Origin of the sequence: Pseudaquabacterium inlustre (assembly GCF_038066595.1) — a bacterium.
GTDB classification, from domain to species: Bacteria; Pseudomonadota; Gammaproteobacteria; order Burkholderiales; family Burkholderiaceae_C; genus Pseudaquabacterium; species Pseudaquabacterium inlustre.
On record NZ_JBBUTH010000001.1, the window covers coordinates 111,786 to 166,888 of the forward strand.

Below are 55,103 nucleotides of genomic sequence, written 5' to 3' on the forward strand. Positions count from 1 at the left end.
AGATCATGTTGACGTTCATCTGAGTCAACAGGCCCCCAGGTGCGTCGCTTTGCGACGCCCCGCCCCCCGAGGGGGTGCGACTGGCTTGGGAGCGGCCCGGCGCCAGTCGGTCGGCGTGTTCCTTCAGGTTGACCGGCGGCACGCACAGCGGGCCGATGGCCGCAGGCGTCAAATCCACCATCAGCACGCCCAGCGCATTGAGCTTGCGCGAGTTCTCGGCGTGCACATAGGCACTGGTGGCATCGAAGGCGATCTGGATGCCGTCCTCCAGCACGTGGGGCAGCAGGCCGTCCACGCCGTCGGCTGTCGTCTTCAGGCCCATGTCGCGGGCCCGCTGCAGGCCTTCGGATTGCGCGTCGATGCCCACCATCCACACGGGCTCCAGCACGGGGCTGCGCTTCAACTTGTAGATCAGGTCGGTGCCGATGTTGCCGCTGCCGATCAGGGCGCAGCGGATCTTGCGTGGGGGTGTGGTCATGGTGGTGCTTCCAATCATTCGGGGGTGATCCGGGCGTCGCGGATGACCTTGCCCCAACGCACGTTCTCGTCGGCAATGGTCTGGGCGAACTGTTCGGGCGTGCCGGGCGTGGGCTCGGCGCCGATCTGGGCAAAGCGCTCGGCCACGTCGGGCTGCTTCAGGCCATCGACCAGCGCGCGGTTCAGCGCCACCACGATGTCGCGCGGCAGGCCGGCCGGCGCAATCAGGCCAAACCAGCTGGGCACGTCGAAGCCCGCGAAGCCCTGCTCGGCCACCGTGGGCACATCGGGCAGCAGCGCGCTGCGCGTGCCGGCGGTGATGGCGATGGCCTTCAACTTGCCGGCCTTGACCGCAGGCGCGGTGGTGAGCAGCGAGGTTTCGAAGCTCAGCGGCAATTGCCCACCCAGCAGATCCTGCGCCACCTGCGAGGTGCCCTTGTACGGGATGTGCAGCAGCTCGATGTGGGCCAGCGATTGCAGGTACTCGCCGGCCAGGTGGTTGCTGGTGCCGATGCCCGAGCTGCCGAAGGCCAGCCGCTTGGGGTGCGCCTTGGCATAGGCGATCAGGCCCTTCAGGTCATTGAACGGTGCGCTCGGGTGGGCCACGATGGCGCCCTTGGCAATGCCGATCATGCCAATGGGCGTGAAGCTGGTGCGCGGGTGATACGGCAGCTTGGCCAGCAGTTGCGGCGCAATCGACAAGCTGCTGATCACGCCCACGCCCAGCGTGTAGCCATCGGGCGCGGCCTTGGCGATCTGCTCGGTGCCGATGTTGCCGCCGGCGCCGGGGCGGTTCTCCACCACCACGGTCTGCTTCAGCCGATCCTGCAGGATGCGGCCCGCGGCGCGGCCCAGCACATCGGTGGGGCCGCCGGCCGGAAAGGGCACGATCAGCGTGATCGGCTTGCTTGGCCAGGCCTCAGCCGCCTGGGTGAGCGTCTGCCAGCCGCCGAGCGCGCAGGGCCCGGCCGTCAGCAGCAGGGTACGCCTGCGCATCGTTGAACTCCTAGCTGATTGCCGCGCGGCCCGCGGCGGGGGCTTTAACCCAGACGGAAGCCCACGCTGCCCAGCTCCTGGAAGCGGGCACAGACATGGTCGCCCGGCTGCACGGCAATGGCCTCGGTGATGCCGCCGCTCATGACGAAGCTGCCGGCCGGCAGGCGCTCACCGATCTCGTGCAGCACCTTGACCACCAGGGCCACGGCATCGGCCGGATGGCCGGCCACCGCGGCCGACGAGCCCATGGCCACCGGCTCGCCGTTCTTCTCCAGCACCACGCCCAGCGTGGCCAGGTCCACATCGGCCGGCAGGCGGGCGCGGCCGCCGGTGACATAGCGCGCCGACGAGCTGTTGTCGGCCACCACGCTTTGCAGATCGAACTTGAAGCCGGCAAAGCGCGAGTCGATCACCTCGATGGCCGGCACGACGAAATCGGTGGCCGCCAGCACCTGCTCACGCGTGAGGTCGGGCCCGGCCAGCTCGGCCTTGGTGACGAAGGCCACCTCGCATTCCACACGCGGGTGCACCAGGTCGTTCGTCGCCACCACCGAAGCCTCGGGGCGGAAGAAGTCGGCCAGCAAGAAGCCCACCGTGGGCACGCGCACGCCCATCTGGTCCATCTTGGCCTTGGACGTGAGCCCCGCCTTCCAGCCCACCTGGCGGCGCCCTGCCCCCACCCAGCGGCGCAGCAACTGCAGCTGCACCGCGTAGGCATCGCCCAGCGTCATCGCAGGGAAGTCTTCGGTGAGCTTGGGGATGGCTTTGGCGTTCGTCTGCGCGGCTTCGATGCGGTCGGTGAGTTGGGCGATGTCGGCATCGCTCAACGCCCGTTCCATCGTGAGGTTACTGTCGCTCATACGGCGGTCTTTCCATGGAAGCGTGCGCGGCAGGTGCCCAGGCCGCCAATCGTGCACACCAGGTCGTCGCCATCGGTCACCGGCAGCAGCGGCGATTGCGAGCCGGAGAGGATGACCTCACCGGCGCGGAACGGCAGGCCCAGCTTGCCCAGCGTGTTGGCCAGCCACACCACGGCGTTGATCGGCGAGCCCTGCACCGCCGCACCCACGCTGGTGGAGTGCAGCGCGCCATTGCGCTGCAGGCTCATGCCGGCCAGTTGCAGATCCAGCTTGCGCGGATCGCCCTTGGCCTGGCCTTGCAGAAACACGCCGCAGCTGGCGTTGTCGGCCACGGTGTCCTGGATCTTGATCTTCCAGTCGCGGATGCGGCTGTCCACGATCTCGAAGCAGGGCGAGACATAGGCCGTGGCGCGGATCACATCGGTGGCGGTGATGCCGGGGCCGATCAGATCGCGCTCCAGCACGAAGGCCAGTTCGGCCTCGGCCTTGGGCTGGATCAGGCCGTTCAGGTCGACGCCGTCGCTCTCCAGACACACCATGCCGCTGGTGAGCTGGCCGAAGTCGGGCTCGTACACGCCCAGCATGTCCTGCACCGGCTTGCTGGTGACGCCGATCTTCTTGCCGACGATGCGCTCGCCGGCCTGCACGCGGCGCGCCACCATGCGGCTCTGGATGGCGTAGCCGTCGGCCACGGTGATGCCAGGAAAGCGTTCGAGCAGCGGCGCCACGGTGGCGCGGGCACGCCAGGCGTCGTACAGCCCGTCGCCGCAGGCTTGGATGAGGTCAGGGGTCATCGCTGTGCGTTCAATCAGAGTTTGATGCAGACGTTTCTGAGGTCGGTATAGAACTCGAGCGAGTGCACGCCACCTTCGCGGCCGATGCCGCTTTGCTTGCTGCCACCGAAGGGCGTGCGCAGGTCGCGCAGGAACCAGCTGTTCACCCAGGTGATGCCCACCTCCACCGCGGCGGCCATGCGGTGCGCGCGCTTGAGGTTCTCGGTCCAGATCGTGGTGGAGAGGCCGTAGCGGTTGGCATTGGCCAGCGCCACCACCTCGTCTTCGCTGTCAAACGGGCGGATGTGGCAGCAGGGGCCGAAGATCTCCTCGCGCACCACGCTGGCGGTCTCGGGCAGGCCGGTCCAGATGGTGGGCTGCACCCAGGCACCTTCGGCCAGGATGCCGGGCAGATCGGGCACGCCGCCGCCGGTGACGATGTTGGCGCCTTCGGCCACGGCCTTGGCGTAATAGCTGAGCACCTTGCGCTTGTGCTCCTGGCTGATCAGCGGGCCGTAGTTGCTGCCGGCGTCACTCGGGCGGCCGTACTTCACCGCTTCGCAGCGGGCCTTGAGTGCGGCCACGAAGCGATCGAACAGCGGGCGCTCCACATACACGCGCTCGGTGCCCAGGCAGACCTGGCCGGTGTTCATGAAGGCCGAGCGGAAGATGCCTTCCACGGCCGCGTCGAAATCGCAATCAGCGAACACGATGCCGGCGTTCTTGCCGCCCAGCTCGAAGCTCACGTCACGGATGCCATCGGCCGCGGCCTTCATGATGGCCGTGCCGGTGCGCGTCTCACCGGTGAAGGTGATGGCGTCCACGTCGTCATGGCGCGTCAGCTGCTCGCCAGCGGCATCCGGCCCGAAGCCGTGCACCACGTTGTACACGCCGGGCGGCACGCCCACGGCGTTCATCACCTCGCCCAGCAGCGTGGCGGTGGCGGGCGTCTCCTCGCTGGGCTTGACGACCACGGTGTTGCCGCAGGCCAGCGCCGGGCCCACCTTCCAGGTCATCAACAGGAACGGGGCGTTCCACGGGCTGATGACGCCGATCACGCCTTTGGGTTTGCGGATGGCGTAGTTGAGCGCGCCCGCGCCATCGGGCGTGTCCATCACGAAGCTCTCGGCCGGCACGTTCTTGACGATGTCGGCAAAGATCTTGAAGTTGGCCGCGCCGCGCGGCACGAAGGCATGCGCGATGACATGGTGCGGCTGGCCGGTGTCGGCTTCTTCCGCGGCCACGAAGTCGTCAAAGCGCTTCGTGATGCCATCGGCCACCGCATGCAGCATGGCCACGCGCTTGTCGGTGGGCATCTTGCCCCAGTCGCCCTTCAGCGCGGCCTTGGCGGCGGCCACGGCAGCATCCACCTCGCGCTGGCCACCTTCGGCCACCAGGCCCAGGCGTGCGTTGTCCAGCGGCGAGCGTTTCTCGAAGGTCTTGCCCGAGGCCGAGGCCACGAACTGGCCGTTGATGAAGTGCTGGAAGTTCTGCATGGTGCGCTGACGTGATGCGAAGGGATTCAGGACGCCGCTTGCGCCGCGGCACGCCGGGCCAGCTCGGCCGCGCGGGCCTGACTGGCCGGCACGCCGCCGATGGCCCAGCGGTCGGGGTGGATGTGGTCGATCTGAACCCGCACGCGCTGCGGGTCGCCGCCCAGGTGCCGCGCCACCACGGCGCTCAGGTCGGCCATCACGCGGTGCAGCGTTTCCACCGGCCGGCCCTCCATCAGCGCCATGCGGATCAGCGGGATCTCGGCCTGGCCACGCGGCACGCCGCGCGCCAGCACCTCGTCGGCCGGCTCGCCGGCAATGGCGTAAAGGCCCGGATCGACCTCGGTGACCCACACCTGCAACCGCTCGGGCGGCGCATCGATGGCCTGCGCAAAGGCCTGCGAAGCCTCGCGCAGCATGGCTTTGAGCACCGGCCGGGGATGGCCGGCCAGCACGTGGATGTTGGCAACGGGCATGGCGGCGCGGTTCCTCAAGTCACCACGGTCAGGAAGGTCTCGTGCATCTTGCGGTGGGCCACGTCCAGGCCGCCGCCCTCGCCCAGGCCTTCCCAGCTCCACTCGATCGGGGGCAGATCGGGGTAGCTGCTGTTGCCGCCCGAGAAGGTCTCGAAGCGGTTGCCCGACGGATCCCAGGCGTAGATGGTGCCGCCGCGGGTGATGCCGTGGCGCGTGGGGCCGATGTCGACGCGCACGTCGTTGGCGGCCATGATGTCGGCGGCGCGGAACACGCGGTCGATCGACTCCATGTAGAACGACACATGGTGCAGCTTGCCCGGCTCAGGGTGCACCACGAAGGCGATGTCATGCGCCTTGTTCGAGCAGCACAGCCACAGCGCGCCCTTGATGTCGGTGCCCGGCAGCGTGACGAACTCGGCCAGGTGGAAGCCCAGCACCTTGGTGAAGATCTCCAGCACCTGGTCGACATTCGGGCCGTACAGCAGCGCGTGGTCCATGCGCATCGGCGCGATGCCCTGGTCGAAGCGCTTGCTGTAGGGCTTGGGGTCCTTCTGGCCCAGGTCGCTGCCGACGAAGGTCTTCTTCGCGTACAGCTCGATCTGGTGGCCGCTGGGGATCTCGAAGCGCACGCGCTCGCCGGTCTCCAGCAGGTCGCCGGCGGGGATGCGCTCGGTCTTGATGCCGAAGTCGCGCAGGTCGGCTTCCAGCTTGTTGAGCGAGTGCTCGTCGGCCACCTTGAAGGCGAAGAAGTCCATGCCGGCCTGGTCGGCGGCGCGCAGGATCACGCTGTGGTGGTCGCGCTCGTCCCAGGCGCGCAGGTACACGCGGCCCGAGGCGTCACGGCCCATCTCCTCGAGCCCCAGCACGTCGCGGTAGAAACCCACCGCGGCATCGAGGTCCATCACCCGGATCTGTACGTGTCCGGGGCGCAGTACGCCAGTCATGGCCATGGTTGCAAGTCTCCTGTGGTCGCCATCTCTGAGGGTGCGGGGGCGAGGATGCGGCGACGTCTCGGTTCGCCCCGTCGGCTGGATGCTGTTGAAGCAGGCAGGGCCACTGTAGGAGCCGGCCTGTCACAACGTCCAATACCATCGAAGCCTCACCGCCATACCCGCTGGGCATGACGTGTCGCACTGGCACACTCAGATAGGTATGGTTAACCCGCATGCCGCATGGCCCTCACCCTGGCCCGACACGATGGAACTGAGACACCTGCGCTACTTCGTCTGCGTGGCCGACGAGCAGAACATCGGCCGCGCCGCGCTGCGCTTGCACATCTCGCAGCCGCCGCTGACGCGCCAGATCCAGCAGCTGGAAGAGCAACTCGGCGCGCAGCTGTTCCGCCGCACCAGCCGAGGCGTGGCGCTCACCGATGCCGGACGCGTGCTGTACGACGATGCGCGCAACATCCTGGCCATGGCCGAGCGCGCCGCCGAGCGCACGCACAAGGCCGCGCAGGGCCTGCTGGGCCGGGTGGACGTGGCCATCTTCGGCTCGGCCATCTTCGGCGCCATCCCGATGCTGCTGCGGCGCTTTCGCGAGGCGTACCCCGAGGTGAGCATCGTGCTGCACACGATGAGCAAGGAGGAGCAGCTCGACGCGCTGCACCACCAGCGCATCACGCTGGCCTTCAACCGCCTGATGCGGCCGGTGGACGGCCTGGTGAGCGAGACGCTGCTGACCGAGCCGCTGTACGTGGCCATGCCCAGCGGCCACCCGCTGTCGGCCCGCACCGCCGTGACGCTGCAGGAGCTGGAAGGCCAGCCGATGGTGCTGTACCCCACCGGCTCGCGGCCCAGTTTTCTGGACCGCGTGCTGGCCATGTGCCGCGATGCCGGCTTTGCGCCGCAGGTGGCGCAGGAGGTGAGCGACGCGGTGCATGCCGTGGCCCTGGTGGCCACCGGCTTCGGCGTGTGCCTGGTGCCGCATTCGGCCACCGCGATGGCCCTGCCCGGCGTGGTGTACCGGCCGCTGCACCATCCCCCGCAAAGCCGGGTGGACCTGTGCTGCATCTACCGCGAGGACGATGCCTCGGAGATCCTGCAGGCGCTGCTGGGCTCGATGCGCGACACCGTGGCACACACCGCACTGCCCTGACGGACCGCGGCTGTCGGGCCGCCGCGGCCCATGCGGCAAAATCGCAAGCTTTCCTTCCGCGCGTTGCCACGTCCCCTGCCCCGATGCCCGCTCCCCAATCCGACAAGAAGCTCGATGGCCTGCCCCTGGCCGAACTGCAGCGCCTGCTGGCCGAAACCGATGCCGCGATCGCCGAACGCCGCGTGGAGGAACTCAAGGTGCTGGCCGACGGCTTCGCCCGCAAGCTGGCGATGAACGGCTTCTCGGTGCGCGAGGGCATCGACGCGCTGAAGCCCTACGCAAAACTGAAAGGCTACGGCGGCTGACCGGCCGCCGCCGGGCTGAACCCGTCAGCCCGTCACCCCATCGGCCTTGAACATGGCCTTGATGCCGCGCACCGCCTGGCGGATGCGGCCCTCGTTCTCGATCAGCGCGAAGCGCACGTGATCGTCGCCATGGTCACCGAAACCGATGCCCGGTGACACGCACACCCTGGCCTTGGCCAGCAGCTGGCGCGAGAACTCCAGCGAGCCCAGCGCGGCATAGGCCGGCGGAATCTTCGCCCAGATGTACATGCTGGCTTTGGGGCACGCGACGTCCCAGCCGGCCTCGCGCAGGCCCTTGACCAGCACGTCACGGCGCTTCTGGTACTGGGCGGCGATGTCCTTCACGCACTGCTGGTCGCCTTCCAGCGCGGCGATGGCCGCCACCTGCACCGGGGTGAAGCTGCCGTAGTCGTGATAACTCTTGATGCGGGCGAGCGCATGCACCAGGTCGGCATTGCCGACCATGAAGCCGATACGCCAGCCGGCCATGTTGTAGCTCTTGCTGAGGGTGAAGAACTCCACCGCCACGTCCTTGGCGCCGGGCACCTGCATGATGCTGGGCGCCTGCCAGCCGTCGAAGACGATGTCGGCATAGGCCAGGTCGTGCACCACCAGGATCTCGTGCTTCTTGGCCAGCGCGATCACGCGCTCGAAGAAGTCCAGTTCCACGCACTGCGCCGTGGGGTTGCTGGGAAAGCCGAAGATCATCATCTTGGGCTTGGGGTAGCTGCCGCGGATGGTCTTTTCCAGCTCGGCGAAGAAGTCCACGCCCGGCACCATCGGGATGCTGCGGATGTCGGCCCCGGCGATCACCGCGCCGTAGATGTGGATCGGGTAGCTGGGGTCGGGCACCAGCACCGTGTCGCCGCGGTCGAGTGTGGCCAGCATCAGGTGCGCCAGGCCCTCCTTGGAGCCGATGGTGACGATGGCCTCCTTGTCGGCATCGATGTCCACATCGAAGCGGCGCTTGTACCAGTGGCTGATGGCGCGGCGAAGCCGCGGAATGCCCTTGCTGGCGCTGTAGCCGTGGGTGTCGGGGCGCTGGGCCACCTCGGTGAGCTTGGCCACGATGTGCGCCGGCGTGGCGCCATCGGGGTTGCCCATGCTCAGGTCGATGATGTCTTCACCGCGGCGGCGGGCGGCCAGCTTCAGCTCGGCCGTGATGTTGAAGACGTAGGGCGGCAGGCGGTCGATGCGGGCAAAGCGCCGCTGACCCGGAAGGGTGGACATGGCAGTGACTTTCAACGTAGGCGCCCGGAACCGTCCGAGCGACGTGGGCCGCGCATTGCGCGCGGGCCGGGGCACAGCATAGCCGATGCGCGGCCCGCGCTAGGTGCCGCGCGCGTCCTTGGCCAGTTCGCGCTGCACGCCGCGCTGCAGGTCGTCGGCGCGCAGCGTGCCGTCGCCGCGGGCCAGGGCCCACAGCGCCGCATGCCGCACCGCGTTGACGATGGCGCCACCGCCCAGCGCATGCGCCTGGGCCAGCCGCGCCAGATCGGCGTCAGGCGCCAGCGCCAGGCCGCCGGGCAGGCTGCGCTGCCACAGCTGCAACCGTTCCTCCGGTCGCGGCAGCGGAAAGTACACGACCGACTCGAAGCGCCGCGCGAAGGCGGCATCCAGGTGCTCGCGCAGGTTGGTGGCCAGCACCACGATGCCGTCGAAGCCCTCGATGCGCTGCAGCAGGTAGGCCACCTCCTGGTTGGCATAGCGGTCGTGCGCGTCGCGCGATTCGCCGCGCTTGCCGAACAGCGCATCGGCCTCGTCGAAGAACAGGATCCAGCCCTGGTGCTCGGCCTGGTCGAACACGCGGGCCAGGTTCTTCTCGGTCTCGCCGATGTACTTCGACACCACCAGCGACAGATCGACCCGGTACACCTCGCGCCCGTGGCTGCGGCCCAGCAGCGCGGCGGTGAGCGTCTTACCGGTGCCCGGCGGGCCGTGGAACAGCACCCGCAGCCCCGGCCGCAGCCGCGGGCCCAGGCCCGGCTGCGCGCGCAGCGCCGGGGCATGGCGCAGCCACAGGCCGATCTCGTCGACCTGGCTGCGCGTGGCCGGGTGCAGCACCAGGTCGTCCCAGTCCAGCGCGGTGTGCAGGGCCTGGGCCGGGAACTCGGGGCCCAGCGTGGGGCGGTGCGGCTGGCCGCGGGTGATCCAGGCCAGCGCCTCGGGCGTCAGGCGCAGCACGCCCTTGTGCGGCGTGGCCGCACGCTCGGGCAGGTCAAGCGCCAGCAGGCGCTGGCGCATCAGCCCCTGGTCGGCCTCGAACAGCGCTGCGCAGGCCAGGCGGGCCGCCAGATCGGTGCCGGCCCACAGGAACAGCAGGGTCTCCACGGTGGGCAGGAAGTCGCCCTGGGCGTCGCGCTGGCCGCCGAACTCGGTGAAGCTGCGCGCGAAGGTGTCGTTGCGGGTGTGGAAGACGTCGAGCAGCTGCGGCCGCAGGTGCACCGCCAGCGCCAGCACCAGCGCGGCGCGCTCGGCCGGACCGGCCGGGTGCCGGGCCAGCAGTTGCGCCCAGGGCGTGGCCGCCGCCGATGGGCGCTCCTTCCCCTGGGGTGGCGCCAGCGCGGGGTCGTGCAGGGCCAGCGGCTCGGGCGCCGTGGCCTGGCCCGGCCCGGGCGGCTGGAAGTGGCGCTGGAAGCGCGCGTCGATCAGGCGGGCCAGCCACTGCAGCTCGCGCTCCAGCTCGGCGGCCAGTTCAGCCGCCAGTTCAGCAGCCAGTTCGGTCGCCGGTGCGGCGGGGGCGTCGACGGGCGGGCGCGCGTTCACCATTCCACCTGCAGCGCGGTGTCCATCCACGGCAGACGCACCAGCGACACGCCCCAGGGAAAGCGGTCGCGCACCATGTCGTAGGCGGCACGCTCGACGCGCAGCAGCCAGTGGCCGTCGCGCACACCCAGCTGGCCGTCGCGCCACAGGAAGCTGCCGCGAAAGGCCGGCACCGACATCTCGCGCAGGATGGGCGCCTGGGCGATCACGGCCTGCAGCAGCAGATCGCCTTCGGCCCGCGCCGCAGCGTCGGGGGCGGCCGACGCGGGCAGTGGCGATTCAGGCGCCAGACCGCACAGCAGCTTGGCCAGCGGCAGCCAGTGCTCGGGCACCGGCGGGTCGGCGTCGGGATCGTCGGCGTCTGCCTCGGCAGGCCCCGACCCTGGCCCCTGCGCCAGCGCATGCAGCAGACGCGCTGCGCACGCCGCCAGGGCCGGCTGCGCAAAGGCCCGGCCCGCCTGCGGCCCGTCGGTGAGCAGCCAGCCCAGCCGGCCGAAGAAGGCCGGCAGAAACGGCCACAGCAGCACCAGCCCGGCATTGACCACGGCCACGCCGTCGCTGGCGGCAAAGCCGCGGTCGATCGTCGGCGCGTCGGACGCGCCAGGCTCGGCGTCGGCCCCGCGCGGGCGGTGGCCTTCCCGGTGGCCCTCCAGGTGACGCAGCGCCGCGTGCAGCGCCGCGTGCAGGGGCGCCAACGCACCGTCGGACGGCTGGCGCAGCAGCGCCTGACGCAGGTCATCGCGCCAGCGGGCAGGCAGCAACCCATCGCGCAGCGCCGCCTGGGCCAGGCCGGCCAGCGCCTGCCAGGCCGGATCGCCCCGGGCGGGCGCGGCCGGGGCGTCCGCCAGGGCCGCCACCGCCGCCTCGCGCGCCGGGACCGGCCACCGGGCCCAGTGCCGCACCAGCACCTGGCACAGATGGGCCAGCGGCTCGGGTGCGGTGTCCAGGCGGGCTGCGGCATGCCGGTGTGCGCCAGGCCCGTCGACCATGCGGCCCCAGCGGCGCAGCCAGTCATGGGCCGCACGCTCGGCCGTGGCGTCGTGCCCGTCCGGCTGGGCCAGTGCGCGCCACCAGGCCTGGGCCGGCCCTGCGTCGCCGACGCCAGCGCCCGCCTGCGGCGCCGACAGCCGCCGGTCGAAGGCCTGCCGCCAAACCGGCCACAGCGGTGCCGGGGCCACGCCCAGCGCCGCCGCCAGGCGGGCCGCCAGGGCGGGCAGCATGGCCGGGTCGGGGCCGCGCACGCCGGTGGCCCGCAGCTGCGCCGCCAGCGGCAGCACGCCCTGCCACCAGGCCCGCAGCACCTGGCCGCGGCCCCGGCCCTGGGGGTGCACGGCGTCGGCCAGTGCCTCGCGCCAGGGCCAGCCGGGCCACCCCGTTTGGGCAGGCCCGCCGGCGGCCGCCGCGTCCGGCCACAGCGCCGCCAACCAGGCCGCCCGCGCGGCCTCACCGGCCGTGGCGGCCAGGCGCTGCCAGGCGGCGTCGGCCCCGGCGCCCACCAGCCCCAGCGCACGCAGCGCGGCGGGGGCCCGGGCATCGGCCAGCACGCGGCGCAGCGTGGCCGGCACCAGGTCGGCCTGGTCCAGCGGCGCCCACCAGGGCACATGGCCGCGCGCGATGAACTGGTCCAGCAGCTCCAGATCGGCCTGGTGCGGGTCGGTGAGCTGCAGCGTCTGGGTCAATGCGGCGCCCAGTTGCCCATCCAGCTGGGCGGCGAAAGCACGGGCCCAGGCCTCGTCCACCGGCTGGCCCGGCATGGCCGTGCCCAGCGGCACGGCCGGCAGCTGCAGGTCCAGCCGCTGGGCGCGCAACAGGCGGCCGGGCTGGTCGAGGGCCTCGAAGGCGCGCTCGATCACCGGCAGCAGGTGCCGCCGCGCCAGCTCGCCCAGTTGTGCGCGCAGCGCGGCGTCGGTGCCGGGCGGGCAGCCCTGCAACTCGATCACCTGACGCAGGATGCGGTGCCGGGCCATGCGGGTGTGGCCGGTCAGGCCGGGCGTGCGCTCAGCAGCGGCCGTGTCACGGTGCCTCGACCGTCACTTGCACGCTGGCGCTCAGGCTCTGGCGGGCCGCCGGCTCGTCGATCCGCTGCGCCAGCACCGTGAAGCGGCTGTCGGCCGTGACCGGGCCGGTGGCCAGCGCCAGGTCAGCGCCATGCCCCGGTTGTGGCGTGCCCACGGCCTGCCCATCGCGCAGCAGTTGGTACTGCACCCCGGCCTGGCTGCCCTGCACCCAGACGCGGGCCGGCTGGCCGGCCGGCACGCTGGGCGGATCGGCCCGCAGCGGCAGATCGGCGCGCGGCGCCAGCGTGAGCGGCAGGCACACCACGTTCACCAGCGCCAACGTGCCCTCGGCCGGCGTGGCGGGCCAGGCACGCAGCGCCAGCAGGGTGTCGGCCTGCAGCGCGGGCAATGGCAGCACCAGCTCACCGCCCGCACCGGGGCGGGCCTCGCCCAGCGCTTCATCGTCGGGCGCCAGGGCGCGCACCGGCTGGTAGCGCCAGCCAGGCGCGGCATCGCTCACGCGCAGTTCGGCCGCCTGGCCCGGGGCCGGGAAGGCGGGTACCAGGCGCACCACCGGCGGCGCGCTCACCGGCGTGATGGCGCGCAGGCGTGCATCCAGCCCGGTCTGGGCCTTCACTGCCTGCCAGCCGATGCGGCCGCCGGTGGGCAGATCGGCGCCCAGCCGCAGCGTGGGCGGCTGCGGCGGCAGGCGGTCGCGCGCATCGATGCCGGTTTGCGGGCGCTGCGGCGGATCGGCGGCAATGGCCAGATCGATGCCCAGCGCCAGCTGCCCCAGGCCCTTGTTGAGTGCGGGTTGCCGCGCGTCGCGCTGGTGCACATAGCCCGGCAGCGCCAGCGGCGATGCTGCAGCGTCTGCCGCTCCCGCTGCTCCCGCTGCGGCCGGCAGCAGCAGCGGCCGGTAGAACACACCGGGCTGGCCGTCCTGCACCAGCAGCTGCGGCTCGGCACCGCCCTGCCGCCACTGCGGCCGCAGCGCACGGCCGGGATCGGGCCGCACCAGCAGCAGCGCCGGCTGCGCCAGCCACACCACCGAGGCAATGGCCCGCCCGGCACCGGCCGGCTGGTGCTGCTTGGTGGCGGCCACGCACAGCAGCAGGTCATCGGCCGCGGCCGGCAGCGGCAGGCGGGCCTGGCGCCCATCGCCCGGCACCGGCGCCCCCGGCACGGGCGTGAAGCCCGCCGGCCCCGGGCCGTCGGGCGCCGCCGCAGGCGGCCGGCGCACGGCCGGCAGGTCCGGCCGATCGGTGCGCACCAGGTCCCGGTCGTCGGCGGCTGCACCGCGCACGAACTCGTCGTCGCGCACCCCATGCTGCCAGGCGCTGTAGCTGGCACTGGCCTGCGCGCCCTCGACGCGCAGCGCCAGGTCCGTGGCGCCGTGGTCGGCCACCGCGCCCGGCTGCAGCAGCACCGGCAGCGACGGGTTGGCGCGCACGCACAGCGTGACGCGGGCGTCGAGCAGCGCCACCTCCTCGCTGCGGCCGCTGCCGGCGGCAAAGCGCTTGCTGGCCCGCACCGCCACCACCACGTCCTCGGTGAGCGGCGGCGTGGGCAAGCGCAACGTGGACAGGTCGCCCTGCACGGCGCCCGGCTGCACCTGGTCGCCCAGCACCAGCGCATAGCTGACGCCCTCCTGGCTGGCCCGGACCGTGACCGTGACCACGCTGCCCCAGGGCACCAGGCGGGCATCGGCCGCACGCGGGCTGGGCAGCAGCGGATCGAGCCAGGGCACGCCCGGTGCGTCGACGGCCAGCGTGGTGTCCAGCCCCACCTTCACCGGCACCGGCTGGGTGAGCAGCCGCGGCGCCTGGGGCGAGCCCAGCTTGCGCGCCAGCACCCGGAAGGTGATGTCCTCGGTGACAGGCGGTGATTCCAGCCAGGCCGGCCCATCGGCACCGTCGCGCGTGATCGGCGCCACGGCCTGGCCCTGCGGTGTGCGCAGCGGCTGGCCATCCGGTCCGCGCAGCTCGTAGCGCACACCGCGCTCGGCCCAGCCGATGGCGATGCGTGCGGCCCCGCCATGGGGCACCTTGATCGGCCCGTCGGCCGTGCTGCCGGCGGCTGGCGCGGCAGCGTCGCCCAGCGCGCCTCCCCCGCTGGCGACACCCGGTCCCGCCAGCCCGCCCAGCGGCACATCGGTCAGCGGCGCGGTGTCGCCCAGGCCCAGCCGGTCGATCACGCGGTTGCGCGCGCTGCGCAGCGGCAGCCGGCGACGGGCGACCGGATCGGACGCCAGCTCCGGCGCCAGGCCGAACACCTCGCGGCGGCTGGCACACCACAGGGGCCACCAGCGCGCCTGCGCGTCGACCAGCGCGGCCATCGCCGCCGCATCCAGCCAGTGCACACGCAGGCCCAGGTGCACCGGCAAGTGGTCGCGCAAGGTCTGCTCGACGAGGTGGCGGAAGTCGGCATCGGCCAGCCGGCCGGCACCGGCATCGAAGGCCGCACTGAGCTGCAGCGAGAACGGGTCGGACGCGGTGGCCGCGGTCATCAGCGGGCCGTCCTGCGCGGCGTCCTCGGGCAGCGGGCGCAGCAGGATGTGCTCGACCAGGCACATCGGCTCGCCAGCCGAAGGCCCGTCACCGGCCGATGCGCTGCCAGCCGGGGCCAGGCCCAGTGCCAGCGCCAGGCGCTGGCTCAGGCCGTCGAGCGCGGCACCGGCCTGTGCCGCGTCAGCCTCGGCACCGAGCGCCAGCGCATCGGCCCCGGCACCGCGGCGCTGCCCCAGCTGCGGCAGCGCGCGCAGCAGGGCCAGCTTGTCGGCCAGCAAGGCGGCCTCGGGCGGCTGGCCGTCGGCCAGGCGCGCCGCAGGCACCGGCCGCGGGTCCAGGCGCTCGCAGGCGCGCGCCAGCAGGTGGTCGGCCTGGCGGTGGCGCTGCAGCAGCGCGCTGCGCGTGTCGCCGCGGTCCAACGGGTCGAGGGCCAGGTCCTGCAGCCGCCGGGCATGGGCGTCGTCGCCACCCCGGCGCAGCGCCTGCAGGTTCAGCAGGCCGTCGTCGTCGGCCACCGGCTGGGCGAAGCTGGCTCGGTGCAGCGCCTGCGCGCCCTCGTCGAAGGCCAGCAGCCGGCCGGCGGCCGCCAGCTGGGCATGCTGGTTGGCCAGCAGCTGGTCGAAGAACAGCAGGTAGGCCTGCAACTGCGCCGCCTGTGCGCGGCGCGGCACCGGTGCGTCGGACGGCAGGTGGCCGGCCCCCAGGCCATAGGCGCTGGGCAGCAGGTGCTGCAGCGAGTGGTAGCGGGCCACCTGGCGGTCACGCCCGTCGGGTGCCGGCAGGTCGTGCGCGCCGGCCCGGGTGGCCATGGCGGCCGAGCGCGCACGCAGCGCAGCCTCGGCCTCGCGCCGCGCCAGCTGCTGCACCCGGGCATCGTCGACGCGCAACTGCCGCCGCTCGAGCCGGATCTGCGAAGCGTCGAGGTCGAGCGCCGCGGTGCGCCGCGGGTCGATGGCCAGCAGCCAGTCGGTGCCCGGCCGGTCGCCGTTCAGGAAGGCGATCTGCACCACGGCACGCACGCCGGGCACACCCATCAGCACGCGCACCAGGTCGGACAGGCGCACGCTGCTGCGGCGCGCCAGCGCAGCGAAGTCGTCGGCATCGATGAAGCCCTGGTCGAGCAGCGGCCCGTCGAACACCTGGTCGGGCGCCAGGCCCTCGGCCAGGCGCTGCGCCAGCGAGCGGAACGGCAGCGGCGGCGACAGGTGGTCGGCCAGCGCGGTGATCACCGCCGCCAGCACGGCCACCGGATCGGCCTCGGGCGCGATGTCCAGCCGCGCCAGCAGTGGCACGCGCTGGGTCTCCAGCACCTCCACCTGCACCAGGTCCTGCCCCAGGCCGCGCCAGCGGTGCAGGCGCTGTGCCACGCGGCGCGCCAGCGTGCCGCCGTCGATGTCTTCGCCCAGGCCCGACTTCTCGATGCGCACGGCCCACAGGCCCTGAGGCCGCAGCGCGACCACGTTGGGGCTGGACGCGGCGCCGGCCGGTGCCGCGTCGGTGGCGGGCAGCAGCTGGGCCTGGGCGCCGTCGTGCCGCGCCAGTGCCTCGGCCACCGGCTCGATCCAGGCGTTCTTGACGCCTGGCACGTCGATGGCCAGGCGGCGCAGGTCGTCCAGCGTCACCGCCCCGCCGGCCAGCACCTGCGCGGCCGTCCACAGGCCACGCGCAGCCGGATCCGCGGCCGGACCCGCGGCCGGATCAACCGCCGGATCCGTGGCCAGCCCGGTCACCAGATCGGCCACCGGGTGGTCGATGCGGTAGCCCAGGTCGGTAAGCGCGTAGCACATCGACTCCAGCAGCGTGATGCCGGGATCGTGCGCGTTGTGGTCGGTCCAGGTGTCGCCGGCCAGCCCGCGCAGCAGCACCAGCGCCTGGGCGCGCAAGGCGTCGGAGTCGTTCAGTTGCAGATCGCTACCAGACATGACCGGGCCTTCGCTGTGGGACGCTTCGTGGGGCTTTGCCGGAGCTCAGCAGGACAGGGACGCCGCACCCGTGTGGTCGCGCTCAGCGTGCCGGTGCCCCACCGGGCACCCCGGACGCGGCGCCGGCGCGCCCATCGGCCGCCTCCAGGGCCTGCAGGCGGCCGGCCAGCTCCTGCACCGCGTTGATCAGCACCGCCACCAGGCTGTCGTAGGAGATGCCCAGGCGGCTGTCGGGCTGCTTCGGGTCATCCACATGCACCGCCTGCGGGATCACCTCGCGGACGTCCTGCGCGATCAGGCCCAGCTGGTCGTCGTCGGTGCGCAGCGCCTTCCAGCGGTAGGCCACCGGCTTCAGCCGCAGCACCTCGGCCAGGCCGAGGTCCAGCGCCCGCACGTCCTGCTTGGCGCGCGCATCCGAGTTCTGGATGAAGCGGCCGTTGACCCGCAGGTAGTCCCACACCTCGACACGCCGCCCCTCATTGGGCACGCCGGTGGCGCGCCCGAGGATCATCAGCGCGTTGTAGTCCTTCGCGTTCTCGATGGCGGCATAGCCCGCCGTGTTGCCGAAGCCGGTGTGGATGTGGTCGGTGCGAGTGAAATACAGGTCGGAGTTGCCGGCCATGATGGAACCCTGCACATCCAGCTTGCCCATCGGCGTGCGGGTGCCGACACCCACGTTGCCCGAGGGCATCAGCGAGATGTGGTCTTCGCCATCGTTGGCCACCCCGATCTCGAGATTGCAGGCCTCGCCACTGCGTGCGAAGAAGCGGATCCAGGCGGTATCGCCGCTGCCGCCGCCGGGATCGGACGGGAACTGGATGCCGGTGGTGGGCGACGATCCGGCCGCCGGCATGATGGCGCCGCCCCGCACCTCCAGGCGCGCGCGCGGCTCGTTGGTGCCGATGCCCACATGGCCCGAGGGCATCAGCGCCAGGTGGTCGTCGGACTTGCCGTTCAGGCCGAGTTCCAGCGTGCAGGCCTCGCCGCTGCGCGCGTAGTAGCGCAGCCAGGCGCTGTCGCTGTTGTTGCCGGCCGCGTCGCACGGAAACTGGATGCCGCTGCCGGCCGCCGCACCGAAGCTGGGCATGATCGCGCCGCCCCTCACCTCCAGCTTGGCGCGCGGCTGGCTGGTGCCCATGCCCACGTTGCCGTTGCCGTCGAGCACCAGGTCCTGGTATTCCCAGGGCTCGCGGATGAAGTACAGCCGGTTCTCGTTGACATGGATCGCCCAGTCGCGGTGCTCGGTGTCGATGAAATCGATCTGCGGGGCGTTGCCCTTGATGACCTGGTTGCCACCGTAGCTGAGGCCCGAATCGGCATCACGCACGCTGTTGTGCGAGGCCGTGATCTTCAGCGTGCCGGCCACGTCCAGCCGCGCCTCGGAGCCCAGCGTGCCCACGCCCAGGTTGCCGCTGGTCTGGTCGATGAACAGCCGCGGCACGCCGTCGGCGGTGGTCACGCCCAGGCCGGCGCGCGCGGTCTGCGCATTGCGCGGGTCGCTGCGCGGATTGAGCGCCAGGGTCCAGGCCGGCTGGGCATCGGCAAAGCTGCGGTACAGGTTCAGCAGCTTCTTCTGGCTGCCGTCGCCGCCGTCGGCCTGCAGGCTCAGCGGCTCGCCGGGCAGCTTGGCGATGCCGTCGTCGCGCTGGTTCAGCCCCGCACCGATCAGGTCCTCGAAGTTGGACTGCGTGGGCACGGCGTTCTTGACGAAGTACGACTCGAGCGTGTCGCGGCCGGGCTTGTCGATCTTCATGGCGGTCTCCGGGGTGGATGGGCGGGCGGGCGGCTGAGGGTTCAGGCGACGATGAAGTCGAGCTCGACCTTCATGTGACCGATGCCGTCCAGGCCCTCGGCGCGGTAATCGGCCTCGCCGATCACCAGGAATTCATGCTGCGGGGCCGGCACCAGCAGGCCGTCGGGGCGACCCGGGCTGGCGCCGGGCCCCTGGCCGTCGCCGGCATCGGCCACCGGGCGCCAGTGGCCGTCGTCGGCGGTGAACAGGCGCAGTTCGGCCACGTAGTCGATCTCGTCGCGCTGTTCCAGGAAGTGCAGGATGCCGTGCGCCGGGATGCGGCCGCCGATCACCAGGTCGGCCCCCTCGGCCCAGGCCCAGGGGGCCAGGTGACGGTTCAGCGCCTCGCCCACGCGCTGGCGCGCCAGGCCTTCGTCGACGCCGGCCCGAAAGCGGATGCCGCAGCGCACCTTCAGCGGCACCACATGCGGGTTGACCACGCGCAGCCGCGCGCCCTGCGGCAGGCGCGGCGCCAGGAAGGCGTGGATGTCGCGGATCTGGTCGGCCGGCACCTTGGGGGCGGCGGGATCGAAGGGCTGGCGCCGCACCATGTCGGGCACCACCACCACGGTCACGGTGCCGGCCGGCGGCGCCAGCGCGGGATCGAACTCGTCGGCCCGCAGGCAGCGCACCTTGTGCAGTTGCGGAAAGCGTTCGAGCACCAAGCGCTCGGCATCCCAGGGTGTCAGCGCACGGCCGCGGTGGCGCAGCCGCTCGCTGGCGCGCACGCGGAACGCGCGGTCGTCCTCGGGCACACGTCCACCGAAGCCGCTGTAGGGCTGCTGCAGCCGCGCGATGCCGGTCACCGGCTGCTGCGGCGCCGTGATCGTGCCCGCGGCCAGCGGACTGGCGGCGGCGGCGGCCGCGCCCACGTCCTCCGCGTCCGCATCGGCCGGCACGCATTCGGCGAGCACGGCGTCCGGGTGCACGCCCAGCACGTCGCACACGCCGGCGCAGCCCTGGGCGGCACTGACGCGCAGCCACAGCAGCGGCGCATCGCCGTCGCGGTCGGGCAGCAGGGCGCCGGTCTGCACCGCCGGCAGTTGCAGCGCCACGATGCCGGCATTGACCAGCCCGCGCGTGCCGTCGGCCAGCAGTTCGCCCTGGTCGTGCAGCGAGCGCCATTGGTCGCCGTCCAGCACGCTCCAGCGCAGCGCGGGCGGCGCCACGTCGGGGTCGGCACTGCCTTCGGCCAGTTGCAGCAGCAGGTTCAGGCGCTGCGGCGCTCGGGCCTGGGCCAGCGCGATGCACAGCGTGCCCTCGTCATCGCAGGCCGGCAGCAGCGGCATGCCGTCGCGGCGGTCGGCCGCGCCGATCACCTGGCTACCGAAGGGATGCAGGTGCAGCAGCTGCAACAGGCCGTCGCCCGATGTGCCGCCCACGGCCGGCGACGCCACCGGCACCTCGACGCTGGCGCTGTAGTCGACCAGCAGGCGCTTGAGCTTGGGCGTGTACGGCGGATTAAGCTGGTACGCGGTGGGGTCGATGCTGGGCTGTTTGGTGGCGATGGCCGCGGCCAGCTGCAGCGACTTCTTCAGGGCCTGGCCGGGGTAGGCGGCATGCTGGAAGTCCCCGGCCAGCTCCCACACCAGGCAACGCGGCCATTCGCCCACATCAGCGGCCTGGGCCGGCAAGCGCGGCGGCCAGGCCGGGGCACCGGGCTCGGGCAGCGGTGCCACGCGCTGCTGCACCGCGTCGGCCGGGCTGCCGTCGCCGAACAGGCGCATCGGGGCATCGGCCGGACTGAAGCGCAGGCCATCGCGCAGGCCCACGCGGGCCGTGAACGAGGCCAGCTTCACCGGCCCCTCGTAGTTGGCGTAGTGGCTGTCCAGCGAGGGCGGCGTGCCCATCCACTCGAAGCGGAAGCCCACGCTGTCCAGCGGCTTGGCCACCAGCTCGGCGTGCCCGATCTGCAGCCGCGCACCCGGTGCCGGGCGGAAGCCGAAGGGCTCGAAGGGCTTGCGGGCGTCGAGCACGGCGTCGTCGCTGCGCAGCCGCAGCGAGGCCAGGCCCGTGACGTTGACCACCAGCTTCAGGCGCTGCAGGCGCAGCCGGCGCAGCAGCGTGTAGGGGCTGGTCCAGGCCTTCAGGGCATCGTCCCAGGCAGGGCGCAGCATCAGACGCAACACCGGCGCCGCGGCGGTCAGGCCATGCACGGCCAGCGTGGGTGCGGCGGTGGCGGGTTGCTTCTCGTCGAGCGCGAGCACCAGGCGCAACAGGCGCAGCGGTGCGGTGTCCACCCCGGCCACGGCGGGGTAGCCGCCGAAGGCCGGCCGCGCGGCCCCCGTGCCGGTGGCGGCGGCGGGCGCGTTCCATTCCAGCTGCACGCTGGCGGGCTCGGTCCAGCCCTTGTCGGTGCTCAGCTGCACCAGCCAGGGCACCACGGTGGCGCGGCCGCCTTGGCCATCGGCCGGTGCCAGCAGCCGGCGCAAGGCCTCGGCATCGAAGCTGGCGGCCCCACCGTCGAAGCCCAGCAGCAGCTGCACGCTGCGCTGGCCCTCGGCCAGCCACAGCAGCGGCGAGGCCAGTGCACAGCCCAGGTTGGGCTCGGGCGGTGCTTCGGGCCGGGCCGGCGGCACCTGGCCGAAGGGCGAGAAGCGTCCCGGCTGGGCGCCGGGCACCGTGGCCTGCCGTGCATCGGCCAGTGCGTGCAGCCAGTGCCACTGCACCTGCTGCGGCGGCACGAGCACGAGGTTCTCGCGGTTGCGCTGCGCCACCTCCAGCACGGCCAGCAGGCGGCTCCAGCCAGCCTCGTCGAGTGCGCTGCCGGCCTGCAGCCGGGCCAGCGCGGCCAGGTCGTCGGCCGGCACGCCCAAACCGGCCAGGCGGGCCAGGGCCTCGGCCGGGGGCGCGTCGTCGTCCAGCACCGCCGCCAGCACGGCGGCCACGGCTTGCGCGGGCTGGCCGGCGCGGCGGCCCGGTGCGGCGGCCTGGGCCAGCTGCGCGCGGCGCCGCGCCAGCACGCTGGCCTGGTGCGCGGCGGCCAGGATGTCGAACACCCGCGGCCAGTCGGCCGCCTCGGGCGCGGGCATGCGCCGGCCGACGTCCATCACGAAGCGGAAGCGTTCGGCCGACATCGACGCCCAGCGCTCGATGCCCTCGAAGGCCGCATGGAAGCCGTCCAGCCCGGCATCGGCCCGGCCACCGACCGGGAAGGCCGCCACCTCCAGACCGGCCAGCAGCCAGGCCTCCACCTGGCGCTGGCGGCGCACCGCGGCCGGCAGTGACCAGGCCGGATCACCGCGTCGGCGCCTCGCCGCAGCCTCGACCAGGCGGGCGATCTCGGACCAGCCGCCCTCGATCTGGCGGCGCGCCAGCATCATGCGGCGGAAATCGTCGAGCGACAGGCGCAGCCGCTGCTGCACGAAGGCTTGCACGTCGGCGCGCGCAGGCAGCACGGCGAACACCTGGTCGATCTGCTTGACCTCGGGCAGGCCGTCGAACAGGTGGGCATAGCCGTTGGCGTCCAGGCCCAGCGCGCGCGCCAGGTCGGCCTCGAAATCCTGGGGATCGCCGGCCGCGAAGGCCACGCCCGGCCGCACCGCCGCGGCCACCTGGGCCAGGACCGCGCGCAACGTGGCGGCATCGGCCGGGTCGCGCTCACGCCGCTGCTGGCGCAGGCGCATCAGCTGGCGGTACTCGTCGAGCAAGGGCATGGCCAGCCGATCGATGACGAAGCGCAGCAGCTCGTCGGCGGCCAGCAGCGCGTCGAAGTCGATCGCGGGCGGCTGGCCCTGCACCAGCGCCGGCAGTCCGGGCACGATGGGCGTGGGCAGCGCGTCGCCCGGTGCGGGCTGGCCCAGCGCGATGCGCCACATGCCGACGAAGGCCTGCTGCCGCGTGCCGCTGACCCGGTGCGCGAAGGCGGCCTCGCGCAGACCGGTGCGGCGGATGTCGGCGCGCAGGCTGCGCAGCCCGGCCACGCGGATGCCGCTGACGCTCAGCTCGGCCTCGGTGCGGAAGAAGCGGTCGCGCCCGGCGTCGTCGCGGCCGGCCTCCAGCAGCGTGCCGGCCGGCAGCAGCGCGCGCGTGCCCACGGTGTCGGGCTCGGCCAGCACATGCACCCATTCGGGTTGGGCAGGCCGCGGCACCAGGCGCAGCGTGTCGCGGTACAGCAGCGACAGATGGCGCGCCGCGATGCCGTTGATGCCGTCGCGCGACCGCGCCAGCAGCGCCACGAAGGCCATCAGCAAGGCCAGGTGCGGTCGGGACAGGCGCTCGCGCATCGGCGCGGTCAGACCCGGTGGCCAGGCCGGCAGCGCGGTGGGTTCCAGCGTGGTGACGGGCACCCGCGCCGCCGCCTCCAGCCACGCGGCCACGGTGTCCAGATCCAGGTCGCCGGGCTCGCCGAGCAGGCCGCGCCAGTCGCCTCTGGCCTGCGGGTCGGTGTCGTCGACGAAGACCAGCTCGCGCCCGTAGGCACGCAGCCACTGCAGCCACTCGCGCGGCCCGTGGGGCGCCAGCACCGCATGGGCCGGATCCAGTTCGGGCCAATGGCGGGCCGCCTGGCTGGTGCCGTCGGACGGGAGGGCAGACATGGTGGCGCGGGTGCTGGGGTGGGATGGAGGAACGGCGCGCTGCGGTGGGGCCTCAGGTGGCGCGGGCCTTGATGTTGGTGCTCTGGAACTGGCCCTGGCCGCTGTAGCTGGGGCTGCCGTCGGGAATGGGCGCGCCGGGGCCGGGCGGCGGCTGCATGGCCGGCACCTGCACCTCGAAGCGGGCGGTGAACATCGCACCCTTCAGCAGCACGGGCTTGCCGCCGGTCTGGCTGTGCTGGGCCTTCTGGTTGGCGGCCAGCTGCTGGATCTTCAAGGTGCCCACACCGGGGATGCTGTACTGCGGTGTCATGTAGGTGCAGCCGGGCACCGAGACGCTGGTTTCGTCGCCGTCCACGCAGATCTTCTTGCCGCCCACCGTGGCCGGGCCGCTGCCGCGCAGCCGGCCGGTCTGCACCACCACGATGGCCGCGCCGAACACCGGCATGAACAGGGCCAGGTCGCCGTCGATCAGGACCAGGTCGCTCATCCGCCCGCCCCCAGCGGCCGCACCGCCTCGTCGAGGTAGAACGGCCACACCATGTTGAAGCGCGAGTTGGTGGCACGCACCGTGTAGTCGATGGCCACGGCCAGCACGCCTTCGCTGGCGCGCTCGGTGGACACGCTCACGCCGTTGAGCACCACGCGCGGCTCGAACTCGAGGACGGCGTCGGCCACCAGGTCATGCACCTGGCCCACCAGCGCCGGCGTGATCTCGGCGAACATGAACTCGGCGAGGTCACAGCCATAGTCCTCGGCCAGCACCCGCTCGCCGCGGCGCGTGGCCAGCAGGATGGCCAGGCTCTCGGCCACATCGTCGGTGCCGCTCACCAGGGCCACGCCGGCGCCGCCCGCGGCAAAGCGCGGCGGGAACGCCCAGCCCTGGCCCAGGAACAGGTCGGCGCCGGCCATGGCGCTCAGCCCGGGTGCGCCTGCAGCTGCGCCGCAGCCTGGCTCTGGATGCGCCCCACCAGGCCGTACACCCGCGCAAACGGCAGCGCCCCCACCGCTTCGAGCAGCAGGTTCACATCGTCCAGGGACAGCTGAAGCTGCAGCATCGGCACGGCCGGTGCGGCGAGCCCGGTGGCGGCGGCGGGTGCGGCGCCTTCGGGCGCGGCGGCGTGGGACGGAAGGGGTGCGTTCATGTGGACGGTCTCGCTGCGATGGGATGGGGTGCCGGGTCGGCGTTCATTTCAGATCGATGGCGCTGCCCTGGATGGCGACATTGCCGCTGGCTTCCAACGTCAGGTCCTTGGTCGACTTGATGCGCACGCCGTTCTGGTCGAGCACCAGTTCGTTGCCATGGCTGTCCTTGAGCTGGATGGCCTTGTCCTGGTCGTCCAGCAGCACCTGGTGGCCGCCGGGCGTCTTGATCTGCAAGGTCTTCTTCTCGTCATCGAGCACCAGGCTCAGGCCGCTGCGCGTGACGAAGCCCGACAGCGCGTTCTTGCCGCTGTCGTCGGTGAGCGCCTGGGGTGGTGCGGCATTGGCCGAATGCAGGCAGCCCAGCACCACCGGCTGGCGCGGGTCGTCGCCCAGGTAGCCCACCACCACCAGGTCGTTGACCTCGGGTCGCAGGTACCAGCCACGGCCCTTGCCCGCCGAGGGCAGGGCCAGCCGGGCCCACAGCCCCATTGGCGGGCCGGGCAGCCCGGCCGGCTGGATCTTCACGCGCCAGGACTTGTCGGGGTCTTCGTGCACGGCGGCCACGACGGCCAGGCTCAGCCCGGTGGCCGGGGGGTGCAGGCCGGCGGCCGGTGGCGCGGCCAGCGCCTCGGCCAGATGGTGGGGCCGCGCCGGCAGCCCCAGCTGCAGGTCGGTGCGCCAATCGCCATCGGCGATGCGGTGGGCCAGGCCGGTGATGGGCAAGGTGCCGGCAAAGCGCTGTCCCACGCCATCCAGCGCCACGCCGGCCAGCAACTCGGCCTTGGCGGTGCCCTGCAGCGACACCCGGCCCCGCACGGTGGCCAGCTCGGCGCGCATCAGCGCCGCCGACGACCAGGCGTCGAGCTCGGCGTTCTCGAGGCTGGCCGCGGCCGTCAGCACCGGCTGCGCGTTGAACAGCTTGGCGGCCATGGCAGCGCTGCGCGACTTGCCGGGGGCCAGCGCCGGCGGGGCCTTGCCCTTGACCTGGCCGGTGGACAGCTTGTGCATGTCCAGGCTGGTGGCGCTGGCGCCGACTTGCGCTGCCAGGCCGTCGAGCTCCAGCTCGACCGTGTACACCGAGTCCAGCCCCAGCTGAGCCTGCAGCACGGCCTGGCCGGCAGCAGCCGGCGCACGCAAGGACAGCGCCCCGTCCTTGACCAGCACCACGCGGCCCATCGCCTCGGCCCGGGTGAGCAGGAAGTCCCAGTCGCTGCACTGGTGCTGCACCAGTGCCGGATGCACCATCACCGTGTCCTGCACCTCGCCGGTCTTCAGGCCGGCGGCGCCGACCAGCTTCTTGAACACATCGCTGTCCTTCATCTGCTCGAACAGCGTGCTGCGGCGCAGCTGGGTGAGGCGCACGGCCTTGTCGCGCAGCTCCACGCTCAGCGTGCTGCCCTGCGGACCGGCCTCGACCGTGTGACGCACCACCACGCCCTCGAACAGGCGCGTGTGCGCCGGCGTCCCGCCCACGTAGCCGGCGGCAATGCTGACCAGCGCGCCCACCGCGAAGCTGTCGCTGTCGCTCACCGGAAACTTGCGCTGCGGCAAGTCGCCGTCCACGAACACCAGCTGCGCCGAGGGCACCCGGTTGAGCTCGCGCCGGATGTCGATCGACAGCAGCGACAGCGTGCTGTCGATGGGCTGGCCCTCGCTGCGGATCTCGACGCTGATGGCGCTCATGACAGCAGCCCCGGTGCCACGCTCAGCGCCCGCCCTGCGTGGGCAGCGGCGCGAACAGCAGGGTCTGGCCCGGCACCAGCACGCGGAAGTCGTCCAGTCCGTTGTCGCGCGCCACCTTCAGGTAGTGGCGCGACGAGCCGTAGATCTCGCGGCACAGCAGCGGCAAGGTGTCGCCGGCCTTCACCACGCGGGCATGGGTCAGGTCGGGCGAGCTCTTGCCCGCCTCGCGGAAGATCTTCTTCTCGCTCTTGTCCTCGACCAGCTGCACATCTAGCTCGGCGCGCAGCGGATCGCCCGACTCGTCGAACAGGGTGTAGCGGATGCCCAGCGTCTGCAGCCGGCCGTCGAAGCTGAACTCGCCCCAGCGCACGCGCAAGAAATGCGGCTCGTGGATGCTGCCGTTCATGCGCAGGCACAGCTTCTCGAACGTGGCGATGCGCTGCTTGACGCCCAGGCCCTCCAGCAGCGCGGTCGTGCCGATGGTGTCGACCCCGGTGCCGTCGAACACCAGCTTCAGCGACAGCGTGCCCTGCGGCGTGTAGGCATAGCGTGCCGGCCGTCCCGGCGTGTTCAGGCCCTGCCGGCGCGCCGATTCGTAGGCCACCGTGTGGCCACGCTCCAGGCTGGTGGGGTTGAACATCGCGTCCATGCGCGCCGGATCGGCCGGGCGGCGGCGGTCCACGTCGAGGTAGGCCTCGATGCGCAGCTTCTCCAGCTTGAACAGCGACGGCAGGCCCATGGTGTTCAGCGCTCGCGCTGCCGGGCCAGGATGCGCAGCACCTGGCGCACGCATTCCTGCACCAGTTGCTCAGTGTCCAGACCGCTGGCCACGCTGTCGCCCGGCGGGGCCCCGTGCTCGGCGGGCAGGCCGTCGGCCAGCGGCACCGCCTCCTCGCCCCCGCCGGGGCTGACCTGGGTGCGGATCACGAGCTCCTTGATCTCGATGGGCATGGCGAAGGTCCTGCGGGGGCGGCGGTCAGAGCCGCATCGGCTGCATGCGGGTGTAGGCGAGTTCGAGCGTGTCGATCACCAGGCCGGGTTCACCGGCATCCAGGTCGGACGTGGCCCATTTCACCGGCCAGGCCTTCATGAACAGCCAGGCGGCCAGCGGCAGGCTGTCGGCCGACAGCAGCGTGACCAGCACGTTGGACGTGAGGAACTTGAAGCTGCTGAGGCTGGCGTTGAACTCGGCGGTCAGCGGTGAGCCGAGCGCCAGCCCGCGCTCGAGCACCAGGTTGCCGTGGCGCACGGCCTTGGGCAGCGGCTGCTGGTAGGTGTTGCAGCCGCCGGACGGCTGCGCCTCTGTCTCCACCTCCACCGCCAGGCCCGACACCCGGCGAAAGCGCAGGTCGATCGGGTTGGCCACGGCCCCGCCGGCCATGAACAACACCGAAAAGCGCATGCCCAGGATCGGTTCGGCCATGGTGTGGACTGCCCTGCCCTCGTGCCGTGGTGCGCGTCAGACCGGCTGCACGCGGATGCCGCAGGCCATCAGCGTGAGCGACTCCACCGCGGCCTCGCCCGAGGCCGCCTGCAGCGCCGGCGCCTCGATCTTGACCAGGTAGGCGCGCTGCACCCGCCACTGCAGCACCGGCAAGCCGGTGTGGTCGCACATCGACACCGTGAGCGTGCGCTGCTCGGCCGATTCCAGCCAGTCGTACAAGCTGTTCAGCCCGGCCACCACGCCCCGCTTGCACTGCAGCGGGGCAAAGCTCTCGTGGCGGTAGACGACGATGTCCTCGCCCTCGACGTAGCTCAGGCCGTGGCGGTAGGTCTGGGTGCGCAGCTCGCGCACCAGGCCACTGACCTCGGTGAAGGCCAGGGTCTCGCCACCCACGTCGACGCGGAAGTTGTAGGCCGCCAGCGGATAGCTGGCCGCCTGCCGGGCGATGCCGTGCGCCATGGCCGGGGCTCCGCGCGGCCTCAGGCCTGCTCGATGACCACCGCGTCGGCGGTGAGTTGCATCGATTCGATGGCCACGTCGTTGGCACTGGCGGTGAACGACGGTGCGTCCAGCTGCGTGGGGAAGGCGTTGATCACCTTCCAGCTGATGACCGGGGCGCCGGTCTCGTCGCACAGGCGGATCACCAGGTCCTTCTTGACCACGCGGTTCAGCGCCACGGTGTTGATCCAGTCGTACAGCACCTTGACGCTGACGCCCGCCACCACGCCCTTCTTCATCGTGAGCGTGGTCACCTTGGGCTTGCCGGGCATGTAGAGGATGCGCGGACCGGGCCCGGCAGTGGCGCTCTCGGTGTAGGTGATCGTGTCGTAGGCGATGTTCAGCCCCGAGACTTCGGAAAAGCCCACGGTCTGGCCGTCGATCTCGACGCGGAAGTTGTAGACCGGCAGCGGATAGGCAGCCTTGATCTGGTCCTTGGTCATGGCCATGGCGGGCCTCCTGGGTGTGTGCGGGGTTCAGGCGGATGCCGGTGCGGTGGCGCGGGCCGCGCTCACTCGGTCTGCAGCTTGTGCGAGAAGCGCAGCACGATGAACTCGGCCGGCCGCACCGCCGCGATGCCGATCTCGACGATCAGGTTGCCGTTGAGCACGTCCTGCGCGGTCATCGTGGTGCCCAGGCCCACGCGCACGAAGTAGGCCGACTCGGGCTTGGCGCCGGCCAGCGCCCCCCGCTCCCACAGGCCGTACAGGTAGCTCTCGATCATGGCCTTCACCTTCAGCCAGGTGCCGGCGTCATTGGGCTCGAAGACCGCAAAGGCGGTGGCCTTGCGTGCCGACTCCTCGATCATGATGAACAGCCGGCGCACCGACACGTAGCGCCACTCGTTGTCGTTGCCGGCCAGCGTGCGGGCACCCCACACCAGCGTGCCCTTGCCGGTGAAGGCGCGGATGGCGTTGATCGACTTGCCGGCGGTCTCATCGATGTTCAGGCCGTCCTGCTCGGTGTCGGTGATCTTGCTCACCGGCCCCAGCACGGCCAGCACGCCCACGTTGGCCGGGGCTTTCCACACGCCGCGCTCGCGGTCCACACGGGCGTAGATGCCGGCCATCGCCGCGCTGGGCGGCAGCGTGACGCGCTGCAGTTCCAGCATCGCGCGCGCGTTGTTGTAGAAGGCCGTCTCGGTGTTGCGGATCGAGGCCAGCGACTCCCCCGGCGGGGCCGGCAGCGAGATGCTGGTGCGCGGCAGGTCGGCGGTGGCGATCGTGCCGGTGCCATCGCCCGACCGGGTCAGGTCGAAGCCACCAGCGCCGCCCGCCGTCTTGAAGGCCGCCCAGGCCGTGACCAGGTCGTTGCCGGTCTTGCTGTTGGCATCGACGATGGTCAGCAGGCCGCCCACCACCGTGAAGGTGGCTGCCGTGGTCTTGCGGCCGAAGTTCACCGCCACGCCCGGCCCGCTGCCCGGCGCCCCGGTGTAGGTGATGGTGACGCCGTTGGGCGCCCCCAGCGTCAGGGTGCCGGTCACATTGGCCAGCCGCGCCGGGCTCTGGCGCACGATGTCCACCGCCGCCTCGTCGTACTCGCTGGCCAGTCCGGTCTGCAGGTACGGGTGGTAGGCCGCGCCGTACATCAGGTTGGCCGACAGGTTGCTGTCGTTGCGGAACACATCCACCGCGCCGCCGTGCACGTCGAGGATCGTGAAGCGATCGCCCAGGCGGCGGCACTGCGCCAGCGCCTCGCCGCACAACTCGTAGTACGAACTGGCGGGCAGCAGGGCCGCGGCGTCGGTCAGCACCAGCAGCGTGGGCTCGTCCTCCTTCTCGAGGGCGGCCAGACCCGCCGAGAAGCGGGCCTTCGAGGGCGCGTTGCCGTAGTTGCCCACCGAGACCACGTAGCACGGCCCCCCGCCGTTCTTGAAGTAATGGCTGAGTGCGTAGTACAGCGCGAACGGGTTCTGCGGCGGCACCGCGGTCACGGCGGGTGGCAGGCCCGGTGCGGCGGGCTCCGCCACGCTGAACTTCGCGCGCAGCGCGCCGCCGAATGCCGCGCGGTAGTCCAGCATCGACGCGATGCGCAGCACCTTGGGCGCCGCGCTGTCGGCCGGACCGCTCTCGGTGTAGCCGACGAAGGCTGGCACCGCAGTGGCCACCTCGGCCACCGACGGGGGCAGCGTCGAGATCTCTTCGATGTAGACGCCGGGGGTCCTGTACACGGGCATGGCTGGCACTCCGTTCGGTCGGTGGGGAGGTGAAGGCCTCAGGCGTCGATCCGCCGCGTGCGGACCACCGTCTGGCCGATGGGTGTGGGCGTGACGCCCGCCGGATCACTGAGCACCACCATGCGCACCCGGTACATCACCGAGGGCTGGTAGTGCACGCGCAAGGCGCTCCAGATGTCGTTCTGCTCGTGCTGCGGCAGCGTGACCAGTTCGACCGCCAGCTTCTCGACGCCGGCCGGCAGCCCCGGCGTGTTCTCGTGATCGAACACCGGGTGGGTCTGGAAGAAGCGGATCACCAGCGCCAGCTGGTTCAGCCCCAGCGCATACGACTTGAAGCGGGCCACGAACAGCACGCTGAGCGACAGGCGCACATCGGGGGCCACACGCTGCTGGCGGCCATCGGGCGTGACGCGCAACCAGGGATCGGGGGCGCGCAGGTGGTTCTCGTGCTGGATGTTGACCAGCAGGATCGAGATCGCGTTGAGGCGGAAGTCGACCGAATCGGCCTTGTCGCCGTCGATCAGCTGGGCGCGGTCTTCGGGTGAGTCGTCCCCGGCGGTGGCCGCTGCCGCATGCAGATAGGCATCGAGCCGATCCCGCAGCAGCACAAGCAGATCACCGATCATCGCCGGGCCAACCTTTCCGGCGCCATGCGCCCTGGAATCCGCCGCCACAGGCTTCAACGCGTGCTGGGGGCTCCGGTTCATTGTGTGGACATCGTCACACCCGGCACCACCCCCTAACTCCCGTCGTGGGGAGGGGGCCTGGCAGCGGCATCCCGTGGGCGGTGGACGCCGCGCGGGCCGCGCACCACGCACCTGGCCGCTGTCGCGGATGCACCATCTCGGGTGGCACGCAAACTGCTAAAGGCTGGGCCGCAATCGCCTGCACATCCGCGCGGGGCGGCTCCCCCCTGTAGGGTGTTGCCCCAAGCGGATGTAGTATTCTTTCAGGCTATATTGCCCTCCTCGCAGCAAACGAGGCTGCAGGCGGCTCACAAGGCTGCTTTTCGAAATGTAGTCACAGCGCCCCGCAGCCACCACCTCGGGTCGTCTGGAGGATCAAGAGTGGATTACGCTTCCCAGCAACGCAACCCCGGCAAGCACTCCGTCGGGCTAGGCATCGTCGTGCTGCTGCACGTGGTGCTTGGCTGGGCCCTGATGAACGGGCTGGCGCGCAAGGTGGTCGAGGTGATCAAGGCCCCGATCGAGACCAAGATCATCGACGAGGTCAAGCCGCCGCCCCCGCCCCCGCCCGAGAACCTGCCGCCGCCGCCCAAGATGGCCGCACCGCCGCCGTCCTTCGTGCCGCCGCCCGAGGTGCAGGTGGCCACCCCGCAGCAGGCCCCGGCCATCACCGTCACCCGCGAGGCCCCGCCGCCCGCCCCCGTGACCGTCGCGCCCGCCCCGGCACCGGCCGTGGCCGCGCCGCCGGCCCCGCCCGCCCCGCCAGCCCGCCCCCGCGTGCCGGTGGCCCGCGTGGACGTGGGCAAGTGCGTGAACTACGACGACTACCCAGCCGCCGCGCTGCGTGCCGAGGCCTCGGGCACCACGCGGCTGCGTCTGACGGTGGATCCGTCGGGCGTGGTCAGCAAGGCCGACGTCATCAACTCGGCCGGCCCGACGCGTGAGCACCGCCTGCTCGACCGCGCCGCCGTGTCGCAGATGGCCTCGGGCACCTGCAAGGGTGTCGCCGCCACCGACGAGGCCGGCAAGCCCATCGGCAGCACCATCGACGTCGACGTCGTCTGGCGTATCCAGTGATCTGCGGCGCGCCGCCGGGTCGGTGACACCCACCGCCACCGACGGCCGCCGGGATCCGCAAGGCCGGCAGCGCCAGTCCCTCCCCCTCGAGACCCTGTTCGAGATTTCCCCCGAGACTCTAGGCGGCACCACCCCCGCTGCCCTTGTTACCTGTTGGAGCCACCCATGTCCCTGATGAAGACCCTGCGCGCGCCGCTGGCCGCAGCCCTGATGGCGTTCGCTGCGCTCGCCACCACCGCCCTGCCCGAGACCGCGCAGGCCCAGGCCTCCGCCCCGGCCGCCGAAGCCTCGGCCCCGGCGCCCGGCGCCGCGCCCTCCCCGGCCGCCACCGTGCACAAGGAAGAAGTGGCCAACCCCTATGGCGTCGAAGCCATGTGGAAGGAAGGTGACTTCGTCACCAAGGGCACCGCGATCATCATGATCATCATGTCCATGGGCTCGTGGTACATCATCTTCACCAAGCTGTTCGAGCAGCAGAAGCTGATGAACGCCTACAAGAAGGTCGGCGACGGCTTCTGGAAGGCCGCCTCGATGAAGCAGGCTGCCACCACGCTGGACGAAGGCAGCGCCTTCCGCTACATCGCCGAGCAGGGCGTCAAGGCCGATGACCACCACGAGGGCACGCTGGTCGAATCGATCGACCGCCACACCTGGATCAGCATGAGCATCGACCGTGCGGTGGGCAACGTGCAAAGCCGCATGCAGGACGGCCTGGCCTTCCTGGCCACCGTGGGCTCGACCGCACCGTTCGTGGGCCTGTTCGGCACCGTCTGGGGCATCTACAACGCGCTGACGGCCATCGGCATCAGCGGCCAGGCCTCGATCGACAAGGTCGCCGGCCCGGTGGGTGAAGCGCTGATCATGACCGCCTTCGGCCTGGCCGTGGCCGTGCCCGCGGTGATGGGCTACAACTGGCTGATCCGCCGCAACAAGACCGTGATGGAAGGCGTCAAGGCCTTCAGCGGCGATGTGCACAACGTCCTGCTCGCCGGCAAGCGCTGAGAGGTCCGCACCATGGCCATGGCAGTCGGATCGCCCGATGGCGAAGAAGATGGGATGAATTCGGCCATCAACACCACGCCCCTGGTGGACGTGATGTTGGTGCTGCTGATCATCTTCCTGATCACCACGCCGGTGATCACGCAGAGCGTGAAGCTCGAACTGCCCAAGGAAGCCAACGTCCCCACGCAGACCAAGCCGGAGAACATCCTGCTGGCGGTCAGCAAGGAAGGCGAGTGGTACTGGGCCACCAAGCGCTACACCGACCTCGAGGCCCTGGTGTCCGACCTGAAGAAGGAATCGGTCAAGGAGCCGCAACCCGAGGTGCACATCCGTGGCGACATGGACTCGCGCTACGAGAGCGTGGGCAAGCTGGTGGTGGCCTGCCAGCGCGCGGGCATCGCCAAGGTCGGCTTCATCACCGAGCCGCCTCCGCGGAACTGAGGAACAGACATGGGCATGCAAGTAGGAGGGGCCGAGGACGACGGCCCGATGATCGAGATCAACACCACGCCGCTGATCGACGTGATGCTGGTGCTGATCATCATGCTGATCATCACGATCCCGATCCAGACGCACGCGGTGAAGATGAACATGCCGGTGGGGCCGAGCGCGGCGCCGCCCAAGCCGCCCGAGGTGGTGCGCATCGACGTCGACTTCGACGGCACGATCGGCTGGAACGGCACGGTGGTGGCCGACCGGGCGGATCTGGAGAACCGCCTGACCCAGGTGGCGGCAATGCCCGACCAGCCCGAGGTGCACCTGCGGCCGAACAAGCTGGTGAGCTACAAGGTGGTGGCCATGGTGATGGCCAGCGCACAGCGCCTGGGCGTCACCAAGATCGGCATCGTCGGCAACGAGCAGTTCATGAACTGACACGCGCACCCGCGCACTGACCCGAACCGAGAACTGCGATGACCAAGATCCACGCCCTGGCCGCCGCCGTGGCCCTTGCCGTGACGATGGGCACGGCCCACGCCCAGGCCCTGCGCCCCGAGGTGGGCAAGCCGCTGCAGCAGGCCTACGAGTTGATCAAGGCCGGCAAGGGCAAGGAAGCCCTGGCCAAGGTGCGCGAAGCCGAGGCCGTGGGCGGCAAGACGCCGACCGAAACCCTGCAGATCGAGCGCATGAAGGCCGCCGCCGCCCAGCGCGCGGGCGACCATGCCACCGCCATCCAGGCGCTGGAATCGCTGCACGGCAAGACCTCCGGCGCCGAGCAGGGCCAGATCGCCGAGCAGATCGCCTCGGCCTACGCCTCGGCCAAGGACAATGCCAAGGCCAGCCAGTGGGCGCAGAAGGCGGCCGCCGCCGGCAACAACAGCGCATCGCTGAAGCAGCTGCAGGCCTACCTGCAAGGCGCCAGCGGCGACTACAACGCGATCGCCAAGGACGCTGCCGCCGCCGTGCAGGCCGCCGAAGGCGCGGGCCGCAAGCCCGAGGAAGGCGACCTGCTGCGCCTGGCCGATGCGCAGCAGCGCACCGGCAATGCCGCGGGCCAGACCGCCACGCTCGAGAAGCTGCTGGCCAACTACCCGAAGAAGGACTACTGGGCCATCTACCTGGGCCGGGTGCGCAGCAAGGCCGGTTTCTCCGACCGCTATGCGCTCGACCTGATGCGCCTGAAGCTGGCCACCGGCAACCTGTCCAAGACCGAAGACTTCATGGAGATGGCCCAGCTCGCGCTGCAGGCCGGCCTGGCGTCCGAGGGCAAGGCCATCGTGGACAAGGGTTTCGCCTCCGGGGCCCTGGGCACCGGCGCCGAGGCCGAGCGCCACAAGCGCCTGCGCGACCTGGCGGTCAAGCAGGAGGCCGAGGGCAAAGGCTCGATCGAGCAGCGCGCCACGGCTGCGGCCAGCCAGAAGGACGGCAACGATCTGGTGCAGGTGGGCTATGCCTACGTCACGATGGGCCAGGTGGACAAGGGCCTGCCGCTGATCGAGCAGGGCATCGCCAAGGGCGGCCTGAAGCGCCCGGACGAGGCCAAGCTGCGCCTGGGCCTGGCCCAGCTGGCGGCCAAGAACAAGGCCAAGGCGGTGCAGACACTGCGCAGCGTGCAGGGCAACGACGGCGCGGCCGACATCGGCCGTCTGTGGGCGCTGTACGCCAACACCAACGGCGGCTGACACCCAGGCGCCACGCGCCCCACGGGGCGCTGCGACACAATGCCGAGGGCAGGGTTGATCCCCTGCCCTTTTTCATGGCCGCGACCGTCAGGCCGCGGCCGGTGACCAACGTCCACGCCCGCCCCCACGCTCATGGCCCTTCCCTATGTCCACGACCTCGGTGACGGCATCCACGTCATCGACACCGGCTTCCACCGCGACGACTTCGATGCCGCCTACCTGGTGGTGCAGGACGGCCATGCGCTGTTCGTCGACACCGGCACCAACTTCTCGGTGCCGCGCCTGCTGGCCGCGCTGGACGACCTGGGCCTGCCGCGCGACGCGGTGGACCACGTGATCCCCACCCATGTGCACCTCGACCATGCCGGCGGCGTGGGCCTGCTGATGCAGCAGCTGCCGCGCGCCACGGTGCTGGCGCATCCGCGCGGGGCGCGGCACATGGTCGACCCTTCCGCGCTGTACCAGGGCGCTCTGGCGGTGTACGGCCAGGCGCAGATGGACCGCGCCTACGGCCAGCTGCAGCCGGTGCCGGCCGAGCGCGTGCAGGCCACCACCGACGGCCAGACGCTGGACTGGCATGGCCGCGCGCTGCACTTCATCGACACGCCCGGCCATGCCAAGCACCACCACTGCCTGTGGGACGAGGCCAGCCGCAGCTGGTTCACCGGCGACACCTTCGGCCTGAGCTACCGCGAGCACGACACCGCCCGCGGCGCCTGGATCATGCCCACCTCCACCCCGGTGCAGTTCGAGCCCGAGGCGCTCAAGCGCTCGATCGACCGGCTGATGGCGCGCGACCCGCAGGCCATGCTGCTGACCCACTACAGCCGCGTGACCGACGTGCGGCGCCTGGCCGGCCTGCTGTTCGAGCAGATCGACGCGATGGTGGCCATGGCCCTGCCGCTGCGCGCGGCGCCTGATCGCCACGCCGCACTGCTGGCCGGACTGAACGCGCTGTACGCCGAGCAACTGCGCCGCCATGGCGTGACCGATCTGGCGGCCGCGCTGGCCGGCCTGGAACTGGATATCGAACTCAATGCCCAGGGCCTGGGCGTCTGGCTGGACCGGGACGACGGTCCGCGCTGAGCACCTCGCGGATCACCCGACGCCGCCGGGGACAGCCCCGCTGCGGCACACTGGCCACCTTGCCTGAGAACGGAACACCCTGATGCGAATGCTGCACACCATGCTGCGGGTCGGCAACCTGCAACGCTCGATCGACTTCTACACCCAGGTGCTGGGCATGCAGCTGCTGCGCACCACGCACCGGCCGGAGCAACAGTACGACCTGGCCTTCGTGGGCTACGGCGGCAACCCCGAGCAGGCCGAAATCGAGCTGACCTACAACTACGGCGTCGAGCAGTACGAACTGGGCACGGCCTACGGCCACATCGCCATCGGCGTGGCCGATGCCGCCGCCACCTGCGATGCCGTGCGCGCCAAGGCCGCGGCGCTGGGCGGCGCCATCACGCGCGAAGCCGGCCCGGTCAAGGGCGGCAGCACGGTGATCGCCTTCATCACCGATCCCGACGGCTACAAGATCGAGCTGATCCAGACCAGCCGGGCCTGACGCCCCACGGGCCCTGCGGCCTGCGCCGCACAGCCAAGCAAAACGGGCCCCGCAGGGCCCGTTGTCATGTCGGCGCCGTGGCGCCGGATCGCGCTGACCGGTCAGGCGTGCGCGGCGCGCAGCTTGCGCGAGAAGTCGGCCAGGGCCTCGATGCCGCTGGCCTCGGCCTTCTTGCACCAGGCCTGCAGATCGGCCACCAGCTGTTCGGCCGACACGTTGGTGCGGGTCCACAGCATGCGCAGTTCCTCGCGCATGGCCACCAGCTTGGCCAGTTGCGGGCTCTCGCTCATCACGCTGGCCAACTGCGGCTTCACGGCCTGCGGGATCTTCTCCTCGTCGCGGTGCAGCCAGCGTTGGGCCAGCTTGAATTCACCCAGGCGATGGGCAGACAGGCCCTGCTTCTTGACGCGGTCGAACTCGGCGGCGCAGGCGGCGCGCACATCGGCGGCATAGCGCGCCATCACCTCGTAGCGGTTGGCGATGATGGCTTCCAGCGTCTGGCTGTCGGCCACCGGCTTGATGCTGCCCAGTTGCAGTTGCGGCGGCGTCTTGCGCACCTTGGCCCAGCCCAGCTTCTCCATCGCGCAGATGTACATCCAGCCGATGTCGAACTCATACGGCTTGACCGAGAACTTGGCCGAGGTGGCGAAGGTGTGGTGGTTGTTGTGCAGCTCTTCGCCGCCGATCAGGATGCCCCAGGGCGAGACATTGGTGCTGGCGTCGGCCGCCTCGAAGTTGCGGTAGCCCCAGTAGTGGCCGATGCCGTTGATCACGCCGGTGGCCCACACCGGGATCCAGGCCATCTGGATGGCCCAGACGGTCAGGCCGATGGCGCCGAACAGCGCCACGTCGATGATCAGCATCAGGCCCACGCCCTGCCAGCTGTAGCGGGTGTAGAGGTTGCGCTCGATCCAGTCGTCGGGCGTGCCCTTGCCGTACTTGGTCAGGGTCTCGGCGTTCTTGGCCTCGGCACGGTAGAGCTCCACGCCGGTCAGCAGCAGGGCCTTCAGGCCGCGGGTCTGCGGGCTGTGCGGGTCTTCCTCGGTCTCGCACTTGGCGTGGTGCTTGCGGTGCACGGCGACGAATTCCTTGGTCACCATGCCCGTGGTCAGCCACAGCCAGAAGCGGAAGAAGTGGGACGGGATCGGTCCCAGTTCCAGCGCACGATGGGCCTGCGCACGGTGCAGGAAGATGGTGACGCCGCAGATGGTCAGGTGGGTGAGCACCAGGGTCACCAGCACCACTTGCCACCAGGTGGCGCTGGCCCACAGGCCATGGGCCAGCCAGTCGACCACAGCCATCCCCAACGAATTGAAATCGATCATTGCGTTCGCGATCCTGTCGGTCCGCGCACAACGCACGGAGTGCGACATTGTAGACGGGGCCCCCAGCGGCCCCGTTCGCCGAACAGACCCGTGAAAACCGCGTGCCCTTTGTGCTTCCACTACACTGCAAACACGAATAGTTCTTGTTGCGCTTGCGTTTGCCCCTCCTGGGGCGGGCGGCTGGCGCGCCATCCGTCCGGAGCCTGCATCCATGTCCTTCGTGTCCCGCCTGCGTCCCCTCGCCCTCGCCGCGCTGGCCCTGGCCAGCAGCCTGGCCTCGGCCGACGACAAGGTACTCAACCTCTACAGCGCACGCCACTACCAGACCGACGAGGCGCTGTACGCCAACTTCACCAAGGCCACCGGCATCACGATCAACCGTGTGGATGCCGACGACGCCGGCCTGCTGGCCCGCCTGAAGAACGAAGGCGCCTCCAGCCCGGCCGACGTGGTGCTGCTGGTGGACGCCGCCCGGCTGTGGAAGGCCGAGGCCGACGGTCTTTTCCAGCCGGTGAAGTCGGCCGTGCTGGAGCAGCGCATTCCGGCCACGCTGCGGGGCCAGGACAGCGGCAAGGGCTCGGCCTGGTTCGGCCTGTCCACCCGCGCGCGCATGGTCGTCTACAACAAGGCCAGCGTGCAGCGCGAGGACGTGGACACCTACGCCGAACTGGCCGAGCCCAAGAACAAGGGCCGCCTGTGCACCCGCTCGGGCGCGCACCCGTACAACCTGTCGCTGTTCGGCTCGGTGCTGGAGCACATCGGCCCCGAGAAGACCGAAGCCTGGCTGCGCGGCCTGGTGGCGAACATGGCCCGCGCGCCCAAGGGCGGCGACACCGACCAGATCAAGGCCGTGGCCAGCGGTGAATGCCAGGTGGCACTGACCAACAGCTACTACCTCGCCCGACTGCTGCGCTCGGACAAGCCCGAGGACAAGGCCGTGGTCGACAAGATCGGCATGGTCTTCCCCGACCAGCAGGGCTTCGGCACGCACGTCAACATCGCCGGCGGCGCGGTGGCCGCCCACGCCCGCAACCGGGCCGCCGCGGTGCAGTTCCTCGAGTACCTGGCCGGCAACGAGGCGCAGGCCTATTTCGCCAACGGCAACAACGAGTGGCCGGTGGCCAAGGGCCTGAAGCTGGCCAATCCGGCGCTCGATGCGATGGGCAGCTTCAAGCAGGAGGCGGTGCCGGTGGCCGCCGTGGGTGCCAACCAAGCCCGCGTGCAGCAGATGCTGGACCGCGTCGGCTACAAGTGATGTGCGCGCCGGGCGCGCCGCGCGCTCAGGCCGCGTCGGCGCCCGGACGGTTCATCGTGCGCGCCAGCATCACCACCGGCAGCAGGCCCACCAGCACGATGGCCACCGAGGGCAGCGCGGCCTCGGCCAGGCGCTCGTCGCGCGCCAGGTTGTAGGCCACCACCGCCAGCGTGTCGCTGCCGAAGGGCCGCAGCACCAGCGTGGCGGGCAGCTCCTTCATGGTGTCGACGAACACCAGCAGCGCCGCCGCCAGCGCCGGCCGGCGCATCAGCGGCAGGTGCACCTGCCAGAACAGGCGGCCCGCGCCGGCGCCCAGCATGCGCGTGGTTTCGTCCACGGCCATCGGCACCCGGGCGTAGCCGGCCTCCACCGATTGCAGCGCCACAGCCGAGAAGCGCACCAGGTAGGCCAGCACCACGCCGGCCAGCGTGCCGGTGACGAAGCCGGCCGCGCCCAGCTGCGGCCAGCGGGCCTGCAACCAGCCCACCGGCAGCATCAGGCCGATGGCCACCACCGCGCCGGGCACGGCATAGCCCAGCGACAGCAGCCGGGCCGCCAGCGGCAGCGCCCGGCCGGTAGCGCCGCCGGCCGCCGGGCGGCGCAGCGCGAAGCCCAGCGCCAGCGCCAGCGCGGTGGCCAGCACGGCGGCCAGCGCCGCCAGCCGGAAGCTGGCCCAGGCCCAGTCGGCAAAGCGCAGCCACGACCAGCCCTCGGCGCCGGCCGCCCATTCGCGCACCAGCATGGCCCCCAGCCAGCCCACAGGCAGCACGAAGCCCAGCAGCACCGGCAGCGCGCACCACAGCACGGCCAGGGCCGCCGCCAGACCGTGCAGCGGCATCGGCTGGGCCTCGCGGCCCGGCGTGCCGCGGCCGGCTGCGAAACGCAGGCGCGCCTGGGCGCGGCGCTCCAGCGCCAGCAGCAGGGCCACCACCACCAGCAGCACCGACGACAGCTGCGCCGCCGCCACCGCGTCGTTCATCGACAGCCAGGCGCGGTAGATGCCGGTGGTGAAGGTGCCCAGGCCGAAATAGGCGCCCACGCCGTAGTCGGCCAGGGTCTCCATCAGCGCCAGCGCCACGCCGGCCATCACCGCCGGCCGCGCCAGCGGCAGGGCCACGCGCAGCACGCGCCGCAGCGCCCCGGCCCCCATCAGCCGGGCCGCTTCCAGCAGGTGCACCGCGCGCTCGCCCAGGGCCACCCGGGTCAGCAGGTAGACGTAGGGATACAGGCACAACGTGAACAGCGCCACCGCGCCGCCCAGGCTGCGGATGTCGGGCCACAGCGCGCCCTGGGCGCCGGTGCGCTCGCGCAGCCAGGTCTGCACCGGGCCGCTGTACTGCAGCGCGTCGGTGTAGGCATAAGCCAGCACATAGGCCGGCATGGCCATCGGCAGCAGCAGCGCCCATTCGGCCACGCCGCGCCCCGGAAACCGGCACAGCGCCACCAGCGCCGCCGTGCTCACGCCCAGCAGCGCCACGCCCACGGCCACCGCCAGCGACAGCCACAGCGACTCGAGTGCGTAACCGGGCAGCACGGTCTGGGCCTGGTGCCGCAGCACCGCCAGGGCCTGGGCATCGGTGCCCAGCCAACTGCCCAGCACCGACAGCACCGGCAGCGCCAGCACGGCGCACACCGCCAGCAACAGCCCCCGCATCATCGGGCGCAGGCGCTCATCGACGGGGCGGGCCAGCGGTGACGGGGTGGGTCCTGCGGGTTCATTGCCACGATTGTCGCGCGGCTATCATCGTTCGATGTTCCTGCAACTCGATCAGGTGCAGGTGCGCTACCGGCGCGCCAGCACCCCCCGTCCGGCGGTGGACGGTGTGACACTGGCCATGGCACCCGGCCAGATCGGCGTGCTGATCGGTCCGTCGGGCTGCGGCAAGACCTCGCTGCTGCGCGCGGTGGCCGGGCTGGAGCCGCTGGCCGGCGGCCGCATCGTCATGGACGGCCGCGTGCTGGCCGATGCCGCGCAGGGCCAGCAGGTGCCGGCCGAGCAGCGCCGCATCGGCATGGTGTTCCAGGATTTCGCGTTGTTCCCGCACCTGAGCGTGGCCGACAACGTGGCCTTCGGCCTGCAGGGCCTGGCCAAGGCTGAACGCCCGGCGCGGGTGCGCGACATGCTGGCGCTGGTGGGGCTGGAGGCGCTGGCCCAGCGAATGCCGCACCAGCTGTCGGGCGGCCAGCAGCAGCGCGTGGCGCTGGCGCGCGCGCTGGCGCCGCGCCCGGCGCTGCTGCTGATGGACGAGCCCTTCTCCAGCCTGGACGTGGAGTTGCGCGAGCGCCTGGCGCAGGACGTGCGCGAGATCCTGCAGCGCCACGGCACCGGGGCGCTGGTGGTCACGCACGACCAGTTCGAGGCCTTCGCGCTCGGCGACGTGATCGGCGTCATGCAGCAGGGCCAGCTGGCGCAGTGGGACGATGCCTACACCCTCTACCACCGCCCCGCCACGCGCTTCGTGGCGCAGTTCATCGGCCACGGCGTGTTCACGCCGGCCCGCGTGGTGCAGGGCCCCGACGGCCCGCGCGTGCACACGCCGCTGGGCCTGCTGGACGACGCGGCCGAGTGCCCGATGCCGGACGCCTATCCGGCCGGCGAGTGCGATGTGCTGCTGCGCGCCGACGACATCGTGCACGACGACGCCAGCCCGGTGCGCGCCTGCATCGAGCGCAAGGCCTTCCGCGGCTCGGAGTTCTTGTACACGCTGCGCCTGGGCAGCGGTGAGCGGGTGCTGGCCCATGTGCCCTCGCACCACGACCACCAGGTGGGCGAGTGGATCGGCATCCGCCCCGAGATCGACCACGTGGTCACGTTCGGGCGCGGCGACGCCGACCCGCACTGAGCGGGCCGCGGCTCAGTCGCGCTGCCACACCGCGGCGAAGAAGCCGTCGGTGGCATGCCGGTGCGGCCACAGCCGCAGGTACGGGCCCTGCACCAGCGACTCGGCCCCGCCGACCTGGGCCTTGGCCAGCACTTCGGCGGCGTCCAGCGGCCGGAAGTCCGGGTGCGCGGCGCCGAAGGCCTCGGCCACGCGCTCGTTTTCGTCGGCCAGCAGGCTGCAGGTGGCGTAGACCAGGCGGCCGCCGGGCTTGAGCAGGCGCGCCGCGCTGTCGAGGATGGCCGTCTGCTTGGCGTTGAGTTCGGCCACGGCCTGCGGGCTCTGGCGCCACTTCAGGTCGGGGTTGCGGCGCAAGGTGCCCAGGCCCGAGCACGGCGCATCGACCAGCACGCGGTCGATCTTGCCGGTCAGGCGCTTGATGCGCTCGTCGCGCTCGTGGGCGATCTGCGCCGGGTGGATGTTGCTCAGCCCGCTGCGCGCCATGCGCGGCTTGAGGGCATCCAGCCGGTGGCCCGACACATCGAAGGCATAGAGCCGGCCGGTGGAGCGCATGGCCGCGCCCAGCGCCAGCGTCTTGCCGCCGGCGCCGGCACAGAAGTCGACCACCATCTCGCCGCGCTTGGCATCGACCAGCAGCGACAGCAGCTGGCTGCCCTCGTCCTGCACCTCGACATCGCCGCGGTTGAACATCGCCAGCTTCTGCAGCGCCGGTTTGCCCTGCACGCGGATGCCCCAGGGCGAATGCGGCGTCGGTGCGGCCTGCACGCCCAGGGCCTTGAGCTCCTGCAGGATGTCCTCGCGCTTGGCCTTGAGCGTGTTGACGCGCAGGTCCAGCGGCGCGCCCTGGTCCATCGAGGCCACCAGTTGCCAGAAGTCGGCATGCTCGGGCGCCCCGCCCAGCTGCTGCTTCAGCGCATTGGCCATCCAGTCGGGCAGGTTGTGGCGCAGCTTCTCGGGCAGGCCGGACAGATCGATCTCGCGCACCTGGGCGCGCCAGGTCTGCTCGTGGGGGCCCACGGCGCCGCGCAGCTGGTTGGCATCGCCGGCCCAGGCCAGCAGGGCCAGGCGGCGTTCCAGTGCGCCGCTGCCGCTTTGCGCCAGGTGCTGCAGCTGCGGGCGGCGGCGCAGCACCGCGTAGGCGGTTTCGGCCAGCGCGTGGCGTTCGCGCGGGCCCAGGTTCTTGTGCTTGCGGAAAAAGGCCGAGACGATGCCGTCGGCCGGCGCGTCGAGCTTGAGCACGGCACGCAGCAGCTCGGTGGTGAGGTCCAGCAGGGCGGAGGGATGCATCGCCCGGATTATCCCAGGCCCCCGGCGCCGCCGGCGTCAGCGCAGATCGGCCTTGGGCGCGATGCCCAGCAGCGCGTCGCGCAGCAGGTGGTCGGCCGGCCGCTCGCCGAACCAGATGCGCAGCACCATGTGGAAGAACTCGTCGTCGCCCACCGGGGCGCCCTGGGGCTGGCCGGCAATGAAGAACTGCGTGCCCTTGCCGGGCACGAAGTCCATCGCGAAGCTGTCGCCCGGCATCAGCTTGCTGCGCCCCGAGAAGATCTCGATGAAGCGCGTCATCGACGGCAGGTGGCGGTTCATCTCATCGGGCCGGGCGTTGTCGGTCAGGCCCTTGACGAACAGGCGGCCCAGGTCGGTGCCGGGCAGCTCGCGCTGGGCCACGAACTGCAGGCGCTTGGGGCCGGGCAGCGCCAGCAGTTCGGCCGGCGAGGCCACCTTGCGCGTGGTGTACAGGCCCATGTCGTAGACGCGGAACACGGCCTTGTAGCGCGTGCCCGCGCCGTTGAGCAGCAGCGCCTGGCCCTGCAGCGTGGCGCCGGGTTCGAAGCGCGTGGCGGGCGCGGCCAGCAGCGCCTGGGCCGGCAGCAGCGCCAGCGCCACGGCCAGCGGCAGCATCATCAGCCCGGCCTGGCGGCCACGGGCATGGGCGGGGCGCATCGTCGACTCCTCCTGAACGCGCGTTGTGTGTTTGCGCCGGATTGTCGGCGTTCGCCGGCCGGGGCGCCTCCGCCGGACAGCCGATGCACCGGCCGCGGCACCGGCCTGGCGCCGGCCGGCCGTGGCAGCGCGACCCTGACGCGCCCGGGACGGCTACAGTGGCCGCATGAGCCACGATCTGCCCGCCCTGCCCCCCACGCCCACCGGCCGCTACCGCCACTACAAAGGCAACGAGTACGAGGTGGTGGGCGCCGCGCGCCACAGCGAGACGCTGGAGCCGCTGGTGGTCTACCGCCCGCTGTACGGCGAGGGCGCGCTGTGGGTGCGCCCGCACGCCATGTTCTTCGAACAGGTGACCATCGACGGCGTCACGCAGCCGCGCTTCGCGAAGATCGGCTGAGCCGGCGCGCAGCCGCCCCTGCCCCTGCCCCTGCCCCCCGGCGTCAGCCCAGCAGCAGCTGCGAGGCGCCGCCGCGGTGGCGCACCACGCCGGCGGTGTCCACCTGCAGCTCGTCGCTGACGAACCAGCGCACCGCCTGCGGGTAGATCACATGCTCCACGGCCAGCACGCGCGCGGCCAGGGCCTCGGGCGTGTCATCGGGCTGCACCGGCACGGCAGCCTGGGCGACGATGGGCCCATGGTCGAGCGCCGGGGTGACGAAGTGCACCGTGGCGCCGGCCAGCTTGCAGCCGGCCTCGATGGCGCGGCGGTGCGTGTGCAGGCCGGCAAAGGCCGGCAACAGCGACGGGTGGATGTTCAGCAGCCGCCCGGCGTAGCGCTGCACGAAGGCGTCGCCCAGGATGCGCATGAAGCCGGCCAGCACCACCAGGTCGGGCGCATGGGCGTCGATGGCCGCGGCCAGTGCGGCGTCGAAGGCCTCGCGGCTGGCGTGCGCCGTGTGGTCGACCACCGTGGTGGCGATGCCATGGCCGGCGGCGAAGGCCAGGCCCGAGGCGCCCGGCCGGTTGGCGATCACGGCGGCCACCTGCGCGGGCCAGCCCTCGGCGGCGCAACGCTGCACGATGGCCTCCATGTTGCTGCCGCGGCCGGAGATGAGGATGACGATGCGCTTCATGGTGAAGGGGCGGGAGTGTAGCCGCGGGCCGCGCCGCCCTGCTCTGACAGAATCGCCCCTCCCGCAGATTCCCACGATTCCCCGGATCGCCACCCGCCATGTCCACCAGCGCCCCTGCCGCCCTGCCGCCCAAGTCCCGCGTGCTCTCGGGAATGCGCCCCACCGGGGCCCTGCACCTGGGCCACTACCACGGCGCGCTGAAGAACTGGGTGCGACTGCAGGACGAGCACGACTGCTTCTACTTCGTGGCCGACTGGCATGCGCTGACCACGCACTACGAAGACCCCGCGGTCATCGAGCGCAGCGTCTACGACATGGTCATCGACTGGCTGGCCGCCGGCCTCGACCCCGAGAAGGCCACCATCTTCATCCAGAGCCGGCTGCCCGAGCATGCCGAGCTGTTCACGCTGCTGGCCATGGGCACGCCGCTGGGCTGGCTGGAGCGTGTGCCGACCTACAAGGACCAGATCGAGAAGCTCAAGGACAAGGACCTGGCCACCTACGGCTTCCTGGGCTACCCGCTGCTGCAGGCCGCCGACATCCTGATCTACAAGGCCACCTACGTGCCGGTGGGCGAGGACCAGGCCTCGCACGTGGAGCTCACGCGCGAGGTGGCGCGCCGCTTCAACCACCTGTACGGCCGCAGCAAGGACTTCGACGCCAAGGTGGCTGCCGCACTGGCCAAGCTGGGCAAGGACGACACGCGCTACTTCGAGAAGCAGCGCAAGGCCTTCGGCGAGACCGGCGCCGCCGAGGCCCTGGCCAAGGGCGAGGGCATCGTGCGCAAGGCCGCCGTGGTGCTGGACGAGACCGAGACCGAGCTGCTGCTGGGCCACCTGAAGGGCAGCGGCCGCAGCGTGCTGCAGGAGCCGCTGGCCCTGCACACCGAGGTGGCCAAGCTGCCCGGCCTGGACGGCGGCAAGATGAGCAAGAGCTACGGCAACACCATCGCGATGCGCGAGGAGCCCGAGGTGGTGCGCCAGAAGATCGCCCGCATGCCCACCGACCCGCAGCGCCAGCGCCGCACCGACGTGGGCGACCCGGCGCGCTGCCCGGTGTGGCAGTTCCACGAGGTGTACTCCGACGAGGCCACCAAGACCTGGGCGCGCCAGGGCTGCACCACGGCCGGCATCGGCTGCCTGGACTGCAAGGCCCCGGTGGCCGACGCCGTGATCCGCGAGCAGCAACCCTGGCGCGAGCGCGCCGAAACCTACCTGGCCAACCCCAAGCAGGTGCACTGGATCGTCGAGATGGGCACCGAGCGGGCCCGCACCGTGGCGCGCCAGACCATGAAGGACGTGCGCGAGGCCATGGGCCTCAGGTACTGACCCTCAGGTGTTCAACGGCAACGCGGCCTGCACCGGGTTGCTGTCGCCGTAGACCTCCACGCGGTTGCGGCCGCCGTGCTTGGCCTCGTACAGCGCCTGATCGGCGCGGCCGTACAGGCGGTCGGCGCTGATGCCGGCGTCGCCGGGCGCCACCGCGATGCCGGCCGAGACCGTGACCTGCACCGGCCGGCCCGATTCGTCGGTGGCCAGCGGCGCCGCGGCCACCGCCTGGCGGATCGATTCCAGCAGCACGCGGGCGCCATCGGCGTCGGTGCCGGGCAGCACCAGGCCGAACTCCTCGCCGCCGGTGCGGCCCAGCGCGTCGGAGCCGCGCAGGCGCTGCTTGGCGATGGCCACGAAGGCCTGCAGCACCGCGTCGCCGGTGCGGTGGCCATGGCGGTCATTGACCTGCTTGAAGTGGTCCAGGTCCAGCAGCACGAAGGCCAGCGGCCGTCCGGCCGGTCCGCCGGCCTGGCGCTCGCGGCGGGCGCGGCGCAGCTCGTGCGCCAGCAGCGCGTCGGTGGTGCTGCGGTTCAGGCAGCCGGTCAGGCCGTCGTGGCTGGCCAGGTGCTCCATCTGCTGCGCCACGCGCTCGAACACCGCCAGCTGGAACGCGAAGCCCGATCCCAGCAGGGCCAGGAAGGCCATCATGAACGTGGCGCCCTGCCCCAGACTGGGCTGCATGACGCTCTGGTAGTCCTCGGGCACGCCCAGCGCGTGCACGGCGCGCACGCCCAGCGCCAGCATCGCCAGGCCCAGCGTGACGCCCACGGTGCGCAGCGAGCGCTCGTCGCGCCAGCCGTGGCGCAGCACCAGCCACACGGCCGGCGCCAGCAGCCCTGCGAACAGCAGCGACACGGCCGCCGTGCGCAGCGACTGCGGCCAGAACACCAGCAGCGCCAGGCCCAGCCACAGGGCTGGCTGGATGCGGCGCGTCCAGCGCGGCGGCGCGGCCTCGCGCAGCAGCCGGTGCAGCGCCTGCACATAGGCGATCAGGCCCAGCGCGATCAGGCCGTTGCCCAGCACCAGCGACAGCCATTCCGGCATCAGCACCCGCGCGAACAGCATCGCGAAGCCGGCCAGCATGGCCCAGTTGCCCAGGTTCCAGCGCCGCAGCTCGGGCCGCGCGCGCAGCCCGCGCTGCGCCACGCCCAGTTCCAGCGTCAGCAGCGCGAAGCCCAGCAGCAGCGTCACCAGCAGGGTGGGGGTGTGGAGTTGCATCGCGACGGGAGGGACGGCTGCGGCGCAGTATGCCTGCCCGTCCACCACCGGCTTTGGGGGGCCTGGGTGGCGGCATTGCGTCACGCCTGCCGAGATTGGAGGCCTGACTCAAGTCAATTCCGATGGCAGGGACTTGGTGAAAACCCTATACTGCACTGCAACATGAATCCAACCCGGGTTCAGTGCTCACAGGAGTCACCATCATGACCAGTGCTTCGATGACCTTCGGTCGCCCCGCCCGCCTGACTGTGCCGCGTGGCGCGGTGTGGTTTGCCGCCGCTGCCGGCGCCGTGATCAGCGCGCTGCGCCGCCTGGACCAGTGGCAGCTGAAGGTCAGCCGCCAGGAGCCCCAGACCGCCGAGGAAGTGCTCGCCTGGGCCAGCCGCATCCAGTCCAGCGACCCCGGCTTTGCCGCCGACCTGCGCTCGGCCGCGCTGCGCTCGATGGGCAAGAACGACTGATCTGCGCCCGGCGCGCCTGATGTAGGCGCGATGGCGTTGCGGTTTCCACGATCGGGCAGGCGCCCGCATCGGCGCTAGCATCTCGCCCACGCTGCCGGCAGTGCAGCGGATGTCGTTGCGAGGTGTGTGCGATGAAGAGCGTTGCTGCGGTCGATCGCCGCCAGTGGCTGGCCCGCAGTCTGGGCCTGTGTGCCCTGGCCGGTCTGGGGGCCTGTGCCACGCGGTCCCCCGAGGGCGAGACCGCGTCGCCGGCCGTGGACGGCATGGGGCACCCGGCCGCACCGGCCACCGAGATCCAGACCTTTTCCGGCGCCGCACCGGGGCAGCTGCCCACGGGCTGGTTTCCGTATGTGCTGCGGCGTGATCTGCCGCGTACCCGCTACGCGCTGGCGCGCGAGGGCAGCCGCGTGGCGCTGCATGCCCAGGCCCGCCGCTCGGCCACCGGCCTGCACTGCGCCCTCGACATCGACCCGGCGCAGCGCCGCACGCTGGGCTTCAGCTGGAAGGTGCCGCATGTGCACGACCAGGCCGACGTGTCGGCGGCCGAGCTGGACGACTGCCCGGCGCGCCTGATCGTCGCCTTCGACGGCGACCACGCGCGCCTGTCGCTGCGCGACCGCCTGCTGTTCGACCAGGTGGAGCTGTTCACCGGCCAGCGCCTGCCGTTTGCGATGCTGATGTACGTGTGGGACGGCGGCCGCCATGCGGTGGAAAGCGTGCACCGCAACCACCGCACCGCGCGCATCCAGTACCTCACGGTGGAGAGCGGTGGCGCGCGCACCGGCCAGTGGCTGCACTACCAGCGTGACCTGGCCGCCGACTACCGCCGCGTGTACGGCGAGGCCCCCGGCAAGGTGATCGGCGTGGGCGTGCTGACCGACGGCGACGCGCTGAAGACCGACCACGACGCCTGGTACGGCGACATCACGCTGGCCTGAGCGCGCCCGCCGCGCCGGCCGCGCTGGCGCCGTCCAGCGGCAGCCACAGGCTCACCACCAGGCCCGGCGCCGCTGGCGCGATGTCCAGCCGGCCACCGTGCGACTGCGCCACCAGCCGGCACAGGTACAGGCCCAGGCCCACGCCACCGCGCTCGCGGCTGCGCGCCGCATCGGGGCGGAAGAAGGGTTCGGCCAGGCGCGCCAGCGTGGCGGCGTCGACGCCGGGCCCCTGGTCGCGCACGCTCAGGCGCACGCCGCCCGCCTGCCGCTGCGTGCTCAGCAGCACCGGCGTGCCGCCGCCGTGGCGCAGCGCGTTGTCCAGCAGGTTGCGCAGCAGCAGCTGCAGGCGCACCCGGTCGAGTGCCAGCGTCGGCAGGTCGGGCGCCAGGTCCAGCGCCACGCCGCGGCCGTCGAACTCGGCCGCCACCAGCGTGCGGGCCAGCGCGTTCAGGTCGGTGGGCTCGCGCTGCAGCGTGGCGTCGCCGCGCGCCAGGCGCTCGCTCTCCAGCAGGTCGGCGATCAGGTCGCGCATGGCCGCCAGGTCGCGCAGCAGCGCATCGCGCTCGGGGCCTTCGGCCACCAGTTCGGCGTTCAGCCGCGCACGCGTCAGCGGCGAGCGCAACTCGTGGCTGATGGCCAGCAGCAGGCCGCGCTGGCCCTCCAGCATGCGGTTCAGCCCCTCGGCCATGGCGTTGACCTGGCCGGCCAGCTCGCCCAGCTCGTCGCGGCGGCGCTGCGGGATGGGCTGCGAGAAATCACCCGCGCCGTAGCGCTGGGCGCCGGCGCGGATGTCGTCCAGTGGCCGGAACAGGTGGCGCACATAGGCAAAGGCCAGCGCCGTGAGCACCAACAGCCCGCCCAGCGTGGCCCAGGCGAACCACACCGGCCGCTGCGGCCACTGCAGGCTGCCGACGCCGAACACGATGCGGTGGCCGTCGGCGGTGCTGCGGGTCAGCAGCGTGCGCAGCATCTGCTCGCGGGCCGAATGTGGCTCGCGTGACGTGTCGTGAAAGTGATCGTGGTAGCGCTGGCGCTCGGGGTGCGAATCCCAGTTCAGCACCGGGCCCTCGATGCGGATGGCCACCGGCAGGCGCCGGGTGATGGCCTGGGCGCGCGCCAGCTCGGGCGGGTCGCCGATCTCGGCCGCCAGGCGGTCCACGTAGTCGGCGATCAGCGGCAGCGCCACGCCGCGCCAGCCGGTGGAGAACACCTCGCGCGTGCCGGCCACGAACACCGCCGTGGTGGCCAGCGCCAGCAGCACGAACAGCGCCACCAGCCGCCAGCGCAGCGAATGGCCGAAGCGCCCGCGCAGCGTGCGTGGCGGGCAGTCGGGTGCGGGATGGCGCCAGCGCATCAGCCGGCCGCCACGCTGCCCGGGCCGGGTGCGACGCCCGCCAGCGGCGCCCCCGACGCCCCCGACGCCCCCGACACCTGCGGCGCCAGGGCCAGCGCATAGCCGGCGTTGCGCAGCGTCTTCACCGCCGGCAGTGGCTCCAGCTTGCGGCGCAGCCGGCTGACCAGGATGTCGACCGCGCGCGTGGCCAGGTCGGCATCGCGGCCGCGCAGGCGGTTGAGGATCTCGTCGCGGTGGAACACGCGCTGCGGCTCGCGCGCCAGCACCAGCAGCAGCTCGTACTCGGTGCCGGTGAGCGGCACCACCTCGCCCAGGCGCTGCACCTCGCGGCGCGCGGTGTCGATCTGCAAGCCGTCGAAGCACAGCAGGCTGGTGGACGGCGGCGCCGCCGCCGGCGCGGCCGGCGCGGCCGGCGCGGCCGGTGGCCGCGTGGCGCGGCGCAGGATGGTCTGCAAGCGTGCCGCCAGCTCGCGCGGCTCGAAGGGCTTGGGCAGGTAGTCGTCGGCGCCCAGCTCCAGCCCCACCACGCGGTCGGTCAGGTCGCCGCGCGCCGTGAGCATCAGGATCGGGATGTCGCTGTCGGCGCGCAGTTGCCGGCACAGCGCGAAGCCGTCCATCTCGGGCAGCATCACATCCAGGATCACCGCGTCGATGCCGCCGGCGGCCAGCCGCGCCAGGCCGGCGCTGGGCAACAGCGCCGATTCCAGCGCCAGGTCAAAGCGCTTCAGGTAGGCCGCCAGCGGCGGGGCCAGCTCGGCGTCGTCGTCGATCAGCAGGATGCGGTGCATGGGGTGTGCATCGTCGCATGGCCACGGGCCGCGCCCGGCGTCACAGCCACCGGCGCACGTCCTCGGCATAGTCGCGCCACCAGCCGCCGAAGTGTGCCGCCAGGCGGGCTTCCTCGCGCGGCAACTGCACGCGGTCGAACCACAGCGCCAGCGCCAGCACGGCAATGCCCAGGCTCAGCGACTGCGCCGCCAGCGCCCAGCCGGCCAGCGCCACCAGGCCGCCCAGCGCCATCGGATGCCGGCCCAGCGCGTAGGGGCCGTCGTCCACCAGGCGCAGCGGCGGCGCGCCGGGCGCCAGGGCCACACCGGCGCGGTGCAGCGTGCGGCCCGCCCAGGCGGCCCAGCCCAGGCCCAGCAGCATCAGGCCCCAGCCGGTGGCGGCCAGGGCCTGCGCGACGCCAGGCATCGGCAACCAGAACGTGACACCGGCCATGGCTCAGGTCCGCCAGTGGCCGTGCCGACCCTTGGCCATGAAGTCGCGCAGCTTCTGCTGCTGCTCGGGCTTCAGGCTGTCGTAGAAGTCGGCCGCGGCGCTCATCACCTGGGGCGCGCCGTCGCGCAGCGCGCCGGTCTTGGCGTCGAGCAGGGCCTGGCCCTTGGCACGGTCGAACTGCGGGCCGGCGATCAGCGCCTGGAACTCGGCGCGCGGGTTGGCGCCCATCTCGCCCACCAGCGCGCGGCGCTGCGCCGCCATGGCCTCGGCCAGGCCGTTCAGCTTGGCCTGCTGCGCGGCGTCGAGATCGAGCTCGCGGCTGGCCTTGTGCACGATGCGCTCGCGCCACTGCGCGGCATCGGCCTCGCTGGCCGGCCAGCCATGGCCCATGCGGTGGCTGCAGGCGGCCAGGCCGCCGAACACCAGGCCAAGGCCGGCCACGCCGATCAGGGTGCGTCGGATCCAGGGTTTCATCGTCGATCTCCCGAACAAGTTGAAGGTGTGGAACATGGACGCCATGGTGTCGGCGCGCGCCCGGCGCGTCCTTTCACCGCCGTATCGGCGTGTTTCGTTTCTTTTCACCGTCACGCGCTGGGTATGCTCGCGCCCCGTGAATGACGCCCTGTCCCTGATCCACGTCGACGACCATGTGGTCGTGGCCGACAAGCCGGCCGGCCTGCTGTGCGTGCCCGGCCGTGGCCCCGACAAGGCCGACTGCCTGGCCGCCCGCGTGGCCGCGCGCTGGCCCGGTGCCAAGCCGGTGCACCGGCTGGACATGGGCACCTCGGGTCTGGTGGTCTTCGGCCGCAGCGCCGCCGCGCACCGTGCGCTGTCGATGGCCTTTGCCGCGCGCCAGGTGGCCAAGCGCTACGAGGCGGTGGTGGCCGGCCTGCCCGCACAGGACGAAGGCGAGATCGACTTGCCGCTGATCTGCGACTGGCCCAACCGGCCGCGCCAGATCGTCGACCACCAGGTGGGCAAGCCCTCGCAGACGCGCTGGCGCGTGATCGCGCGCAACGCGGCAGCGGGCACCACCCGGCTGGCGCTGGAGCCCATCACAGGCCGCTCGCACCAGCTGCGCGTGCACCTGGCCAGCATCGGCCACCCGATCCTCGGCGACGACCTGTATGCCCCGCCCGAGTGGCTGGCCGCCGCGCCGCGCCTGCTGCTGCATGCCTGTGCGCTGCAACTGCCGCAGGTGCAGTGGCCGGCGGAGGCCGAGACAGCCGATGCCACTGTTGGCGCTGCAGCCACCGAAGCCATCATCACGGCCGGCCCCTGGCAGTTCGACTGCCCCACCCCGTTCTGAGACCACCCACCCCGCCATGCGCCAAGACGTCCCGCTCGCCCAGGCCAGCCGCCTGTTGAACCACGGCCCCACGGTGCTGGTGAGCGCCGCGCACGGCGGCCGGCGAAACGTGATGGCCGCCGCCTGGGCCATGCCGCTGGATTTCGAGCCGCCCAAGGTGGCGGTGGTGATCGACAAGGCCACCTTCACCCGCCGGCTGATCGAGGCCAGTGGCGAGTTCGCGCTGATGGTGCCGAGCGCGGCCCAGGCCGACCTGACCGTGACCGTGGGCAACACCAGCGGCCAGGCGCTGGCCGAGGCCGATCCGCCCAGCGACAAGTTCGCGGCCCAGGGCATCGCCAGCTTCGCCGCGCAGCGCATCGCCGCGCCGCTGGTGGACGGCTGCCTGGCCTGGCTGGAATGCCGCGTGATCGCCTGGCCCGACGTGACCGCCGCGCACGACCTCTACCTGGCCGAGGTGGTGGCGGCGCAGGCCGACAGCCGCGTGTTCCACGGCGGGCGCTGGCATTTCGACGACGCGCCGCCGGAACTGCGCAGCCTGCACCACCTGGGCGGCGGGCAGTTCGTGCTGCCCGGCGCCAGCGTGAAGGGACGGCAGGCCGGCTGACCGGCGCGGCGCGTGGGCGCCGGCCGGGTCAGTGCCAGGTCAGTGGCGGGCGGGAGCCTCCGGGTGCCGCGCCGGCTCCGGCTGCGCCCAGCCCGCCGGCAACGCATGCAGCACCTGGGCCGCATCCAGCGAGCGGATGGCCACGGCCTCGTCGGCGGGGATGCGGCCCTGGGCCATCAGCGCCTCGTAGCGCAACGCCGACACGCGCAGGAAGGACGCGAAGTTGCCCACCGCGCCGCGCGCGGCCACCAGTTCGTCGTACAGCTTCTCGATCAGCTGCACCACGCCCAGGCCGTCGCGCGCCGCGATCTCGTCCAGCACCTGCCAGAACAGGTTCTCCAGCCGGATGCTGGTGACCACGCCATGCAGCCGCACCGAGCGCGTGCGGCTGTCGTAGCTGTGCGGATCGGCGCTGATGAAGACCTCACACATGGCGGCTCCTGGCAAAGGGGGAGAACTGAGAGAAAGCGGAGTCACTCTAGCGGAGCGGGCGGGCCGAACGCCGGGCCGCTCCCAAGTCGGCCCGCCACCCGCCCGGCGGGTGGACCCGCGTATTTCGCGGGGCCGGGTGCGCCACTTCAAGCGTCAATCCGCGTGCCCAGCACCTTGAGGAACTGCGCGATCCAGGCCGGGTGCGCCGGCCAGGCCGGCGCGGTCACCAGCTTGCCATCCGTCACCGCCTGATCGACCGCGATGCCGCAGTACTCGGCGCCGGCCAGTTCCACCTCCACCTGGCAGGCCGGGTAGGCCGACACGCGCCGGCCCTTGATCAGCCCGGTGGCGGCCAGCAGCTGCGCGCCGTGGCACACCGCGGCCACCGGCTTGTCGGCGGCCAGGAAGTGGCGCGTGATCTCGACCACGCGGCTGTTCAGGCGCAGGTACTCGGGTGCACGGCCGCCGGGGATCAGCAGCGCGTCGTAGGACTCGGGGCGCACGTCGGCGAAGGCGGCGTTCAGCACGAAGCGGTGGCCGGGCTTCTCGCTGTAGGTCTGGGCGCCGTCGAAGTCGTGCACCGCCGTGTGGATCCAGTCGCCGGCCTTCTTGTCGGGGGCCACCGCGTGCACGGTGTGGCCCACGGCCTGCAGCGCCTGGAAGGGCACCATGGTCTCGTAGTCTTCGGCGTAGTCGCCGCACAGCATCAGGATCTTGCAGGGCATGGTGGGTCTCCTCGCGGGGTGGATCGGTGGACGCGGCGGCCGCAGCCGTCCACGTGGCATCGATTCTTCCGAGACGCTCTGCCCGGCGGGTAGCAGCCGGTTGTGACCCGGCGGGGGATCGACCCTAGGGCTTGCCCTGAGCCGGTGCCCCCAGCCGCGCCGCGAAGTCGCGCGGCGCCACGTACTGCAGCACGCCGCGCTGGCCGGCGCGCACGCTGGCGGCCAGGCCGCGCTCGGGGTAGAGCAGGCGCTGCACGCCGTCGGCCTCGGCCTGCACCTGGTCCGGCGGGCCGAAGCGCTCGCGCAGGTCGGCCTCGCCCAGGCGCAGCGCCGGGATGAAGCTCAGGCCCGCCAGCGGCGCGCGCCGGGCCTCGTCGCGGTCGGCCGCGCGCAGCGTGAAGCGGCGCACCCCGCCCTCCATGGCCTCGGAGCCGCCCACGTTGGCGCGCCAGCGGCGCAGCGTGGCCTCGGGCACGTCGAAGGCCAGCACCAGCCGGCCGCTGACGAAGCCGGCGCTCATCGGGTCGACCAGGGCCTCCAGCGCGCCCACTTCGCCCAGCCGCGCCACCAGCGCCAGCTGCAGGTTGTCGCCGAAGCGCGCCTCGGCCTGGGCCAGCGTGTCACTGCCCAGCGTCAGGCCGAAGACCTGTGAGCGGCCGTCGCCCA

54 protein-coding genes (2 of these 54 cut by a window edge) are annotated in these 55,103 nt (G+C 71.9%); 17 read left to right on the top strand and 37 right to left on the bottom strand.

Going from position 1 to position 55,103, the window contains the following annotated elements:
* The 7 genes in view from AACH10_RS00540 to AACH10_RS00570 are tightly spaced (at most 44 nt apart) and all read right to left on the bottom strand, a layout consistent with a single transcriptional unit that may run on beyond the window.
* Window positions 1-478, bottom strand: the 5' portion of a protein-coding gene (locus tag AACH10_RS00540) for an acetaldehyde dehydrogenase (acetylating) (RefSeq protein ID WP_341408394.1). 542 nt of this gene lie to the left of the window's left edge; only the first 478 of its 1,020 coding nucleotides appear in the window; it begins with the start codon at window positions 476-478; its stop codon lies beyond the left edge, outside the window.
* A gap of 14 nt (window positions 479-492) precedes the next feature.
* Window positions 493-1,473, bottom strand: a complete 981-nt coding sequence (locus AACH10_RS00545; RefSeq protein WP_341408395.1) for a Bug family tripartite tricarboxylate transporter substrate binding protein — start codon at window positions 1,471-1,473, stop codon at window positions 493-495.
* Between the two features lie 44 nt (window positions 1,474-1,517).
* On the bottom strand, window positions 1,518-2,333 hold the full coding sequence (dmpH, locus tag AACH10_RS00550) for a 2-oxo-3-hexenedioate decarboxylase (RefSeq protein WP_341408396.1): 816 nt from the start codon (window positions 2,331-2,333) through the stop codon (window positions 1,518-1,520).
* Window positions 2,330-3,127: a fumarylacetoacetate hydrolase family protein gene (locus AACH10_RS00555; RefSeq protein WP_341408397.1), complete on the bottom strand. Its 798-nt coding sequence runs from the start codon at window positions 3,125-3,127 to the stop codon at window positions 2,330-2,332. The genes dmpH and AACH10_RS00555 overlap by 4 nt, the downstream gene beginning before the upstream one ends.
* Before the next feature lie 14 nt (window positions 3,128-3,141).
* The gene (locus tag AACH10_RS00560) at window positions 3,142-4,602 is read right to left on the bottom strand and encodes a 2-hydroxymuconic semialdehyde dehydrogenase (RefSeq protein ID WP_341408398.1); all 1,461 of its coding nucleotides are present in this window, start codon (window positions 4,600-4,602) and stop codon (window positions 3,142-3,144) included.
* 26 nt (window positions 4,603-4,628) lie between these two features.
* On the bottom strand, window positions 4,629-5,075 hold the full coding sequence (locus tag AACH10_RS00565) for a tautomerase family protein (RefSeq protein ID WP_341408399.1): 447 nt from the start codon (window positions 5,073-5,075) through the stop codon (window positions 4,629-4,631).
* Between the two features lie 14 nt (window positions 5,076-5,089).
* Window positions 5,090-6,025, bottom strand: coding sequence for a catechol 2,3-dioxygenase (locus AACH10_RS00570; protein ID WP_341408400.1), 936 nt, complete (start codon window positions 6,023-6,025; stop codon window positions 5,090-5,092).
* Window positions 6,026-6,272: 247 nt separating this feature from the next.
* On the opposite strand from AACH10_RS00570, the gene AACH10_RS00575 reads away from it, so the two are divergent.
* Window positions 6,273-7,172 carry a LysR family transcriptional regulator gene (locus tag AACH10_RS00575; protein WP_341408401.1) on the top strand — a complete coding sequence of 300 codons (900 nt, stop codon included), beginning with the start codon at window positions 6,273-6,275 and terminating at the stop codon, window positions 7,170-7,172.
* Window positions 7,173-7,255: 83 nt separating this feature from the next.
* Complete coding sequence (locus AACH10_RS00580; protein WP_341408402.1) at window positions 7,256-7,477, top strand: hypothetical protein; 222 nt, start codon at window positions 7,256-7,258, stop codon at window positions 7,475-7,477.
* A gap of 24 nt (window positions 7,478-7,501) precedes the next feature.
* Here AACH10_RS00580 and alaC read toward each other — a convergent pair whose 3' ends face one another.
* The 17 genes from alaC to AACH10_RS00665 all read right to left on the bottom strand — a co-directional run bounded on the left by alaC (window position 7,502) and on the right by AACH10_RS00665 (window position 30,572).
* Window positions 7,502-8,707 (bottom strand): alanine transaminase, encoded by a 1,206-nt coding sequence (alaC, locus tag AACH10_RS00585; protein WP_341408403.1) that lies wholly within the window; start codon window positions 8,705-8,707, stop codon window positions 7,502-7,504.
* A gap of 99 nt (window positions 8,708-8,806) precedes the next feature.
* Window positions 8,807-10,243: an ATP-binding protein gene (locus AACH10_RS00590; RefSeq protein WP_341408404.1), complete on the bottom strand. Its 1,437-nt coding sequence runs from the start codon at window positions 10,241-10,243 to the stop codon at window positions 8,807-8,809.
* Complete coding sequence (locus tag AACH10_RS00595) at window positions 10,240-12,210, bottom strand: contractile injection system tape measure protein (RefSeq protein ID WP_341408405.1); 1,971 nt, start codon at window positions 12,208-12,210, stop codon at window positions 10,240-10,242. Before AACH10_RS00595 ends, AACH10_RS00590 begins: the two co-directional genes overlap by 4 nt.
* 46 nt (window positions 12,211-12,256) lie before the next feature.
* The gene (locus AACH10_RS00600; RefSeq protein WP_341408406.1) at window positions 12,257-16,672 is read right to left on the bottom strand and encodes a hypothetical protein; all 4,416 of its coding nucleotides are present in this window, start codon (window positions 16,670-16,672) and stop codon (window positions 12,257-12,259) included.
* Window positions 16,673-16,754: 82 nt separating this feature from the next.
* Window positions 16,755-18,425 carry a tail fiber domain-containing protein gene (locus tag AACH10_RS00605; RefSeq protein ID WP_341408407.1) on the bottom strand — a complete coding sequence of 557 codons (1,671 nt, stop codon included), beginning with the start codon at window positions 18,423-18,425 and terminating at the stop codon, window positions 16,755-16,757.
* 41 nt (window positions 18,426-18,466) lie between these two features.
* Window positions 18,467-23,002: a hypothetical protein gene (locus AACH10_RS00610; RefSeq protein WP_341408408.1), complete on the bottom strand. Its 4,536-nt coding sequence runs from the start codon at window positions 23,000-23,002 to the stop codon at window positions 18,467-18,469.
* Between the two features lie 52 nt (window positions 23,003-23,054).
* On the bottom strand, window positions 23,055-23,489 hold the full coding sequence (locus tag AACH10_RS00615; protein ID WP_341408409.1) for a hypothetical protein: 435 nt from the start codon (window positions 23,487-23,489) through the stop codon (window positions 23,055-23,057).
* Window positions 23,486-23,911 carry a GPW/gp25 family protein gene (locus tag AACH10_RS00620; protein WP_341408410.1) on the bottom strand — a complete coding sequence of 142 codons (426 nt, stop codon included), beginning with the start codon at window positions 23,909-23,911 and terminating at the stop codon, window positions 23,486-23,488. The genes AACH10_RS00615 and AACH10_RS00620 overlap by 4 nt, the downstream gene beginning before the upstream one ends.
* Window positions 23,912-23,916: 5 nt before the next feature.
* Window positions 23,917-24,144, bottom strand: a complete 228-nt coding sequence (locus tag AACH10_RS00625; RefSeq protein ID WP_341408411.1) for a hypothetical protein — start codon at window positions 24,142-24,144, stop codon at window positions 23,917-23,919.
* Between the two features lie 43 nt (window positions 24,145-24,187).
* Window positions 24,188-25,828, bottom strand: coding sequence for a type VI secretion system tip protein VgrG (gene vgrG / locus AACH10_RS00630; RefSeq protein ID WP_341408412.1), 1,641 nt, complete (start codon window positions 25,826-25,828; stop codon window positions 24,188-24,190).
* 22 nt (window positions 25,829-25,850) lie between these two features.
* Window positions 25,851-26,567 carry a CIS tube protein gene (locus tag AACH10_RS00635; protein WP_341408413.1) on the bottom strand — a complete coding sequence of 239 codons (717 nt, stop codon included), beginning with the start codon at window positions 26,565-26,567 and terminating at the stop codon, window positions 25,851-25,853.
* 5 nt (window positions 26,568-26,572) lie between these two features.
* Window positions 26,573-26,779: a DUF5908 family protein gene (locus AACH10_RS00640; protein WP_341408414.1), complete on the bottom strand. Its 207-nt coding sequence runs from the start codon at window positions 26,777-26,779 to the stop codon at window positions 26,573-26,575.
* Between the two features lie 25 nt (window positions 26,780-26,804).
* Window positions 26,805-27,251, bottom strand: coding sequence for a phage tail protein (locus AACH10_RS00645; RefSeq protein WP_341408415.1), 447 nt, complete (start codon window positions 27,249-27,251; stop codon window positions 26,805-26,807).
* 36 nt (window positions 27,252-27,287) lie between these two features.
* Entirely contained in the window at window positions 27,288-27,731 is a 444-nt protein-coding gene (locus AACH10_RS00650) for a phage tail protein (RefSeq protein WP_341408416.1), read from the bottom strand.
* A 20-nt stretch (window positions 27,732-27,751) separates the two neighbouring features.
* On the bottom strand, window positions 27,752-28,219 hold the full coding sequence (locus AACH10_RS00655; protein ID WP_341408417.1) for a phage tail protein: 468 nt from the start codon (window positions 28,217-28,219) through the stop codon (window positions 27,752-27,754).
* A gap of 62 nt (window positions 28,220-28,281) precedes the next feature.
* Window positions 28,282-29,946 carry a phage tail sheath family protein gene (locus AACH10_RS00660; RefSeq protein ID WP_341408418.1) on the bottom strand — a complete coding sequence of 555 codons (1,665 nt, stop codon included), beginning with the start codon at window positions 29,944-29,946 and terminating at the stop codon, window positions 28,282-28,284.
* 38 nt (window positions 29,947-29,984) lie between these two features.
* Window positions 29,985-30,572 carry a Pvc16 family protein gene (locus tag AACH10_RS00665; RefSeq protein ID WP_341408419.1) on the bottom strand — a complete coding sequence of 196 codons (588 nt, stop codon included), beginning with the start codon at window positions 30,570-30,572 and terminating at the stop codon, window positions 29,985-29,987.
* 441 nt (window positions 30,573-31,013) lie between these two features.
* On the opposite strand from AACH10_RS00665, the gene AACH10_RS00670 reads away from it, so the two are divergent.
* From AACH10_RS00670 to gloA, 7 genes are all read left to right on the top strand, one after another.
* Window positions 31,014-31,709 (top strand): energy transducer TonB, encoded by a 696-nt coding sequence (locus tag AACH10_RS00670; protein ID WP_341408420.1) that lies wholly within the window; start codon window positions 31,014-31,016, stop codon window positions 31,707-31,709.
* A 165-nt stretch (window positions 31,710-31,874) separates the two neighbouring features.
* Entirely contained in the window at window positions 31,875-32,711 is an 837-nt protein-coding gene (locus AACH10_RS00675; RefSeq protein ID WP_341408421.1) for a MotA/TolQ/ExbB proton channel family protein, read from the top strand.
* A gap of 12 nt (window positions 32,712-32,723) precedes the next feature.
* On the top strand, window positions 32,724-33,152 hold the full coding sequence (locus AACH10_RS00680) for an ExbD/TolR family protein (protein ID WP_341408422.1): 429 nt from the start codon (window positions 32,724-32,726) through the stop codon (window positions 33,150-33,152).
* Window positions 33,153-33,161: 9 nt separating this feature from the next.
* The gene (locus AACH10_RS00685; RefSeq protein WP_341408423.1) at window positions 33,162-33,584 is read left to right on the top strand and encodes an ExbD/TolR family protein; all 423 of its coding nucleotides are present in this window, start codon (window positions 33,162-33,164) and stop codon (window positions 33,582-33,584) included.
* A gap of 38 nt (window positions 33,585-33,622) precedes the next feature.
* A complete protein-coding gene (locus AACH10_RS00690; RefSeq protein ID WP_341408424.1) occupies window positions 33,623-34,831 on the top strand; it encodes a tetratricopeptide repeat protein in 1,209 nt (402 codons plus the stop codon).
* A 132-nt stretch (window positions 34,832-34,963) separates the two neighbouring features.
* Window positions 34,964-35,917, top strand: coding sequence for an MBL fold metallo-hydrolase (locus AACH10_RS00695; RefSeq protein ID WP_341408425.1), 954 nt, complete (start codon window positions 34,964-34,966; stop codon window positions 35,915-35,917).
* An 82-nt stretch (window positions 35,918-35,999) separates the two neighbouring features.
* Entirely contained in the window at window positions 36,000-36,401 is a 402-nt protein-coding gene (gene gloA / locus AACH10_RS00700; RefSeq protein ID WP_341408426.1) for a lactoylglutathione lyase, read from the top strand.
* 101 nt (window positions 36,402-36,502) lie between these two features.
* On the opposite strand, the gene AACH10_RS00705 is transcribed toward gloA, so the two are convergent.
* Window positions 36,503-37,702 (bottom strand): DesA family fatty acid desaturase, encoded by a 1,200-nt coding sequence (locus tag AACH10_RS00705; RefSeq protein ID WP_341408427.1) that lies wholly within the window; start codon window positions 37,700-37,702, stop codon window positions 36,503-36,505.
* A gap of 235 nt (window positions 37,703-37,937) precedes the next feature.
* On the opposite strand from AACH10_RS00705, the gene AACH10_RS00710 reads away from it, so the two are divergent.
* On the top strand, window positions 37,938-38,981 hold the full coding sequence (locus tag AACH10_RS00710) for an extracellular solute-binding protein (RefSeq protein ID WP_341408428.1): 1,044 nt from the start codon (window positions 37,938-37,940) through the stop codon (window positions 38,979-38,981).
* Between the two features lie 25 nt (window positions 38,982-39,006).
* Here AACH10_RS00710 and AACH10_RS00715 read toward each other — a convergent pair whose 3' ends face one another.
* A complete protein-coding gene (locus AACH10_RS00715; protein WP_341409185.1) occupies window positions 39,007-40,635 on the bottom strand; it encodes an ABC transporter permease in 1,629 nt (542 codons plus the stop codon).
* Window positions 40,636-40,732: 97 nt separating this feature from the next.
* Here AACH10_RS00715 and AACH10_RS00720 point away from each other — a divergent pair, with 97 nt between their 5' ends.
* The gene (locus tag AACH10_RS00720; protein WP_341408429.1) at window positions 40,733-41,824 is read left to right on the top strand and encodes an ABC transporter ATP-binding protein; all 1,092 of its coding nucleotides are present in this window, start codon (window positions 40,733-40,735) and stop codon (window positions 41,822-41,824) included.
* 12 nt (window positions 41,825-41,836) lie between these two features.
* Here AACH10_RS00720 and AACH10_RS00725 read toward each other — a convergent pair whose 3' ends face one another.
* Together AACH10_RS00725 and AACH10_RS00730 are read right to left on the bottom strand one after the other, a co-directional pair.
* Complete coding sequence (locus tag AACH10_RS00725) at window positions 41,837-43,108, bottom strand: RsmB/NOP family class I SAM-dependent RNA methyltransferase (protein WP_341408430.1); 1,272 nt, start codon at window positions 43,106-43,108, stop codon at window positions 41,837-41,839.
* Between the two features lie 36 nt (window positions 43,109-43,144).
* The gene (locus AACH10_RS00730; RefSeq protein ID WP_341408431.1) at window positions 43,145-43,765 is read right to left on the bottom strand and encodes a chalcone isomerase family protein; all 621 of its coding nucleotides are present in this window, start codon (window positions 43,763-43,765) and stop codon (window positions 43,145-43,147) included.
* 166 nt (window positions 43,766-43,931) lie between these two features.
* Between AACH10_RS00730 and AACH10_RS00735 the strand changes: the two genes are divergently transcribed.
* Window positions 43,932-44,165: a DUF1653 domain-containing protein gene (locus AACH10_RS00735; protein WP_341408432.1), complete on the top strand. Its 234-nt coding sequence runs from the start codon at window positions 43,932-43,934 to the stop codon at window positions 44,163-44,165.
* Between the two features lie 43 nt (window positions 44,166-44,208).
* Here the strand turns inward: AACH10_RS00735 and purN are convergent, their stop codons facing one another.
* The gene (gene purN / locus AACH10_RS00740) at window positions 44,209-44,841 is read right to left on the bottom strand and encodes a phosphoribosylglycinamide formyltransferase (protein ID WP_341408433.1); all 633 of its coding nucleotides are present in this window, start codon (window positions 44,839-44,841) and stop codon (window positions 44,209-44,211) included.
* Window positions 44,842-44,939: 98 nt separating this feature from the next.
* Between purN and AACH10_RS00745 the strand changes: the two genes are divergently transcribed.
* Window positions 44,940-46,169, top strand: coding sequence for a tryptophan--tRNA ligase (locus tag AACH10_RS00745; protein WP_341408434.1), 1,230 nt, complete (start codon window positions 44,940-44,942; stop codon window positions 46,167-46,169).
* 3 nt (window positions 46,170-46,172) lie between these two features.
* Here AACH10_RS00745 and AACH10_RS00750 read toward each other — a convergent pair whose 3' ends face one another.
* Window positions 46,173-47,390 carry a GGDEF domain-containing protein gene (locus AACH10_RS00750; RefSeq protein ID WP_341408435.1) on the bottom strand — a complete coding sequence of 406 codons (1,218 nt, stop codon included), beginning with the start codon at window positions 47,388-47,390 and terminating at the stop codon, window positions 46,173-46,175.
* Between the two features lie 203 nt (window positions 47,391-47,593).
* Here AACH10_RS00750 and AACH10_RS00755 point away from each other — a divergent pair, with 203 nt between their 5' ends.
* Both AACH10_RS00755 and AACH10_RS00760 read left to right on the top strand, forming a co-directional pair.
* Window positions 47,594-47,851: a hypothetical protein gene (locus AACH10_RS00755; protein WP_341408436.1), complete on the top strand. Its 258-nt coding sequence runs from the start codon at window positions 47,594-47,596 to the stop codon at window positions 47,849-47,851.
* 131 nt (window positions 47,852-47,982) lie between these two features.
* A complete protein-coding gene (locus AACH10_RS00760; protein WP_341408437.1) occupies window positions 47,983-48,789 on the top strand; it encodes a DUF3047 domain-containing protein in 807 nt (268 codons plus the stop codon).
* Here AACH10_RS00760 and AACH10_RS00765 read toward each other — a convergent pair.
* The 4 genes from AACH10_RS00765 to AACH10_RS00780 are packed head-to-tail and all read right to left on the bottom strand — an operon-like array spanning window position 48,776 to window position 51,838.
* Complete coding sequence (locus tag AACH10_RS00765; RefSeq protein ID WP_341408438.1) at window positions 48,776-50,143, bottom strand: sensor histidine kinase; 1,368 nt, start codon at window positions 50,141-50,143, stop codon at window positions 48,776-48,778. The genes AACH10_RS00760 and AACH10_RS00765 overlap by 14 nt on opposite strands.
* The gene (locus AACH10_RS00770) at window positions 50,143-50,931 is read right to left on the bottom strand and encodes a response regulator transcription factor (protein WP_341408439.1); all 789 of its coding nucleotides are present in this window, start codon (window positions 50,929-50,931) and stop codon (window positions 50,143-50,145) included. The genes AACH10_RS00765 and AACH10_RS00770 overlap by 1 nt, the downstream gene beginning before the upstream one ends.
* Before the next feature lie 40 nt (window positions 50,932-50,971).
* Complete coding sequence (locus AACH10_RS00775) at window positions 50,972-51,364, bottom strand: methyltransferase family protein (RefSeq protein WP_341408440.1); 393 nt, start codon at window positions 51,362-51,364, stop codon at window positions 50,972-50,974.
* A gap of 3 nt (window positions 51,365-51,367) precedes the next feature.
* A complete protein-coding gene (locus AACH10_RS00780) occupies window positions 51,368-51,838 on the bottom strand; it encodes a Spy/CpxP family protein refolding chaperone (RefSeq protein ID WP_341408441.1) in 471 nt (156 codons plus the stop codon).
* A 136-nt stretch (window positions 51,839-51,974) separates the two neighbouring features.
* On the opposite strand from AACH10_RS00780, the gene AACH10_RS00785 reads away from it, so the two are divergent.
* Window positions 51,975-52,673, top strand: coding sequence for an RluA family pseudouridine synthase (locus tag AACH10_RS00785; RefSeq protein ID WP_341408442.1), 699 nt, complete (start codon window positions 51,975-51,977; stop codon window positions 52,671-52,673).
* A gap of 16 nt (window positions 52,674-52,689) precedes the next feature.
* Complete coding sequence (locus AACH10_RS00790; RefSeq protein ID WP_341408443.1) at window positions 52,690-53,280, top strand: flavin reductase family protein; 591 nt, start codon at window positions 52,690-52,692, stop codon at window positions 53,278-53,280.
* Window positions 53,281-53,319: 39 nt separating this feature from the next.
* Here AACH10_RS00790 and AACH10_RS00795 read toward each other — a convergent pair whose 3' ends face one another.
* The 3 genes from AACH10_RS00795 to AACH10_RS00805 form a co-directional block, all read right to left on the bottom strand.
* On the bottom strand, window positions 53,320-53,712 hold the full coding sequence (locus tag AACH10_RS00795; protein ID WP_341408444.1) for a ribbon-helix-helix domain-containing protein: 393 nt from the start codon (window positions 53,710-53,712) through the stop codon (window positions 53,320-53,322).
* Between the two features lie 146 nt (window positions 53,713-53,858).
* Complete coding sequence (locus tag AACH10_RS00800; protein WP_341408445.1) at window positions 53,859-54,437, bottom strand: DJ-1/PfpI family protein; 579 nt, start codon at window positions 54,435-54,437, stop codon at window positions 53,859-53,861.
* A gap of 124 nt (window positions 54,438-54,561) precedes the next feature.
* Window positions 54,562-55,103: the 3' portion of a hypothetical protein gene (locus tag AACH10_RS00805; RefSeq protein WP_341408446.1), read on the bottom strand. It continues 175 nt past the right edge of the window; only the last 542 of its 717 coding nucleotides appear in the window; its start codon lies off the right edge, out of view; the stop codon is at window positions 54,562-54,564.

Coding starts and splice junctions, on each gene's coding strand:
- AACH10_RS00545 (WP_341408395.1), bottom strand. CDS start 1,473: ATGCGCAGGCGTACCCTGCTGCTGACGGCCGGGCCCTGCGCGCTCGGC.
- dmpH (WP_341408396.1), bottom strand. CDS start 2,333: ATGAGCGACAGTAACCTCACGATGGAACGGGCGTTGAGCGATGCCGAC.
- AACH10_RS00555 (WP_341408397.1), bottom strand. CDS start 3,127: ATGACCCCTGACCTCATCCAAGCCTGCGGCGACGGGCTGTACGACGCC.
- AACH10_RS00560 (WP_341408398.1), bottom strand. CDS start 4,602: ATGCAGAACTTCCAGCACTTCATCAACGGCCAGTTCGTGGCCTCGGCC.
- AACH10_RS00565 (WP_341408399.1), bottom strand. CDS start 5,075: ATGCCCGTTGCCAACATCCACGTGCTGGCCGGCCATCCCCGGCCGGTG.
- AACH10_RS00570 (WP_341408400.1), bottom strand. CDS start 6,025: ATGGCCATGACTGGCGTACTGCGCCCCGGACACGTACAGATCCGGGTG.
- AACH10_RS00575 (WP_341408401.1), top strand. CDS start 6,273: ATGGAACTGAGACACCTGCGCTACTTCGTCTGCGTGGCCGACGAGCAG.
- AACH10_RS00580 (WP_341408402.1), top strand. CDS start 7,256: ATGCCCGCTCCCCAATCCGACAAGAAGCTCGATGGCCTGCCCCTGGCC.
- alaC (WP_341408403.1), bottom strand. CDS start 8,707: ATGTCCACCCTTCCGGGTCAGCGGCGCTTTGCCCGCATCGACCGCCTG.
- AACH10_RS00595 (WP_341408405.1), bottom strand. CDS start 12,210: ATGGCCCGGCACCGCATCCTGCGTCAGGTGATCGAGTTGCAGGGCTGC.
- AACH10_RS00600 (WP_341408406.1), bottom strand. CDS start 16,672: ATGTCTGGTAGCGATCTGCAACTGAACGACTCCGACGCCTTGCGCGCC.
- AACH10_RS00605 (WP_341408407.1), bottom strand. CDS start 18,425: ATGAAGATCGACAAGCCCGGCCGCGACACGCTCGAGTCGTACTTCGTC.
- AACH10_RS00610 (WP_341408408.1), bottom strand. CDS start 23,002: ATGTCTGCCCTCCCGTCCGACGGCACCAGCCAGGCGGCCCGCCATTGG.
- AACH10_RS00615 (WP_341408409.1), bottom strand. CDS start 23,489: ATGAGCGACCTGGTCCTGATCGACGGCGACCTGGCCCTGTTCATGCCG.
- AACH10_RS00620 (WP_341408410.1), bottom strand. CDS start 23,911: ATGGCCGGCGCCGACCTGTTCCTGGGCCAGGGCTGGGCGTTCCCGCCG.
- AACH10_RS00625 (WP_341408411.1), bottom strand. CDS start 24,144: ATGAACGCACCCCTTCCGTCCCACGCCGCCGCGCCCGAAGGCGCCGCA.
- vgrG (WP_341408412.1), bottom strand. CDS start 25,828: ATGAGCGCCATCAGCGTCGAGATCCGCAGCGAGGGCCAGCCCATCGAC.
- AACH10_RS00635 (WP_341408413.1), bottom strand. CDS start 26,567: ATGGGCCTGCCGTCGCTGTTCAAGCTGGAGAAGCTGCGCATCGAGGCC.
- AACH10_RS00640 (WP_341408414.1), bottom strand. CDS start 26,779: ATGCCCATCGAGATCAAGGAGCTCGTGATCCGCACCCAGGTCAGCCCC.
- AACH10_RS00645 (WP_341408415.1), bottom strand. CDS start 27,251: ATGGCCGAACCGATCCTGGGCATGCGCTTTTCGGTGTTGTTCATGGCC.
- AACH10_RS00650 (WP_341408416.1), bottom strand. CDS start 27,731: ATGGCGCACGGCATCGCCCGGCAGGCGGCCAGCTATCCGCTGGCGGCC.
- AACH10_RS00655 (WP_341408417.1), bottom strand. CDS start 28,219: ATGGCCATGACCAAGGACCAGATCAAGGCTGCCTATCCGCTGCCGGTC.
- AACH10_RS00660 (WP_341408418.1), bottom strand. CDS start 29,946: ATGCCCGTGTACAGGACCCCCGGCGTCTACATCGAAGAGATCTCGACG.
- AACH10_RS00665 (WP_341408419.1), bottom strand. CDS start 30,572: ATGATCGGTGATCTGCTTGTGCTGCTGCGGGATCGGCTCGATGCCTAT.
- AACH10_RS00675 (WP_341408421.1), top strand. CDS start 31,875: ATGTCCCTGATGAAGACCCTGCGCGCGCCGCTGGCCGCAGCCCTGATG.
- AACH10_RS00680 (WP_341408422.1), top strand. CDS start 32,724: ATGGCCATGGCAGTCGGATCGCCCGATGGCGAAGAAGATGGGATGAAT.
- AACH10_RS00685 (WP_341408423.1), top strand. CDS start 33,162: ATGGGCATGCAAGTAGGAGGGGCCGAGGACGACGGCCCGATGATCGAG.
- AACH10_RS00690 (WP_341408424.1), top strand. CDS start 33,623: ATGACCAAGATCCACGCCCTGGCCGCCGCCGTGGCCCTTGCCGTGACG.
- AACH10_RS00695 (WP_341408425.1), top strand. CDS start 34,964: ATGGCCCTTCCCTATGTCCACGACCTCGGTGACGGCATCCACGTCATC.
- gloA (WP_341408426.1), top strand. CDS start 36,000: ATGCGAATGCTGCACACCATGCTGCGGGTCGGCAACCTGCAACGCTCG.
- AACH10_RS00705 (WP_341408427.1), bottom strand. CDS start 37,702: ATGGCTGTGGTCGACTGGCTGGCCCATGGCCTGTGGGCCAGCGCCACC.
- AACH10_RS00710 (WP_341408428.1), top strand. CDS start 37,938: ATGTCCTTCGTGTCCCGCCTGCGTCCCCTCGCCCTCGCCGCGCTGGCC.
- AACH10_RS00715 (WP_341409185.1), bottom strand. CDS start 40,635: ATGCGGGGGCTGTTGCTGGCGGTGTGCGCCGTGCTGGCGCTGCCGGTG.
- AACH10_RS00720 (WP_341408429.1), top strand. CDS start 40,733: ATGTTCCTGCAACTCGATCAGGTGCAGGTGCGCTACCGGCGCGCCAGC.
- AACH10_RS00725 (WP_341408430.1), bottom strand. CDS start 43,108: ATGCATCCCTCCGCCCTGCTGGACCTCACCACCGAGCTGCTGCGTGCC.
- AACH10_RS00730 (WP_341408431.1), bottom strand. CDS start 43,765: ATGCGCCCCGCCCATGCCCGTGGCCGCCAGGCCGGGCTGATGATGCTG.
- AACH10_RS00735 (WP_341408432.1), top strand. CDS start 43,932: ATGAGCCACGATCTGCCCGCCCTGCCCCCCACGCCCACCGGCCGCTAC.
- purN (WP_341408433.1), bottom strand. CDS start 44,841: ATGAAGCGCATCGTCATCCTCATCTCCGGCCGCGGCAGCAACATGGAG.
- AACH10_RS00745 (WP_341408434.1), top strand. CDS start 44,940: ATGTCCACCAGCGCCCCTGCCGCCCTGCCGCCCAAGTCCCGCGTGCTC.
- AACH10_RS00750 (WP_341408435.1), bottom strand. CDS start 47,390: ATGCAACTCCACACCCCCACCCTGCTGGTGACGCTGCTGCTGGGCTTC.
- AACH10_RS00755 (WP_341408436.1), top strand. CDS start 47,594: ATGACCAGTGCTTCGATGACCTTCGGTCGCCCCGCCCGCCTGACTGTG.
- AACH10_RS00760 (WP_341408437.1), top strand. CDS start 47,983: ATGAAGAGCGTTGCTGCGGTCGATCGCCGCCAGTGGCTGGCCCGCAGT.
- AACH10_RS00765 (WP_341408438.1), bottom strand. CDS start 50,143: ATGCGCTGGCGCCATCCCGCACCCGACTGCCCGCCACGCACGCTGCGC.
- AACH10_RS00770 (WP_341408439.1), bottom strand. CDS start 50,931: ATGCACCGCATCCTGCTGATCGACGACGACGCCGAGCTGGCCCCGCCG.
- AACH10_RS00775 (WP_341408440.1), bottom strand. CDS start 51,364: ATGGCCGGTGTCACGTTCTGGTTGCCGATGCCTGGCGTCGCGCAGGCC.
- AACH10_RS00780 (WP_341408441.1), bottom strand. CDS start 51,838: ATGAAACCCTGGATCCGACGCACCCTGATCGGCGTGGCCGGCCTTGGC.
- AACH10_RS00790 (WP_341408443.1), top strand. CDS start 52,690: ATGCGCCAAGACGTCCCGCTCGCCCAGGCCAGCCGCCTGTTGAACCAC.
- AACH10_RS00795 (WP_341408444.1), bottom strand. CDS start 53,712: ATGTGTGAGGTCTTCATCAGCGCCGATCCGCACAGCTACGACAGCCGC.
- AACH10_RS00800 (WP_341408445.1), bottom strand. CDS start 54,437: ATGCCCTGCAAGATCCTGATGCTGTGCGGCGACTACGCCGAAGACTAC.